General features: G+C 47.6%; 45 protein-coding genes and 2 riboswitches. Of the genes, 17 read left to right on the top strand and 28 right to left on the bottom strand.

Annotated elements, in window-relative coordinates:
• Window positions 1–62: 62 nt before the first annotated feature.
• A complete protein-coding gene (locus tag ACN08X_RS05855) occupies window positions 63–1811 on the bottom strand; it encodes an ABC transporter family substrate-binding protein (protein WP_419102308.1) in 1749 nt (582 codons plus the stop codon).
• Between the two features lie 458 nt (window positions 1812–2269).
• On the bottom strand, window positions 2270–3229 hold the full coding sequence (locus ACN08X_RS05850) for a phosphoglycerate dehydrogenase (RefSeq protein WP_419108195.1): 960 nt from the start codon (window positions 3227–3229) through the stop codon (window positions 2270–2272).
• Window positions 3230–3425: 196 nt separating this feature from the next.
• Between ACN08X_RS05850 and cls the strand changes: the two genes are divergently transcribed.
• Window positions 3426–4925 (top strand): cardiolipin synthase, encoded by a 1500-nt coding sequence (cls, locus tag ACN08X_RS05845; RefSeq protein WP_419102306.1) that lies wholly within the window; start codon window positions 3426–3428, stop codon window positions 4923–4925.
• Between the two features lie 79 nt (window positions 4926–5004).
• Here the strand turns inward: cls and ACN08X_RS05840 are convergent, their stop codons facing one another.
• On the bottom strand, window positions 5005–6501 hold the full coding sequence (locus ACN08X_RS05840) for an LLM class flavin-dependent oxidoreductase (protein ID WP_419108194.1): 1497 nt from the start codon (window positions 6499–6501) through the stop codon (window positions 5005–5007).
• 99 nt (window positions 6502–6600) lie between these two features.
• A riboswitch (SAM riboswitch) is annotated at window positions 6601–6713 on the bottom strand.
• Between the two features lie 175 nt (window positions 6714–6888).
• Window positions 6889–6977, top strand: a riboswitch (SAM riboswitch).
• Window positions 6978–6982: 5 nt separating this feature from the next.
• On the opposite strand from ACN08X_RS05840, the gene ACN08X_RS05835 reads away from it, so the two are divergent.
• Both ACN08X_RS05835 and ACN08X_RS05830 read left to right on the top strand, forming a co-directional pair.
• Window positions 6983–9091 (top strand): AMP-binding protein, encoded by a 2109-nt coding sequence (locus tag ACN08X_RS05835; RefSeq protein WP_419108221.1) that lies wholly within the window; start codon window positions 6983–6985, stop codon window positions 9089–9091.
• A 287-nt stretch (window positions 9092–9378) separates the two neighbouring features.
• Entirely contained in the window at window positions 9379–10152 is a 774-nt protein-coding gene (locus tag ACN08X_RS05830; protein ID WP_419108193.1) for a trimeric intracellular cation channel family protein, read from the top strand.
• A 111-nt stretch (window positions 10153–10263) separates the two neighbouring features.
• On the opposite strand, the gene ACN08X_RS05825 is transcribed toward ACN08X_RS05830, so the two are convergent.
• The 8 genes from ACN08X_RS05825 to ACN08X_RS05790 form a co-directional block, all read right to left on the bottom strand.
• Entirely contained in the window at window positions 10264–11892 is a 1629-nt protein-coding gene (locus ACN08X_RS05825) for a glycerophosphodiester phosphodiesterase (protein WP_419102302.1), read from the bottom strand.
• Between the two features lie 724 nt (window positions 11893–12616).
• The gene (locus ACN08X_RS05820) at window positions 12617–13120 is read right to left on the bottom strand and encodes a CoA-binding protein (RefSeq protein ID WP_419102301.1); all 504 of its coding nucleotides are present in this window, start codon (window positions 13118–13120) and stop codon (window positions 12617–12619) included.
• Window positions 13120–14496 (bottom strand): O-acetylhomoserine aminocarboxypropyltransferase/cysteine synthase family protein, encoded by a 1377-nt coding sequence (locus ACN08X_RS05815; protein WP_419102300.1) that lies wholly within the window; start codon window positions 14494–14496, stop codon window positions 13120–13122. Before ACN08X_RS05815 ends, ACN08X_RS05820 begins: the two co-directional genes overlap by 1 nt.
• Window positions 14497–14667: 171 nt before the next feature.
• Window positions 14668–15417 (bottom strand): amino acid ABC transporter ATP-binding protein, encoded by a 750-nt coding sequence (locus tag ACN08X_RS05810; protein WP_419108192.1) that lies wholly within the window; start codon window positions 15415–15417, stop codon window positions 14668–14670.
• On the bottom strand, window positions 15410–16084 hold the full coding sequence (locus ACN08X_RS05805; protein ID WP_419102298.1) for an amino acid ABC transporter permease: 675 nt from the start codon (window positions 16082–16084) through the stop codon (window positions 15410–15412). The genes ACN08X_RS05810 and ACN08X_RS05805 overlap by 8 nt, the downstream gene beginning before the upstream one ends.
• Before the next feature lie 3 nt (window positions 16085–16087).
• Window positions 16088–16903, bottom strand: coding sequence for a transporter substrate-binding domain-containing protein (locus ACN08X_RS05800; protein ID WP_419108191.1), 816 nt, complete (start codon window positions 16901–16903; stop codon window positions 16088–16090).
• Window positions 16904–16950: 47 nt separating this feature from the next.
• On the bottom strand, window positions 16951–18084 hold the full coding sequence (locus ACN08X_RS05795) for a trans-sulfuration enzyme family protein (RefSeq protein WP_419108190.1): 1134 nt from the start codon (window positions 18082–18084) through the stop codon (window positions 16951–16953).
• Window positions 18085–18261: 177 nt separating this feature from the next.
• On the bottom strand, window positions 18262–19458 hold the full coding sequence (locus tag ACN08X_RS05790; RefSeq protein WP_419108189.1) for an RNase H family protein: 1197 nt from the start codon (window positions 19456–19458) through the stop codon (window positions 18262–18264).
• 647 nt (window positions 19459–20105) lie between these two features.
• Between ACN08X_RS05790 and ACN08X_RS05785 the strand changes: the two genes are divergently transcribed.
• Window positions 20106–20414 (top strand): putative quinol monooxygenase, encoded by a 309-nt coding sequence (locus tag ACN08X_RS05785; protein ID WP_419102294.1) that lies wholly within the window; start codon window positions 20106–20108, stop codon window positions 20412–20414.
• A 72-nt stretch (window positions 20415–20486) separates the two neighbouring features.
• Entirely contained in the window at window positions 20487–20777 is a 291-nt protein-coding gene (locus tag ACN08X_RS05780; RefSeq protein WP_419102293.1) for a putative quinol monooxygenase, read from the top strand.
• 111 nt (window positions 20778–20888) lie between these two features.
• Here the strand turns inward: ACN08X_RS05780 and ilvD are convergent, their stop codons facing one another.
• Window positions 20889–22751, bottom strand: coding sequence for a dihydroxy-acid dehydratase (gene ilvD / locus ACN08X_RS05775; RefSeq protein ID WP_419108188.1), 1863 nt, complete (start codon window positions 22749–22751; stop codon window positions 20889–20891).
• Window positions 22752–23135: 384 nt separating this feature from the next.
• Here ilvD and treR point away from each other — a divergent pair, with 384 nt between their 5' ends.
• Window positions 23136–23861, top strand: coding sequence for a trehalose operon repressor (treR, locus tag ACN08X_RS05770; RefSeq protein WP_419102291.1), 726 nt, complete (start codon window positions 23136–23138; stop codon window positions 23859–23861).
• Between the two features lie 38 nt (window positions 23862–23899).
• Window positions 23900–25570, top strand: coding sequence for an alpha,alpha-phosphotrehalase (treC, locus tag ACN08X_RS05765; protein WP_419108187.1), 1671 nt, complete (start codon window positions 23900–23902; stop codon window positions 25568–25570).
• On the opposite strand, the gene ACN08X_RS05760 is transcribed toward treC, so the two are convergent.
• From ACN08X_RS05760 to ACN08X_RS05745, 4 genes are read right to left on the bottom strand one after another with little or no spacing between them, the layout of a single operon-like run.
• A complete protein-coding gene (locus ACN08X_RS05760) occupies window positions 25567–26505 on the bottom strand; it encodes an ABC transporter substrate-binding protein (RefSeq protein ID WP_419102289.1) in 939 nt (312 codons plus the stop codon). The two genes, treC and ACN08X_RS05760, sit on opposite strands and share 4 nt — an antisense overlap.
• Window positions 26506–26517: 12 nt before the next feature.
• A complete protein-coding gene (locus ACN08X_RS05755; RefSeq protein ID WP_419102288.1) occupies window positions 26518–27177 on the bottom strand; it encodes an ABC transporter permease in 660 nt (219 codons plus the stop codon).
• Window positions 27174–27818 carry an ABC transporter permease gene (locus tag ACN08X_RS05750; RefSeq protein ID WP_419108186.1) on the bottom strand — a complete coding sequence of 215 codons (645 nt, stop codon included), beginning with the start codon at window positions 27816–27818 and terminating at the stop codon, window positions 27174–27176. The genes ACN08X_RS05755 and ACN08X_RS05750 overlap by 4 nt, the downstream gene beginning before the upstream one ends.
• Window positions 27819–27844: 26 nt before the next feature.
• On the bottom strand, window positions 27845–28936 hold the full coding sequence (locus tag ACN08X_RS05745; protein WP_419102286.1) for an ABC transporter ATP-binding protein: 1092 nt from the start codon (window positions 28934–28936) through the stop codon (window positions 27845–27847).
• 60 nt (window positions 28937–28996) lie between these two features.
• Here ACN08X_RS05745 and ACN08X_RS05740 point away from each other — a divergent pair, with 60 nt between their 5' ends.
• On the top strand, window positions 28997–29119 hold the full coding sequence (locus ACN08X_RS05740) for a hypothetical protein (protein WP_419102285.1): 123 nt from the start codon (window positions 28997–28999) through the stop codon (window positions 29117–29119).
• Between the two features lie 6 nt (window positions 29120–29125).
• Here the strand turns inward: ACN08X_RS05740 and nadE are convergent, their stop codons facing one another.
• Window positions 29126–29950: an ammonia-dependent NAD(+) synthetase gene (nadE, locus tag ACN08X_RS05735; protein WP_419108185.1), complete on the bottom strand. Its 825-nt coding sequence runs from the start codon at window positions 29948–29950 to the stop codon at window positions 29126–29128.
• Between the two features lie 151 nt (window positions 29951–30101).
• Between nadE and ACN08X_RS05730 the strand changes: the two genes are divergently transcribed.
• Window positions 30102–30599, top strand: coding sequence for a DUF4870 domain-containing protein (locus tag ACN08X_RS05730; protein ID WP_419102283.1), 498 nt, complete (start codon window positions 30102–30104; stop codon window positions 30597–30599).
• Between the two features lie 124 nt (window positions 30600–30723).
• Here ACN08X_RS05730 and ACN08X_RS05725 read toward each other — a convergent pair whose 3' ends face one another.
• Window positions 30724–34623: a S8 family serine peptidase gene (locus tag ACN08X_RS05725; protein WP_419108184.1), complete on the bottom strand. Its 3900-nt coding sequence runs from the start codon at window positions 34621–34623 to the stop codon at window positions 30724–30726.
• 412 nt (window positions 34624–35035) lie between these two features.
• On the opposite strand from ACN08X_RS05725, the gene ACN08X_RS05720 reads away from it, so the two are divergent.
• Window positions 35036–36328 (top strand): adenylosuccinate synthase, encoded by a 1293-nt coding sequence (locus ACN08X_RS05720; protein ID WP_419102281.1) that lies wholly within the window; start codon window positions 35036–35038, stop codon window positions 36326–36328.
• An 87-nt stretch (window positions 36329–36415) separates the two neighbouring features.
• Here ACN08X_RS05720 and ACN08X_RS05715 read toward each other — a convergent pair whose 3' ends face one another.
• Window positions 36416–37603: an MFS transporter gene (locus tag ACN08X_RS05715; RefSeq protein ID WP_419106492.1), complete on the bottom strand. Its 1188-nt coding sequence runs from the start codon at window positions 37601–37603 to the stop codon at window positions 36416–36418.
• 97 nt (window positions 37604–37700) lie between these two features.
• Here ACN08X_RS05715 and ACN08X_RS05710 point away from each other — a divergent pair, with 97 nt between their 5' ends.
• Both ACN08X_RS05710 and ACN08X_RS05705 read left to right on the top strand, forming a co-directional pair.
• Window positions 37701–38714 carry a magnesium and cobalt transport protein CorA gene (locus ACN08X_RS05710; RefSeq protein ID WP_419102279.1) on the top strand — a complete coding sequence of 338 codons (1014 nt, stop codon included), beginning with the start codon at window positions 37701–37703 and terminating at the stop codon, window positions 38712–38714.
• A 117-nt stretch (window positions 38715–38831) separates the two neighbouring features.
• Window positions 38832–39395, top strand: coding sequence for an RBBP9/YdeN family alpha/beta hydrolase (locus tag ACN08X_RS05705; RefSeq protein WP_419108183.1), 564 nt, complete (start codon window positions 38832–38834; stop codon window positions 39393–39395).
• A 34-nt stretch (window positions 39396–39429) separates the two neighbouring features.
• On the opposite strand, the gene ACN08X_RS05700 is transcribed toward ACN08X_RS05705, so the two are convergent.
• The 4 genes from ACN08X_RS05700 to ACN08X_RS05685 form a co-directional block, all read right to left on the bottom strand.
• Window positions 39430–40743: a M18 family aminopeptidase gene (locus ACN08X_RS05700; protein ID WP_419108182.1), complete on the bottom strand. Its 1314-nt coding sequence runs from the start codon at window positions 40741–40743 to the stop codon at window positions 39430–39432.
• A 63-nt stretch (window positions 40744–40806) separates the two neighbouring features.
• On the bottom strand, window positions 40807–41868 hold the full coding sequence (locus ACN08X_RS05695) for a type II CAAX prenyl endopeptidase Rce1 family protein (protein WP_419108181.1): 1062 nt from the start codon (window positions 41866–41868) through the stop codon (window positions 40807–40809).
• A gap of 282 nt (window positions 41869–42150) precedes the next feature.
• A complete protein-coding gene (locus tag ACN08X_RS05690) occupies window positions 42151–43425 on the bottom strand; it encodes a glycosyltransferase family 87 protein (protein WP_419108180.1) in 1275 nt (424 codons plus the stop codon).
• Window positions 43426–43472: 47 nt separating this feature from the next.
• Window positions 43473–43928, bottom strand: coding sequence for a hypothetical protein (locus tag ACN08X_RS05685; RefSeq protein WP_419108179.1), 456 nt, complete (start codon window positions 43926–43928; stop codon window positions 43473–43475).
• A gap of 102 nt (window positions 43929–44030) precedes the next feature.
• On the opposite strand from ACN08X_RS05685, the gene ACN08X_RS05680 reads away from it, so the two are divergent.
• Together ACN08X_RS05680 and ACN08X_RS05675 are read left to right on the top strand one after the other, a co-directional pair.
• Window positions 44031–45461 (top strand): hypothetical protein, encoded by a 1431-nt coding sequence (locus ACN08X_RS05680; protein ID WP_419108178.1) that lies wholly within the window; start codon window positions 44031–44033, stop codon window positions 45459–45461.
• A 138-nt stretch (window positions 45462–45599) separates the two neighbouring features.
• Window positions 45600–46226, top strand: coding sequence for a transglycosylase SLT domain-containing protein (locus ACN08X_RS05675; RefSeq protein ID WP_419108177.1), 627 nt, complete (start codon window positions 45600–45602; stop codon window positions 46224–46226).
• 28 nt (window positions 46227–46254) lie between these two features.
• On the opposite strand, the gene bsh is transcribed toward ACN08X_RS05675, so the two are convergent.
• From bsh to speB, 4 genes are all read right to left on the bottom strand, one after another.
• Window positions 46255–47262 (bottom strand): choloylglycine hydrolase, encoded by a 1008-nt coding sequence (gene bsh, locus ACN08X_RS05670; RefSeq protein ID WP_419108176.1) that lies wholly within the window; start codon window positions 47260–47262, stop codon window positions 46255–46257.
• 59 nt (window positions 47263–47321) lie between these two features.
• A complete protein-coding gene (locus ACN08X_RS05665) occupies window positions 47322–48056 on the bottom strand; it encodes a glycerophosphodiester phosphodiesterase family protein (protein ID WP_419108175.1) in 735 nt (244 codons plus the stop codon).
• 516 nt (window positions 48057–48572) lie between these two features.
• Window positions 48573–49829: a PLP-dependent aminotransferase family protein gene (locus ACN08X_RS05660; RefSeq protein WP_419108174.1), complete on the bottom strand. Its 1257-nt coding sequence runs from the start codon at window positions 49827–49829 to the stop codon at window positions 48573–48575.
• Between the two features lie 14 nt (window positions 49830–49843).
• The gene (speB, locus tag ACN08X_RS05655; RefSeq protein WP_419108173.1) at window positions 49844–50923 is read right to left on the bottom strand and encodes an agmatinase; all 1080 of its coding nucleotides are present in this window, start codon (window positions 50921–50923) and stop codon (window positions 49844–49846) included.
• A 260-nt stretch (window positions 50924–51183) separates the two neighbouring features.
• Here speB and ACN08X_RS05650 point away from each other — a divergent pair, with 260 nt between their 5' ends.
• Together ACN08X_RS05650 and ACN08X_RS05645 are read left to right on the top strand one after the other, a co-directional pair.
• Complete coding sequence (locus ACN08X_RS05650; RefSeq protein WP_419108172.1) at window positions 51184–52803, top strand: thiamine pyrophosphate-binding protein; 1620 nt, start codon at window positions 51184–51186, stop codon at window positions 52801–52803.
• Between the two features lie 243 nt (window positions 52804–53046).
• On the top strand, window positions 53047–54474 hold the full coding sequence (locus ACN08X_RS05645) for a sodium:solute symporter (RefSeq protein ID WP_419102266.1): 1428 nt from the start codon (window positions 53047–53049) through the stop codon (window positions 54472–54474).
• Between the two features lie 111 nt (window positions 54475–54585).
• Here the strand turns inward: ACN08X_RS05645 and ACN08X_RS05640 are convergent, their stop codons facing one another.
• Window positions 54586–55575 carry an aldo/keto reductase gene (locus ACN08X_RS05640; RefSeq protein WP_419108220.1) on the bottom strand — a complete coding sequence of 330 codons (990 nt, stop codon included), beginning with the start codon at window positions 55573–55575 and terminating at the stop codon, window positions 54586–54588.
• Window positions 55576–55681: 106 nt separating this feature from the next.
• Here ACN08X_RS05640 and ACN08X_RS05635 point away from each other — a divergent pair, with 106 nt between their 5' ends.
• Window positions 55682–57670: a M13 family metallopeptidase gene (locus ACN08X_RS05635; RefSeq protein ID WP_419106480.1), complete on the top strand. Its 1989-nt coding sequence runs from the start codon at window positions 55682–55684 to the stop codon at window positions 57668–57670.
• Window position 57671: the final 1 nt, after the last annotated feature.

Below are 57671 nucleotides of genomic sequence, written 5' to 3'. Positions count from 1 at the left end.
GTATAGCACTCAGTGCTAAGCGCTATACAAAGAACGCTGCACCTAGATAAGATGAGCCGTTGTTACTTGATGTCCCAATCAGCTGCGTTCCAGGTAGCAGGGTACTGACCTGGCTTAGGCTCAATACCGGTGATGGACTTGTTGTAAGCAACGAGGCTTGGGCTCTGGAAGAGAGGTAGGCCGTAACCGTCCTTGAAGAGCTCACCATCAGCTTGGATAGTAACCTTTTCAATTTCGCCCTTATCAACAGTGCTCATAACCTTCTTAGCATCTTCGTCAACGGTTGCATTGGAGTAACCGGTGAAGTTAGATCCGCCGTCGGTTGCGAAAATCTGTCCGAGGGATTCGTGTCCGACGCCAGGGGAAACCCAACCGAAGATAGAAGCATCGTAGTAGCCTTCTTTACCCTTGGAAAGTTCGCTAGCCCACTGCTCAGAGCCGAGAGATTCAACCTTGAAGCCTGCCTTACCAGCTGCTTCTTTAATCATCTGGAAGGTATTTTCACGGTTGCTGTTCTTGTTGTTGTAAAGAATCTTCACGGTAGGTGTTGCACCATTGAGAAGTTCTTTAGCCTTAGCAATATTTGCTTCAGGGTCAGTAATGGGGTAATCGCTGGAGTTGTTCTGCTTCACAGCATCTTCATAGACCTTACCCTGTGATACAACGAATAGTTCAGAGTTGAGAACGACTGCATCTGGCTGCATCGGTTTGATGAGCTTGTCGACAACATCCTGACGAGGAATGGTGAGCAAGAATGCTTTACGAACGTTCTCATCTTTGAAGACCTCAGAGTGGAAGTTCAAATCGAGGTGATCGTAGGAAAGGTCTGGTGCAACGTGAGTTTCTGCGTTGTCCAAAGCCTTAGCCTGAGAAACAGTATCGATAGATGCCTGAGGATTAATGACGTCTACGTCGCCGTTCTTCAATGCCTGAATCTGAGCTGCCGCATCAGGAAGAATTTTAAGGGTAATTTCAGAAATCTTAGGCTTGTTAGGGCCTTGATACTTATCGTTAGCAACGAGAGTAACAGACTGGTTTTCGACAACAGCGTCAAGCTTGTATGGGCCGTTGCATACGATGAGGTCTTCGCTTGGCATGGTGGTGGTGTTGAAGCCGGTGTTCCATGCGTCTGCGATTTTACGTAGGTCTGCGTTTTCTTCGCCGGGCTTAGCGTTCTTGATAACCTCTACGAGCTTATCTTCGTCCATGCCTGCGAGCTTAGCTACGACGTGAGCGGGGGTAGCGATTAGGTCGTATGCAACCTCCCAGTCAGCAAACTTCTGTGGGTAGGTGAAGGTAATGGTCTTTCCGTTGTCAGAGAGAACGGGAACGCCAGCGTTGCCTAGACCAGCGGTGTCGCCAGCATAGGAGAAGTAGGTGAGGTCTTTTTCGGCGTCGTCGAAGTGTCCGGAAAGAACAGCCCATGCCAAGAGGAGGTCACCTTCACCGATTTCATTGCCGTCAGACCACTTCATGTCGTCTTTAACGGTGTACTTAACTTCCATGCCGTCGCCTTTATCGGATTCCTCGTAGGTTCCGAACCAGTCGTTATGTACAACCTCAAGCTTATTGTTGATGGAGTAGAAACCGGAGGTGGTCATGTTAGTAATCATGCCGTTGGTGTCGACGTTACCGTCAGCAGAATTGCTATTGAGGGAGCTGAAGGTGTTCACGATTGCCATTGAGACAGATTTTGAACCCTTATCCCCAGAAGATGAGCTTGCATTGTTTCCGGTGCTTGCACAAGAGGATAGTGCAAGAGCGGATACCGCTGCGAAGCCGATGATGGAGGATCTACGTGAAATGCGCATTCCTTCTCCTTTTTCAATATGAGATGTTGTGTGCGACTACCAGAGCTCATCGTAGATGAACGACAGGCAACCTAAGTGACTGGAAACACATGTAAGTTTCATTGTAAACAAAACTTAACCAGTTGTACATGAAGATACCCTAAAACGAATCTTTATTCATATGATGAGAAAAAGCTAAATAAAGGTAAAATTTTTATTACCAAACACAAGCAACCCTCTTTAATCCCAAATAATCAAATCAATAAATATCATTTGACTAGGTTTTATATGGGTTACATCAATAATTAGTTATTTTCTTCGTAAAAGATTTATGTTCTTTTTAAGTGCCGTTTAACACCCTCTCCAAGCCCAAAAAATAATATGGAATTAACATACAAACAGGCGTGGTGTACACATAGTGGACACTTAAAACACAGAAGCCGGCGAGAAAACACCCCGCCGGCTTCATACAGCAAGCCTTACATCTTATTACGATAATCAGCAGTTTCGCCACTAACCTCAGCACGCACAGCACAAAGATTATGCGCAATCAGCTCCTCAGGATTCACAGGACGTCCACCAGCCGAATGAGGAGTAATCACCAAATTCTTCGTACCCCATAGAGGAGAATCCGAAGGCAAAGGCTCTTGCTTCACCACATCAACCGCAGCACCAGCAATAGAACCGCTCTCCAACGCCGCAATCAACGCATCCTCATCAACAGTGACACCGCGACCAACATTCACCACAAATGCGCGAGAAGGCAACAACTCCAAACGCTGTTCGTTCAACGCATTCTCCGTCTCAGCAGCAGCCGGAAGAATCATCACCAAAATATCGGTCTGAGGCAAGTACTGTTCAATATCATCAACAGCAATCACAGGGAAACCAGATCGTTCACCAGCAGAACGCGCCACACCCTGCACCTGAGCGCCAAAGGCCTGAAATAAGCGGGCTGTGCTCTGACCGATAGATCCAAAACCCCAAATCAAAACACGAGCACCCAAAAGAGTTGTGACTTTATCCACAGGATGAAGCTCCTGAGGACCACCTAACTCCCCCGCCCAACGAGAATTATCTTGCTCCTCAGAGAGTAACGGCAAGAAACGCACAAAATTTAATGTCAAAGCCAGCGCATGCTCAGCAACGGTCAAAGAATGCAAGCCAATACCAGAACAGATAACCGCTTCATCACGGAAACCAGCCGCACGAGCCTGATCAGGTCCAGCAAGAAGAGCCTGAACCAACTTCACCTGAGATAAATTCTTCGCTGCATCTTGCAACTGTTCATTAGTATTACCCCAGCTAATCATGACATCGGCATCATAGTGCTCTGCAGGTAGAAGCTCAGTAGGGTCATAAGAAACTAGCGTATCTTCTGCCTGAAGACCAAGCTTCTGAGTGTCCAAAGGAATAATGGTAGGAGCAAGGATTTTCATATCAAATCTTCCATATCACGAGAAAATTAAACATGCCGTAAGGCACTCTTCTTAGATTATGTCTTAGAGCACACAGAATAAAAATATCAACACCCAAGTTACGACAAATACATCCACCCAACCAACACACATACCCCGAAGAAATATAAGAAAATACACTCTTCTAACCTGAAAAACTTTCTATAGAATAACTCTCGTGGACCCTCTTAACATCTTTGGACTAGCCCATCTACCTACGTGGTTAGCGTTAACACTCTTCATCCTCGATATCACCTTACGTATTATCGCAATCTGTTGGCTACCCTATAACCGCAAACCCGTGGTTGCTCTCGGCTGGCTCATGGCAATATTCCTCGTCCCATATATCGGGTTTGTTGCCTTCTTGCTCTTTGGATCTTCCCGACTACCACGACACCGAAGAATCCGACAACGCACTATTAACGACATGATGAAAGAGATACTCGCATCCAAAAATGCTGATGAAGAATCCCGTTCTGTCCTCGGAGCACATGGAGAACTCCCTGAACCAGCACGAGTAGCAGCGAACCTCAACTACAAACTCGGAGCGCTCCCCCTCGTCGGTGGCAACACTTTCACACTCATCAAAGATAACCACCAAGCTATCCGACAGATGACAGAAGAAATCAATCGGGCAGAACGATACGTACACTTCGAGTTTTATATTGCCGCCTACGACAACACCACCAAACCGCTATGGGATGCGCTTCTTGCAGCACACCAACGCGGAGTACTGGTCAAAATCATGATTGACCATTGGGGCTCTCGAAAATACCCCAATTGGAAAAAACTCTGCAAACTCCTTGACGACTCCGGAATCAATTGGCAACTCATGTTGCCCCTGAAACCATTCCAAGGTAAATGGCAACGACCAGACCTACGTAACCACCGCAAAATCGTCATTGTCGACGGACGCATCGCATTCTCCGGCTCACAAAACGCTATCGACCGTTCCTACAATCTACCTGCCAACCTCAAAAAAGGACTCGTCTGGCAAGACCTTACGTTCTCATGCACCGGCCCCGTTGTTGAAGAACTTAACGCCGTCTTCATCTCAGACTGGTACTCCGAAACACGAGAACTACCACTGAACGAAATCGAAACAGCTATTCCCCGTGTACACAGCGGAATGTTGGCACAAATTGTTCCATCGGGCCCCGGATTCGAAACGGAAAACAACCTACGCCTCATCAACTACCTCATTTACAATGCAGAACGACGCATCGTCGTCTGCTCCCCCTACTTCGTCCCAGAAGAAACACTCTTACAAGCACTCACCAATGCAGCACTATCAAAAATTGATGTCACCCTCATCGTCTGCGAAAAAGGAGACCAGTTCCTACCCAATATGGCTCAACGCTCCTACTACGAGAAACTTCTCCACGCCGGAGTCAACATCAAACAATATCCCGGGCCAACCGTATTGCACTCAAAATACATGTTTGTAGATGACCATCTCACCTTCATTGGATCATCAAACATGGATCCGCGCTCATTTGCGCTCAACCTCGAAGTATCCACCTTCATCGTCGATACAGGAATGGTTAAAGAGTTAGAAAGCATCTCTGAAGAATACATCTCTCAATGCAAAACCCTCCGATACGACGAATGGGTTGCCCGCCCCAACCGTATCAAGGTCGTAGAAAATATCTGTAGGCTCTGGTCATCGCTCCTTTAAAAGATTAGGGTTCTCTCTGATATACCCCCCACACCAAAGAGAACCCTAACATTGCGAATCATTACCAGAAGAAAAACTCTTATAAACGCTCTGCCTGATTCTGAGCCAAGCTCAAAAACTGACGGGCAGGAGTGTCAGCAGCATTAGGACCACCAGCAAAAGCGCCACGATATGCTGCCGCAGGATGACGCTCATTCACACGTGTATGCCCCACACCAAAAAGATTCTCACGTAATGTATTCCCCTCATACTCTGTGCGATACCGGCCACGCTTTTGAAGCTCAGGAACAACAAACTCCACAAAATCTTCAAAAGAGCCAGGAGATACATGGTAGGCAAGGTTGATACCATCTAAATCTCCCTCGTCAATCCAGCGCTCCAACTCATCGGCGACAGTCTGAGCAGAGCCAACAATTACATCACCCATACCACCGATAGCGCAATGACGAGCAATATCAGCACGAGTCCACTTCGTCGTCTGAGACTGCAAGGTAAAAGGTGTCAAAAAGGATTGAATGGATTCCGTCTTGACATACTCAAGAATCTCGTCCTCATCAAATAGTGAAAGATCAACACCAGACCAACCACCAATAATCCCTTGAGAAGACTCTATATCCACATATTTCAAATAATCCTGATACTTCTGCTGTGCTTTCTCGTCTGTCTCGTCAACTACCACCGAAAGCATGGCAAGAATCTTCACGTCATCACGACGCCGGCCGGCACGTTCAGCCTCATCACGGATACGAGAGGTCACATGCCTAGTCAAATCTGGACGTAACGCAGAAATGAAAATCGCCTCGGCATGTTTTCCAGAAAAAGCCTGACCGCGAGAAGACGCACCAGCCTGAAAAATCACGGGAGTACGCTGAACAGACGGCTCGGTCAAAGAAATTCCAGGAACTTGAAAATACTTGCCCTGATGCAAGATAGGATGAATTTTCTCAGGATCTGCAAAAATCCCGCGCTGACGGTCACGTAGCACCGCTCCGTCTTCCCAAGAGCCTTCCCACAACTTATAACAAACGTCGAGAAATTCGTCAGCAATTTCGTATCGTTCATCATGCTCAATCTGACCGGCAAGCCCCTGATTCTCTGCCGCAGATTGAAGATAAGAAGTCACCACGTTAAAACCAACACGACCACCCGTTAAATGATCTAACGTCGCATAAGAACGAGCCAAAGTATAAGGCTGGTTATACGTCACGGCAGCTGTCACTCCAAAACCAAGATGTTCCGTGACTGCTGCCATCGCCGAAATCTGTAAGAACGGGTCACCTACCGGTACCTGTGCACCATCACGAAGTACGGGTGCAACAGAATCCTTATATACGTCGTATACGCCCACCACATCAGCGATAAAGACCGCGTCAAAAAGCCCTTTTTCGCACACTTGAGCTAAATCTGTCCAATATTTAATGGTGTTATATTCATCGGCTCGCGAGCGCGGGTGACGCCATAAGCCGAAGCTTTGGTGGCTTGTTGTTGTCATATCAAACGCATTGACAACGATACGTTTTTTAGAAGAAGACGGTGTCGTAGTGGGTTGTTCTGTCGTGGCGGTATGAGTTGCCATAAGTTTTTTCCTTTGCGTTCTTAGAGGAGAGAGCCCTCCTCTATGAGGCGTGGCATGTCGAAAACCATATTTTTCGGTGTTGATATGCCCGACGCATAGGCGCCGTATTTGCCGTTGTGATTATTTTGAGCCGGATCTTCATCTGGGGCACCCCGCTACGGAAAGAGGGTTGCCGTCCAACGAGCCAGAGCTTGACGTTGGAACTCGTGATCGCTGGGTTTAGCTTATAAAAAGTTCTTCTTGGTACCCAAGAGCTTCAGTGTTTATTGCGGTGGGTGACGTTCGCTAAGGAATATGACTCTATGCAACGTGATGTGTTCATCTGCTGGCAATGGAAAGTAACGTCTAGATGAATGTGTACGGAAGGTATTACGGTAGAACTCGTCTAAACCATCCAGAGCGACTGAGAGACCTGGCTCTAAGACGTCGCAGCAACCTCGCTTATGCGGTGGTGCTAACGCCAGAAACGATGGGAGTATCGATGTCGTATTGTTCGTCTTTTTCTTATTCAGACCCTCGAAATCAGGTGCAGAATCCGGCAGATGTTTCGGATCAAGAACGTATTGATTTTTGGGCAAGGCAGGCGCGAGAACGTCTTAGTTGGGGGAAGCTATGGGATGAGGATAAAACGCATGAGTTTATTCCTCCTCGTTTAGTAGACGTTCGTGAAGATGGTGTTCAAGAATTTTCTGTTCCAACGATTAAGTGGTTTGAGGGTGGTCAGCTCAACGTTGCCTATAACTGTGTGGATAGGCATGTAGAGCAAGGTTTTGGCGACAAGGTTGCGCTTTTCTTTGAGGGTGAACCTGGTGATCGTGAAGCTATCACTTATGCTCAGCTGCAACGCCGTGTGGCTCAGGCGGCACATGGTTTAGAGCGTTTGGGTGTGGTTAAGGGTGATCGTGTTGTTGTTTATTTGCCGGTGATTCCTGAAACTATTATTTTTGCTCTTGCCTGTGCGCGTATTGGGGCGATTCATTCTCTTGTTTTTGGCGGTTTTTCGGCGGAGGCTTTGAAGTTTCGGGTAGAGGATACTGGTGCCAAGGTATTAATTACAACTGATGGTCAGAATCGTCGGGGTAAGGTTGTTCCGGTCAAGTCGATAGCGGATGAGGCGTGTTCGTCTGAGAATAATATTGAGCATGTGGTGGTGGTGAACCGTACCTCAGCTACCGAGCAGGAAAGACAGAGTGTTCCGTGGTGTTTGGGGCGAGATGTTTGGTATCACGATTTGATTGAGGGTGTTCCAGATACGCATGATTACCCATTGCATGATGCTGAAGATCCGTTATTTATTATTTATACGTCGGGGACAACGGGCCAACCTAAGGGTCTTGTTCATACTATGGGCGGGTATTTGACGCAGACGGCGTATTCTCATGCGTTACTTTATGATTTGTTGCCTGATGTTGTTGACGCTGATGGTGTGCTTCGTCCTGATGAGTTAGCTACTCGTAATGATCGGCAAAAAGTTGCGGATACTGTTCATTGGTGTACAGCCGATTTGGCGTGGGTGACAGCTCATACTTATGAGATATATGGGCCGTTGGTCAATGGCGTAAGTCAAGTAATTTTTGAAGGTACACCTGATACTCCTACTTTTGAACGGCATTTTGAAGTGATTGAACGCTATGGTGTCACAAACTATTACACGGCGCCAACGTTGATTCGTTCGTTGATGGGGGCTTTCCCGCATGGCCCAGAGTCGGGAAAATATGATTTTTCGTCGGTTCGTCTTTTGGGTTCTGTGGGTGAGTCGATTAATCCACAAGCTTGGTATTGGTTACGTGAGCATATTGGTTCTGGTCGTGCTTCCTTTATTGATACGTGGTGGCAGTCTGAGACAGGTTCAACGATCTGTTCTCCTCGTCCGCATGATCCTCAGTTTGCGCCTGAGGGGACTTTTGAGCAGGGTACTCCAGGTATAGCTGTCAAACCAGGTTGTGCTACTCGTGCTATTCCGGGGGTTTCTGTGCGTGTTGTTGATGAGCACGGTGAGCCGGTTCAGACGGGGGCTCAAGGGTTCATTGTGGTTGATAAAGTGGGCCCGTCGATGGCTCGTACTGTGTGGAAAAATCCTCAGCGTTATCTTGATTCTTATTGGAGACATTATGGGGAGCGTGGCTGGTTTTTGGCTGGAGATGGCGCAAAGCAAGATGAGGACGGGGATATTTATATTCTGGGCAGGATTGATGATGTTATTAATATTTCGGGGCATCGTCTTTCGACGATTGAAATTGAGTCAGCTTTAGTGCGTCATGAGGCTGTGGTTGAGGCTGGTGTTTGTCCTGTTGAGGATGAGTTGACGGGGCATCAAGCAGTAGCTTTTGTGACACTTAGTGATGAGGGTAAGGCGTTGTCTTCTTCTGAGCTACGTGAAGTGTTGGAGTTGCATATTCGTTCTGAGATTGGCCCTATTGCAAAGCCTAAAGATGTGGTGGCGGTTGCTGAGATTCCTAAGACTCGTTCGGGGAAGATTACTCGTCGTTTGTTGTCTCAGTTGTATGAGGGGAAACCTCTAGGAGATACGTCGTCTTTACAAAATGATGAGGCGTTGCGGGATATCGCTCAGGTTTTGTCTTGCTCATAAGGGCAGGCAAAAATCATGGTTGTTTCAACAGTATCGAGATGTAAGTGTACTAATTCACTAACATCACATGATTATTTGCGTGGTTGGAGTCTTTCATCCTAAGAACCTCTATGCGAGATGCTCTCATCGAAGAATATCCTTACTATCCGCTTGTGAAAGGGCGGCTTACCGTGTGTGGTAAGCCGCCCTTTCGGACAATGCTACCTGTACTGATGGTCTGTACATGCTGTAGCATGTATCGGTATTTATTGAAGTCATTCTATCGATATGAAACGTCAGAAAGAGGCATGCGTATGCAGGTATGGGATCCAAGCGTGCTCTTTAGAGTGGTCGATGTAGCAGCAGTTGTTGCTAATGGTTTGCTCGGTGGCGCAGTTGCTCGCGCATTCCGCTTTGATGTTGTAGGTTTTATTCTCTTAGCGGTGCTCTCTGGTATGGGTGGAGGGCTAATCCGTGATGTTCTTCTTAACACTGGTTTACCTGTCGCATTGACTGATTCTGCGTATTGGGCGGGTGCTCTCATCTCAGCATTGTTAGCGTACTGTATTGATTTGGGGAGTCGTTGGGCTAACCGTGTTTTAGTTGTTGTGGATTTTCTGGGTATGGGTTGTTGGGCCGCTACAGGAACTATTAAATCTTTAGGTATTGGGCTTCATTGGCTTCCGGCTATTGCCCTTGGTGTGGTGACCGCGGTGGGCGGTGGCGTATTGCGAGATATGATGGTCAACCGTGTTCCAGCTATCTTGGGAGGTAATTCTCTCTATGCGACAGTAGCGGTTGTTGGCGCAGCAGAGACTGCTCTATGTACGACACTTTTTTCTTCTCCTAATATTGGGATGGGCATATCAATTATTTCGTGTCTAGTTTTTGGGCTTCTTGCGCACACGAGGCGTTGGCAGTTGCCGGAGCCTGTTAAGCTTTCTGTTCCTCGACCACGTTTCATACGTAAAAAACCTGAGACTCATACGATTGCTGGTGAAGGCTGGACGCCGGGGAATCCTCTTACCGAGAATTTAGAAGTTATTCCGATGAGCCAGGTCAAAAGAACATCACACAAGTAATGACATACCTGTTTTTAACGGTGATATATGCAGAACCCCGCAGCTAGTCTGCGGGGTTCTGCATAGGGTTGAGGCGTTGTGGGTGGTAAGAGGTTTTAACCGTCGATATCCCTAAATTTTGTAGGTGACGACGTTACTCAAAGCGAGAGCTCCGCCGTGTGCGGCATCTTGATAACGTCCAAAATGAACGTATGCTCCGCGATATGTCGTATCGGCGATGGGCGTAGAACGCGCCCCCGCAACATCAATAATGATGTTTGATGGTCGGACGATAATTTTGCCACGAATATCCTCACCTGCAACAAAAGGTGTACGAGGGCGCAAGGTTACTAGTGGTGTTAGGTGCGCTGATCCAGCGTCAACACGTAGCAGCTGAACGACATCTCCTGAAACGTATGCACCGTTTTCATCGATGACGGATGCACCGGGGCGAATAGCTACGATGTATCCGCCGCCACGAGAGTTTGTGGTATCGAATTTTGCGGCGATACCAAAGGCTGAATCGTCTTCTCGCCCGAAGGCAAGATAACCGTATTGCCATGTTGTTTGAGGGAGGGCGTCTTTCCACTGCATTGTGAAGTTGATGACGTAACTATCAGCGGTGGATGTGCGGTGAGCTAATGGGCCTAGAAGGATAGAGTCGTCATAGGCTTGTTGATGGACGAGTTCACCGTTTTCCCAGCGGGGTAGGTTCACAACGTCTTGTTGTCCAGCCGGTAGCATGCCGTGTAGCCGTCTGCCTTGTTCGAGGGCAAGGTTGGGGCTTGTTGTTCTTCCGCTGAGCCAGAAGGGGTCTGGCGACATGAATCCGCGAACACCTAGGGATGCAAAATGTTCTTGTACCCAACGACGGTGGGTTTCCCAGACGATAACGGGTTTTCCGAGATTGATAATTTGTGATATTTTTTCGTCGCTCATGGAGCTTTCAGTACGTCCAATGACGGTTTCGAAGAAGGGCACTCCCAGCATGTCGACGTTATCTGATGATGCTAATTGCGCAATGTCTTCGAAGGAATCGTGTGCGTCGAAGTAGCACCAGGTGGTGAATCCTGCTTCTTTTGCGTACCGAATGAAGCCGTTGTTGCCGTCGAATTCGCCTTTACCGTTGCGGAACATTTTAATGACGACTTGGTCTTGCATACCGCGGGCAGTTAGGAGTTCTAGCAGCTTGGGTTGACCGGCAGAGTCTTTAGCTTCAATGAAGAGAACAGCGGAGCCGCCTACGGATTGGTAGGGGCCGCCGGCTTCGGTTGCGAGGATGACGCCGAGGGCTTCTTCGAGGGTGGTGATGTGTACGAGGGGTGTGTTAGGTCCGAGGAAGTCTCTCATATCAATGAGAGGGCGTTTAACTTCGGCGAGGGTACTTGTGCTGACGTACCCTGTTTTTTCGGTGGTGGTGCGGCGTAGTGCGTTGTCGTGCATACAGACGAGTTCTCCATCGGCGGTGGTACGCACTGATATTTCTACAGCTTGAGCGCCTTTGAGGATGGCTTGTTGATAGGCGTAGGCGCTGTGTTCAGGGTTGACGTCTCCTGCCCCACGGTGGGCTATGACGAATTGTTCTTGTGAGAGGAACTGTTCAACGAGTGTTGGTTGTGGTTGTTCTTCTGCGGTGTGGTTCTGTTCTTCTGCGTAGGCTGTTGTTGTGGCGGCGCTGAGTCCGAGTGTTGTGGTGGCTCCGGCTACCCAGCGGAGTGCGGTTCGACGGGATAAGCCATGAGAATGTTGTGGTATCGACATGGAGACTTTCTAAAATATGAGGTTATAGGGCCCTTGGGTATAAGGGTAATGTGGTCAGTTAGTTTTTACCAGATACGGTATCTGGAAAGATTATTCTCTCAGATAATGTTCTTGATGAGTTTTATCTCGTGATGTTTTTCTAGTTCAGGTTCTTCCCTGATTATGGCAAGGATTCTTTTGAGGAAAACACAGAGTTACTTATTTGATTCTCAAAACTTTTTTATTTTACCAATAGTTTTCAAAGAAAAATTTTCAGTTTTAGAGTTGATCACGAAAGCTGTCAAAACTGAAACCACGATAATACATCGTGATACTTTAGACAACACTCTGCAAAAAAGTTTCACTATTTTAAAAATCTTTATTTTTGAGCTGACCTGCGACGTCATTGATTTAAAGTTCAATTAATAATGATATTCGTCATCGTGTCGAGATACTCTAGAGAACAATTACCGTATAATCTCTAACGTCAAATATTTAAATATTTGCGACCGCTTCTTGCGGTAATCATCTGTGGACATACCACGTATGAGAATCATTATAAGAATTATTCTCAGAGGTTTTCTTGGGGAAGAGAATCGGTAGTTCACATCTACGCAGGAAGGTGCTGACATACTTTGGGGAAGGTCATGTCAGCACCTTCCACCGCGTAAGAAACAACAAGCATAAAAGACTCATGCTCCTCAACGCAAGAAGGAACATGAGTCTTTTATGTATCTCAAGAAAACTATGCTGTTATTTGACGGCGTGAACTGACCACACCAGTATTAAAACCGGCAAGATGCAAACCCCCATGAAAACGGGCATGCTCAATTTTGATACACCGGTCCATCACGACATGCAATCCAGCCTGCTGGGCAATCTCGGCGGCTTCTTCATTCCACAAACCTAATTGCATCCACACGGTTTGAGCGCCAACCGCAATCGCTTCACGCACCACATCAGGAAGATCCTCATGGCGGCGAAAAATATCAACAATATCAGGAGCTTCAGGCAAATCCGCCAAAGTAGCATACACTTTCTGCCCTAACACCTGTTTCCCTTTCTGCGCTAACAGGGGGTTCACAAAAAAGAGCTGGTAATCGGCAGAAGAATTCAAATACGTTGCCACAAAATATGATGAGCGTGAAACTTTATCGCTCATACCGACAATAGCGACACTGCGACTACGACGAAGAATCCCTAAACGTTGCACAGCAGATGGTGCTTCCCACGTACGCTTCGTAGACATTAACGCACCTCCTGAGCAGAATTACCCTGTGATAATGATTCTTGGGTTCGCAGAATCTTTGCTCCATAATGGTCTTTACCCGTTGCGGCACTCAACGCCTGATCTAAGTCCCATACAATGTCATCAAGGTCTTCTAACCCCACAGAAATACGAATCAAATCCTCCCCTACCCCAGCAGCGTCAAGTTGCTCCGCGCTGAGCTGCTGATGAGTTGTTGATGCAGGATGCAATACAAGAGTTTTTGCATCACCAATATTCGCTAAATGTGAAGCTAACTGAAGATTCTCAATAAAGCGCGCACCAACTTCACGAGCAGAATCTTCAGCGCCTGCAACAACACCAAAGGAAAACACAGACCCAACCCCTAAAGGCAGAAGTTTCTGCGCCCTCTCATAATGAGGATGATGAGCAAGACCAGCATAATTGATATAGCGAATACGGGCGTCTTCATCAAGCCATTGAACAAGGCCTTGAGTGTTCTCCAGATGGGCGTCCATCCGCTGAGCTAAAGTTTCAACGCCTTGAAGCAAGTTAAATGCTGCTTGAGGACTTAAAGACGGGCCAAAGTCACGTAACTGTTCAGAACGCAGCTTCGTTAAGAATCCATATTCCCCAAAGTTGCCCCACCATGAGATGTTGTTATAAGAGGGAATTGGTTCTGTCATTGTAGGAAATTTTCCATTAGCCCAGTTGAAGCGGCCAGATTCCACCACAATACCGCCCAGAGTTGTCCCGTGACCACCAAGGAATTTCGTCATCGAATGAATCACAATATCTGCACCATGTTCTAGTGGACGAATTAGATACGGCGTTGAGAGCGTCGCATCCACCACCAAAGGAATGTTGTGAGAGTGTGCAATAGCGGCAAGACCTTCAAGGTCAGCTATCTCTCCAGAAGGATTAGCGACAACTTCGGTGTAGAGAGCCTTCGTTTCAGGGCGAATTGCATTCTCAAAATCTTGGGGGTCAGTTCCTGACACAAAAGTCGTATCAATACCGAATCTTCGCAAAGAGACATCAAGCTGAGTAATCGTCCCACCATATAGTTGAGAAGAGGCAACAATATGGTCTCCGCTTTGGCAAAGAGCCGCAAAGGTAATGAACTCGGCGGCCATTCCGGAAGCTGTGGCGACAGCTCCAAGACCACCTTCAAGAGAAGCGATACGTTCTTCTAAAGCAGCAACAGTAGGGTTTCCAAGACGTGAATAGATGTTGCCGTATTTTTGGAGAGAAAAAAGGTTGGCGGCATCTTGTGCGTCGTCAAAAACAAAAGAGCTTGTCTGATAAATCGGGACGGCGCGCGCCCCGTGGATCGCGTCAGGGGTAGCTCCGGCGTGGAGGGCACGAGTGCGAAAACCAAAGGTATGTTCAGCCACGGTATCTCCTCAAATGATGTAGTACTGACGGGTCAACCCGTCACAAGACGTACCCCTATCTTGGCTGATGCACATCAGCAATGCACCATCGTGACGGCACATTGCTGATATTGCGTTTTATTGAGTTTTTATCGTTAAAAGTTACGTTATAACCTCACACAGGAACATCATCTAGATGTGATAGTCCGTAGTGTCATAGATATTCAAGAACTTTTGAATACGCTCCGAACTTGAGTTGAAGAACCCAGATGGGGCTCCCTCGTACACTATTTCTCCTTGGTCTAAGAAAATAATACGGTCCGCAACTTTCTGAGCGAACGCCATATTATGGGTGACCACAACTAAAGAGCGGTTCTCTCTCGCCAAAGCAATCAGGACTCTAATCACTTCGGCTTCTAGTTCGGGATCTAGTGCACTTGTTGGTTCGTCAAAAAGTAGATAATCCGGATTTACGGCTAAGGCACGAGCAATGGCGACACGTTGCTGCTGACCTCCTGAAAGGTGGTCTGGGTACGCGTCCGCGCGATGTTTCATTCCTACTTTGTCGAGTAGTTCACTAGCAAGAGCTTCAGCTTTTTCAGCGCTCAGGGTGCCGTTGAGCACGGGAGCTAAAGCCACATTTTTGAGTGCGGTGTAATGAGCAAAAAGGTTGAATTGTTGAAAGACCATCGCAGAGTGTGACCGAATTCGGCGAATGTCTTCCGTCTCAAGATTTTTGCTCAGGCTGACCGTATCAGAACCGATTGTTAGCGTTCCTTCTTCTGGTGTTTCAAGAAGATTTAAGCAGCGTAGCAATGTTGATTTACCAGATCCAGAGGGGCCAAGAATTACGGTAGTTTCACCATCAGGCACATCGAAAGAGAGGTTTTTGAGGATGGTCTGTTCCCCGAAACTTTTTGAGATGTTTTTGACACTAAGCATGGGAACTCCTAATGTACCGGCTACTACGTTTTTCGAGGACTCTTTGCACCGCAGAAAGAGCGGTAAAGATTATGAGATATATCAGTGCAACCTCAACATACATTGCTAATGGTTCAAAGGTTCGTGCCGCTACTTGTTTTCCTGCTTGGAAAAGGTCAATCAAAGAGATGGTTGAAACAAGTGAAGTACCTTTTACTAAGTCAATGAGGTCATTACCTAATGGTGGTAAAGCAATACGTGTAGCTTGAGGAATAACAACATGTCGTAATGTTTGTTGACGTGTGAAGTTCAGCGTTTGTGCTGCTTCAAATTGTCCACGTGGGATAGATGCCACCGCTGCTCTAAATGTTTCTGCAACATAGGCGCCAGTATTTAGACTTAAGGCAACGATGGCTGCCGTCCACGGGTCAAAAGTGATTCCTATTTTAGGTAGACCATAAAAGATGAGGAATAGCTGAACAAGCAGCGGTGTCCCTCGAAAGAACCATACATATCCTCGTGACATCCATTGGAGAAGGAAGAAGCGATGTGTTCTTAGGGCGGTTGCCACCAGCCCAATCAGCAGTGCAAGGATGAAGGAAACAACTGCTAATGGGATGGTGACTTGAATGGTTGCGATGAGTAGTTGAGGTAAGGATTCTGTCCAGAGGTTTAAAAAGTGGTCCATAATTTATGAGTTTTTAGGGGTGAGGTCTATACCCACGTATTTTTCGTAGATGGCTTTAATGTCGCCGTTGGTGAGGTGACGTTCTAAGGAGTCGTCGATAGCTTTTTTGAGTTCTGGTTGATCCTTAGGCATGAGAATTGCAGCTTCTGAGGTTCCGCCGAGTTGCCCGTCAAGAAGTCGAATAGGTGCTTCGGGGTGCTGTTGTTTGTAGATTTGGAAGGTGACAGCATCATTACCGCAGCAGTCTACACGTCCGGAGAGGACTTGTTCGATAGCCTCGTCAAAGCCGGTGACGGTGACGATGCGCGCTCCGGCAGCTTCTAGGAGTGTACGGAAGTTTGAGGTTTCAGATGAGGCTGCGGTATGCCCTGGGATGTCAGAGATGTTGCGTAGTTCTGAAGAGTCAAGAACAGCTACTTTGCCTTCTGAACGAACATAGGGGGTAGAAAAGTCGTATTTTTTCTGTCGTTCTTCTGTTGGGGAAACATTGTTGATGACGATGTCGTAGCGGTCTGCGTCTACTCCTGCGATGAGCGAGTCCCAGAGCGATTCAACATATTCTGCTTTAACACCTAGGTCTTGGGCGATGAGGTCTCCGATTTCTTTTTCCATGCCGACGAGGTTTCCGGATTCATCGTGGTAATTCCAGGGGCGGTAGGTTCCTTCCATGCCGATGCGGATAGTGCCTCGTTCTTTAATCTGTTCCATACGGTTGGTTTTTTGTGCCGGTTGGGAGGATGAGCATGCGGAGAGTAATCCGGCTAGGCTGAGGGCTCCGGTCAGGGCGATGGCAGAGCGTCTGTTCAGGGTGTTTTTCATGGGTTATTCCTCACGGTGTTGTTGATTTTTATATGGGATAGAAATTTTTAGGATGCGTTGAGTGCTGTGGTGAAGTCCTCGAGCAGGTCTTCGTAATCTTCGATTCCTACGGCTACTCGGATAAGCCGTGGGTGCACTCCAAACATGTCAAGGTGTTCTTGGGTGTAAGCGCCTTGAGTCATTGTTGCAGGTAGACATACAAGAGATTCAATACCGCCAAGGCTTACAGCAAAGCTGAAGATGTTGAGGGCTTCGATGAATTTTTGCATATCGTGTCCTTCTGCAAGGATGAAGGAGAATACTGCGCCTTGGCCTTGTGCTTGTTGAGATTGAATTTTTGTTTCTTCTGCGCTTGCAGAGCCGGGGTAAAGGATACAGTCTACTGCGGGGTGTTTCTTGATGGCCTGAATGAGGCGTTGTGCGTTCTCTTGTTGGCGCTCTAGGCGTAGGCCGAGAGTTTTAACGTTTTGGAGTAGACGGTAGGAGTCTGCAGGTGGGAGTATTCCACCGAGAATGAGTTGTGCTTTGTGAAGTTCTTCAGCTAGCTCAGGGTTATTTGTTGAGGCGACTCCGCCGAGGAGGTCAGCATGTCCAGATAGGTATTTTGTGGCTGATTGTACGGTGATGTCGGCGCCGAGTTCGAGGGGTCGTTGCAGGTATGGGGTTAAGAAGGTGTTGTCGACGACGACGATGGCCCCGTTTCGGTGTGCAATCTGGCTGATACGTGTAATGTCGCTGACTTTGAGGGTGGGGTTTGTGGGTGTTTCGAGGAACACCATAGTGACGTTATCTGAAAAGTCTTCATCGGAGAGGGTCGTGAAGTCTGCAATAAATTTGACGTATGCTCCGCGTTTGGGAAGTTCTATGGTGGCAAAGCGGTAGTTTCCGCCGTAGCTGGGCATTCCCATCAGAAGTGTTTCGCCGTTGCGTACGAGTCCTAGTGCGGCGGAGCTTGCTCCCATTCCAGAGGAGTACACGTAGCTGTATTGTGCGTTTTCAAGTTGCGCCAATGTGGTTTCTACGGCGGTTCTGGTGGGGTTTGAACCGCGTTGGTATTCGTATTCTCCGGGTGTTCCGTCGCTAGGTTGTGTGAAGGTGGAGGCTAGATAGATAGGAGGAACTATGGCATTTTTTTCGAGGTTATGTACGGCATGTATTGCTCGTGTGGTGAACCCTGCCATGTTTTCTCCTGAGGTGTAGGCGTGCGTTATCGTTGTGAGAACAAGCCTATATCCTCAGCAGTCAAATTGACGAGTTTTTATGACGCAATTGTTACGAAGATTATTTCCACTAGCCAACCGCGTTTTTTATGGGCAAAAATATATTCCTCCAAAAGTATTAATTTTTTATTGCCAACCTCAGCGCCAAAAACGGTTCCGCGCGTGAATAGCAGAAGGACGAATCTGAACCCACGAAGGACACTGCAAACGCACAGCCCTTTCACAATCAGTCAACGCCACAATAATCGACTCACACCGTTGGTTGAAAGCGTGAACATACCCCTTAGCAACCACCTGCCCCGGAAAATGACGATGCATCTTCGACACAGAATCCGAGGACTCTTGAAGACCATGCCCAGAATGTCCCGGAATATGTTTAACAATCACACGATAATCACGAATCGCTTCAGTGAGTTTCATCATCTCAGCAACAACTAAATGATCTTGAACACCCTCATTTACCCATTTCTCAAAAGAGCAACGGTTATGGGCAAGACGCAAGACAAACGTCAAAGCCCCCAAAGAATCAGTATGAATCACTAGCTGACGCCCAGGGTGATAAAAAATATTAAATGCTGCCAACATGGCAGAAAGCTCACCAGTCATAATATTCGTCGCATCATAATGCAAATGGAAGTAGAAGCCTTCTTCGCTGACACCACCGATACCCATACGACCGCCGCGAGAATACTGCTTGTTCTTTGAAGCGCGGAAAGAACAGTCTGTAAAAACCTCATATACGGGTAATTCTTCTACAGGACGTTCACGTTGGTCTTCTTCTTTCTCCTGACGAGCTATCTCGGCAGCACGCTGAATATGCTCATCCAGAATTTTTCGGTCACAATCACTCGTTAACCGGATATGTAATTCCCCCAAAGAATATGAGTCTTGAGGATTCAATAATTTCTCGATAGGACGATACTGCATAATGGTGCGTAACGTTGGAAACTGCTGAAAAAGAAGCTTCAAATAGCGCACATGAGCAGTAACCGTCACCAAATTATTCTTATAGAGCGCTGGGATGTACTCCCAACATTTAAGAATCGCTCTGCCAATCATGCGAACATGTGCCTCATCGCATGGCTCTAAAAGTGAATGAGAACAAGAGTCCGTCACCGGCTCAATCTCAAGTATTTCTCGATCACCGTTCTCACGGGAAATAAATATCAAACATGACAGCCCTGTATAACATCGTCCTTTTTCTTGAATTGATTCCATTAAGAGCGCGATAACAGCTACTCCTAAGTCTATAAACCCTTCTGGATACGAGGATGTATAGTCTGGGGCTTCCCATGTAAGCGTAGTTTTTTTAATATGTGCTGGTGATATTTTCATCTTCTCCACCTCCTTAAGTTGGAATGTTCCATCATTAAATATGTGGCGTGATGCCATCTGTCGAGCGGCTAACCCGCTCCTTATGATGCGCTGATAAATCGTTAAGATTTTTACTGATAAAACACTACGCAGGTGCAAGAAAATTATTCAATATTTAGGGTAAAGACTAGTAGATGTGCCTCATTCTTAAGGCTTTACGTATGGTTGTTGAGTCATCGCACTATCGTTTGCACATATATCTACACCTAGCTACGTAATATTGCTATCAGGTGTTTTCTCAGCGTTGCGCGTGTATTCAAAACAGGCGCTTGTATCATGAGGTCTAAAAAACAGCGAACAGAACATCGCGTGAACCGCTCTTATGAGAACTTAGAGCAGTAGCTTGTCCTCGAGATACGACAAAGCATATAACCAATTTCTACCCCCTTACGTTCTTTAAAACAGTTATCCCATATATATCTTTTATATCTTTTCTATGTGAACGAATCAACACTTTTTCTCTGCAAGAGCAAAAAGACAGAATATCCGCAGACAGCTATCATGGAATGTCCCACGTGCTGATACGCCCCTCGTCATCAGCCTCAAGCGGTGATAGGTTGATACCCCACACACAAGGAACCAAACACCCATATACTTTAAGGAGCATCATGATCGGCGTGTACGCACAAGCAATCATTAAAACCACCCATGCCCAAGAGTTTGAAAAAATAGCGCAGCACCTTGTTGACAAAGCTCAAGAAGAACAAGGTATGGTCAGCTATAACTTTGGGTCACTAGCCACCGAAGAACAACCGGCAGAACACCGAGAATACGCATTCATCGAACGATGGGAGTCCATCGAAGACCTCGAAACTCATATGGATACTGAGCATTTCAAAAAAGCTGACCAACAATGCCAGCGCCTTCTAGCATCTCCCATGCAAATTACCATCTATGAGCTTCCCACAGCGTCCTAACTGCTGTTAGGCTCTAAATACACCACATAATATGAGCCACATCCCAACCATTCTCATGTTAGGAGCAAAACCATGATTGGTGTTTTTGCCAAAGTATCCATCAAAGCAGAATCTATCGAAGCATTCGAAAAATCTGCACACACCCTCGTAGAAGCAACACGCTCCAACGATGAAGGACTCATCAGCTACGACTTTGGAACTCTCTCAGAAGAAGGCACCGAAGGCGAATACGCCTTCATCGAACGCTGGGAATCTCATGACGCACTCAAAGAGCACATGGGCAAAGAGCACTTCACCACAGCTGTTGGTGAGTGGGAAGAATACCTCGCAGAGCCCCTACAGGTAAGCGTCTACGACTTCTAAAAATTAGCACTGTTCCTCAAGGATGAGAGAAACAGAGCACGAAGAAGGGTGGGGTGGCACAGACATTATGTCTGTGCCACCCCACCCTTTATGTTGAGCTAAAAATATTTTTTAGACAGAAGTCTCGTCGCTGTACTCCGGCGGAAGAATACGCACACCACCCTTATCAGCAGAAGCGGCCATCATGCCATAGGCGCGAAGCGCCTTTGATACGCGACGCTCTCGCGGTTTTGAAGGCTTCCACGGAACAGCACCCTTGCGAGCGCGACGCTGTTCAAGAACCTCGTCCGAAAGGTTAACACGCAAAATACGGCGAGAAACGTCAATCTCAATTTCGTCGCCTGTTTCCACTAGTCCAATCGCTCCACCTGCTGCAGCTTCAGGAGAAACATGTCCGATAGAGATACCCGATGTGCCGCCAGAGAATCTTCCGTCTGTGATGAGCGCACAGGTTTTTCCTAGTCCAAGACCTTTAAGATACGAGGTGGGGTAGAGCATTTCTTGCATACCGGGGCCGCCTTTGGGGCCTTCATATTGAATGACCACGATATCGCCGGCTTGAACATTCTTTGAAAGAATTTCTCGTACTGCTTCATCTTGAGATTCCACAACAAAAGCTTTGCCAATAAAATGGAAAAGTTCTTCATCAATGCCAGCAGATTTGATGATGGCTCCGTCTTGAGCGATATTGCCACGTAGTACAGCAAGTCCACCGTCTTTGGTGTAAGCATGTTCAACAGAGCGAATACACCCGTTCTGCGCATCGTACTCGAGAGATTCGTATTGATTTGCGGTAGAAAATGCTACTGTTGTGCGGACACCACCAGGTGCAGCTTTGAAAAGTTCTTGCGCTTGTTCACTTGCTTTTCCGGAACGAATATCCCATGTGTTAAGCCATTGTTCTAGAGATTCAGAATGGACAGAATGAACGTTGGTGTTCAGTAGCCCAGCACGGTATAGCTCACCTAAGAGAGTAGGAATTCCTCCAGCACGGTGAACATGCTCAATATGGTATTTGGTGGAGTTTGGGGCTACTTTTGCTAAGCACGGGACACGTCGTGAGATGGCGTCAATATCGTCGAGGGTGAAATCTACTTCTGCTTCGTGGGCAATAGCAAGAATGTGTAAGACGGTGTTGGTCGATCCTCCCATTGCGACGTCTAGTGCCATAGCATTTTCGAAAGCTTCTTTTGTGGCGATAGAACGAGGTAAAACGGAATCGTCGTCTTGCTCATAATAACGTTTAGTGAGCTCAACGATGGTTTTTCCGGCATTGAGGAAAAGTTCTTTGCGAGCAATTTGGGTCGCAAGAGTGGTGCCGTTACCGGGTAGTGCTAGTCCGATTGCTTCGTTGAGGCAGTTCATGGAGTTTGCGGTAAACATGCCGGCACAAGACCCGCAGGTGGGGCAAGCATTCTTTTCGATTTGTGCGAGAGCTTCATCGGAGACTGATTCGTCAACGGCCATCACCATAGCGTCAACAAGGTCGAGGCGGTGTTCTACGATGTCTTCGATACCTTCTCCGGATTCCATTGGCCCGCCGGAGACAAAGATTGTAGGAATGTTAAGGCGCATTGCGGCAAGGAGCATTCCAGGTGTGATTTTGTCGCAGTTAGAGATGCAGACGAGGGCATCTGCTCGGTGCGCGTTGACCATGTATTCTACGGAATCTGCGATGAGGTCTCGTGAGGGAAGGGAATAGAGCATTCCATCGTGTCCCATGGCAATTCCGTCATCTACAGCAATGGTGTTGAACTCTTTTGCGACAGCGCCGGCTTCTTCGATAGCGCCGGCGACGAGTTGTCCCATATTTTTGAGGTGGACATGCCCTGGAACGAATTGTGTGAACGAGTTTGCGATGGCGATAATGGGTTTCCCGAAGTCTTCGTCGCCCATTCCGGTAGCACGCCATAGTGCGCGTGCACCAGCCATGTTACGACCGTGGGTAGAAGTACGTGAACGTAATTCGGGCATAGCTCTTCTTCCTTATGTTCTGTGGTGACTGTCCTCAAGTGTACGCCTGCTTCTGGGCAATCATTCAATTTCTTCCCGTGAAGTACTCATATTCCGAGAATATTGCTGCGCTAGTCTTAGCTTCCAATATGTGTTGAGGATACAACAGCTATCCAATTGTCCGTACCTGTAGCATAATATTGCGTTAAAATGAAAAAAATATGTCAAAAACTCTTATATGCCCCAAAGTACGTAACGCTTAGTTAACACGTAGACACTCTTATAAAGCACACCTAAACTTGTGCTGTACTGCCAAGCACTCATGGCTATATCCTTCCCACCTTTTATATGAGTGTTAGCAGCAGTTTTCGACGCATACACACACCATGAAGAGGTAATCGATCGATGGGAAAATATGAGCGTGTTTATCAAGACCTGTCAACAAAGATTGATGATGGCACCTACTCGGTAGGATCCCTCCTACCCAGCGAAAAACAGCTCACAGAACATTACGGAGTTTCACGCGAAACAGCTCGTAAAGCCTTAGCTCTCCTGACCAACCGCGGGTACATCCAAAAAATTATGGGTAAAGGATCCATCGTCATTAACCGACCCCAATATGCGCTTCCCGTATCCTTTATCGCTAGTTACCAAGAACTTGCAAATATCAGCGGTTTTAGCTTCTCTAGCAAAGTTATATCGTGCGGCGAAAAAGTTCACCACCCACCACATATCTTTAGGTCTATTACCCCATCATTCCCCACCGGTCCCTATTACTACCTAGAAACCGTGCACTATATTGATGGGGAACCCTCCATTATTGACCGAAACTATATTCTGTGTTCAGTGGTGCCGAGCATTCCGCGCAACGTTGCAGAAGAGTCCCTCTTCACCTACCTTGAAGACACATTAGGGCTTGCTATCTCTTATGCCAGTAAACAAATCAAAATCGAACCAGCAACAATCGATGACCGCGAACGCCTGAACCTAGCCGCCGGAGAATACGTCGGTGTTACCACAACGGTCACAAGCCTTGAAGACACCACAACATTCCAATTCACCGAATCACGCCACCGCGCCGATAAATTTGTGTACCAAGACTTTGCACGCCGACAACGATTCCACCACTAACCGCTAAGGAGTAGGCGACCTTCGCCATACCACTAACTATGCCGTGGACAGAACGCACCATCTATCAGATATACCCAAAATCTTTTTACGATAGTAACGGCGACGGTATCGGAGATATCCGCGGAATTATCGAAAAAATACCCTATATCGCGTCATTAGGAATCGATATGGTGTGGTTTAACCCGTTCTTCGTCTCCCCACAACACGATAACGGATACGACATCTCCGACTACTACAATATCGACCCAAGCATGGGCACCATGGAGGATGTTGAAGAACTCATCCAAAAACTCAACGCCCACAATATCGATGTCATGTTTGATATGGTGCTCAACCACGTATCAACCGAACACCCGTGGTTTCAAAAAGCACTCGCTGGAGAGAAAAAATACCACGACTACTTTTACATCCAAGCACCACAACAAGACGGTTCGCTACCGACCAACTGGGAATCTAAATTTGGTGGACCAGCATGGGAACCCTTCGGAAAAACCGGGCTCTACTATCTGCACCTCTACGATAAAACCCAAGCAGACCTCAACTGGCACAACCCTAATGTGCGTGAAGAACTCTTTAACATCGTCAACTTTTGGCTCAACAAAGGAGTACGAGGATTACGCTTTGACGTGCTCAACGTCATCGGTAAAGATAAACAGCTCTGCGACGCACCAGCTGGTGTCGTGGATAAGACACTCTACACCGACACCCCACAAGTTCATTCATGGGTCAAAGAGCTACATCAAAAAACCTTCGGACCATATCAAAACGTCATCACCGTAGGTGAAATGTCCTCAACAACCATCGAACATTCTATTGGGTACACCGAACCTAGCCGAGACGAATTATCGATGGTCTTTAGCTTCCACCACCTCAAAGTGGACTACGACAAAGGACAAAAGTGGACTAACACTCGTTTTGATTTTGCGTTACTCAAAGAAACTCTCAACGAGTGGGCTCTTCGCATGCAAAATGGTGGGGGCTGGAATGCTCTCTTCTTCAACAACCATGACCAGCCCAGAGCACTCAACCGTTTTGGTGATGCACAACAGTATCGCCAAGAATCTGCCACCATGTTAGCGACCGTAACGCACATGCTTCGAGGCACACCTTATATCTACCAAGGTGAAGAAATCGGAATGGTCGATCCAACATACTCCCAGATAAACCAATATGTAGATGTTGAAGCACACCACGCCTATCAGAGCCTACGAGCACAAGGACTCAGCGACGTGGAAGCCTTCAACATTGTTCGTACCAAGGCAAGAGATAACTCACGCGTACCTATGGCGTGGGATCACAGCACCTATGGTGGTTTTAGCGACGTACAACCGTGGCTCATGCCCACCCACGCACAGCAGATTAATGTTGCTCAAGAAGAACGTGATGGAAGAATCCTTCCCTATTATCGGAAGCTCATTCAACTGCGTAAACAATACGCGGTTATTGCCCGCGGAACGTATGCCCCCTATCAATTAGAGCACCCAGACATTTACGCATTCTTCCGTGAAGACCACAAACATCGTATGCTTGTAATCACCAATTTCTACGGCAAAAACAGCACCATTAGCGTGCCTGAAGAGTTCTCTCACGCGCAGATACTACTCAATAACCGTGAAGAAGAACCGCAGCTTACCCAATCAACAATTACTCTTGAACCCTATCAAGCTCTCGTGCTTCTTTACTCGCACTCAGCAGATAAAGAACACTAATCGTTCTTCTTCGAGGAGAAGTGTTCTTCCACCCACTCTTGAGCCACTTGTGAAGGGTTTGCTTTCTCCTGCCCAGAGACTCGACTATTCAGATGAATTAAGTCGTCCGTCGTCAACAGTGCAGACACTTCATCAAGAACTTGTGCTGCAGCATACGAAACATGTTGAGCGTTAATAACGGGTATCACTTGTTGAGCTAAGAAATTATTTTTGGGGTCATCAAGAACCACAAAATTATTCTGAGCAATTGCCGGATCGGTGGAAAAAATATTAGCAACCTGCACTTGATTATCTAATAACGCTTGAACGGTTAACGGCCCACCACCATCGTTAATAGGGTTAAACGAGGCTGGAGTGAAACCATATTTTTCTTTCATACCAGCTAACCCATAAGAACGTTCAGAGAACTCTGGAGGAGCACCAATCGAGAGCTGATCTTGATGTTGAGCGAGGTCAGCAAGAGAACGAATCCCATATTTTTGAGCGGTCTGCTCTGTTACCACCAGAGTATCTTTATCTTCTGCCGGCGAAGCCTGTAAAACGGCTAAAGAAGAAGGCAAAGCCTTAGGCAACGCTTGAAGTATCTCTTCTGGAGATGTTGCAGACGTTTGAGCATCAAAATATAAAAGAAGGTTACCCGAATAGTCGGGAACAACACTAATAGTTCCTTCTTCTAAAGCACCAAGGTACGCCTCACGTGCACCAATTGCTGGTTGTGTCTGAGCCGATAGTCCGCGAAGGTTAAGGGCACTTGCATAAATCTGAGCAATAATCTGAGACTCTGTAAAATCTGCTGAACCGACCACAATAGTCTCAGATGGGTTAGCAGTACCAAAAGCAGTATTTCCAGAAAGCCCACACGAAGAAAGCGCCAACGAGGTAACACCCACACCAGCAAGACCAAATATTTTTCGGCGAGAAAGAGAAGCAGTCATATCAACAAAGTCCTAACGAATATGAGAAGAAGTAACGAGCCGTTGCACCAAGCTCAACAGAATATCGACAAGAAACGCTAAGGCAGCAACAAGAACTACGGCGGCAACCATACGGGTGTAATCTCGAACAGCTAAACCATCAATGAGGTATCGCCCTAATCCGCCAAGATTGATATAAGCCATCACCGTAACCGTAGCGATTACCTGCAACGTGGCGTTACGAATACCACCAAAAATTACGGGTAATGCTAGTGGCACCTCAACCCGCCACAGAATCTGCCATTCTGTAAGACCTTGGGCACGAGCAGCGTCCACTGTTGTAGCGTCCACAGAAGAAATACCGGCATAGGTTCCCGCCAGTAGAGGAGCCAACGCAAGAAGAATCAGAGCCAACGCCGGAGCAGTAAAACCAATACCAAGCCACAACGCAAATAACGTCAACAAACCAAGAGTCGGCAAAGAACGTAAAGCGCCAGTTATCCCAACGATAAGAGACTCTCCCTTACCGGTATGACCGACCCACAAACCTAACGGTATGGCGATAGCCGCAGCAATAAGCAGAATAATCCCCGAATAGCTCAGGTGCTCAATGATGCGCTGCCAAATACCACCAGGAGCTGTCCACGCACCCTCAGCAGTAAACCATGCCCACGTTTTATCAAAAATATTCATAGCTTCCTCCACCGTGTCAGCAATGCGCCTGCGCTAGCTAATAAACGGTCCAAGACGAGAGCCAAAAGAAGAGTTCCAATAATTCCTGTCCAAATTTCAGCTGGTAAGTCACGACGTAAACCGTCGGTAAATAGCGTTCCTAAAGACTGAATACCGATAATAGCTCCCACCGAAACCATGGAAATATTTGATACTAAAGCAACACGTAAACCAGCCATCATCACCGGAATAGCAAGTGGTAATTCTACGAACCAGAAACGAGATATAGGACGATAACCCACAGCAGTAGCAGCTTCAAGGGTTATCGGAGACACTGATTCAAAAGCATCGACAGCCGAACGCACCATCATCGCAATAACGTATAACGTCAATGCCACGTAGACGTTAAGCACTGATGTGATAGAAGTGCCCAAAATCAACGGCATCACCACAAAAAGCGCAAGAGAAGGAATGGTATATAGTAACGCAGCAAAGTTGACGACCGATGAACGTCGAACCTTCCCCCAACGAGTACTCTTTTCTGTGGAACGTCCATCTCGACGACGACCTAAAGCAAGACGAGCTAAAGGAATGGCTATAAGAGTTCCGGCAATAACCGGAATCACCGATTGAAGAAGATGTAAGACTAGCAGGTGTAACACATAAGTACTGTTAGAAATCAGCCAGCTCACACACTCACCCCATAACGTCGGTGGCGTTCTGCCTCTGTAGCGTCAAGAACATCATCAGAGTTTAGAAGACCTTTAACGTAGCCTTCATCATCAATAACGACGCCCCAACCTGAAGGTGAAGAAAGAACAGAATCTAAAGCGTCACGTAAGTTACCACCTTCACGATACAGCGAACCGCCTGCAACGAGTCTGTTGTCGATAAACCATCCGGCGGGTTTTCCGTCCTCAACGTTAAGTTTCCACCGCTGCCATGGGGTATTGAGACTATCGAGAGGGTACACTTTGAGCCCCTCTCCTGAGGCGAAGGTTAACCGTCGCATGCCACGGTCACGCCCAATAAAGGAAGCCACAAAATCGTTAGCTGGTTCGCGAAGAATTTCCTCTGGAGAACCAACTTGCGCTAACTCCCCCTCAGAAAACACAGCAATATAATCGCCAAGAAGAATTGCCTCATCAATATCATGCGTTACAAAGATAATGGTTCTATTCAAGGTCTTTTGAAGCCTCAATAACTCATCTTGAAGATCTTTACGCACCACCGGATCTACAGCAGAAAACGGTTCGTCCATCAAAAGGATGGAAGAATCATTTGCTAATGCACGAGCAACGCCAACGCGTTGCGCTTGACCGCCAGAAAGTTCTGAAGGGTATCTTTTCGCTAAAGAACGGTCTAAGCCCACCGTGTCCATTAGTTCACACGCTTTTGTGCGAGCAAGTGAACGACGCATACCGTTAAGGCGCGGAACTGTTGCAATGTTATCGACGATAGTTCGATGAGGCATCAGCCCTGCCTGTTGCAACACGTATCCCATAGAACGACGTAGCTGATAGTCACGGATGCTGTGGTTTGGTTCGCCATGAACAAGAATCTCTCCTTGGGTTGGCTCAATCATGCGGTTAATCATGCGCAATGATGTAGTTTTTCCGCAGCCAGAGGGGCCAACAAAAACCGTGATTTTTCCTTCAGGAATACTTAGATTGAGATTGTTAATAGCGGTAACCTCACCGTATTTTTTGGTGACGTTACGAAACTCAATAGCGTTCTTGAGGTGATGAGTAGAGTGTGTTTCGTGGTGTAGTTGTCCCACAGGTGTCCTTGTGTTCAATGGAGGGTTTTCGCATAGATGAGGGTAACAATCATCTGATATGTGAAACAGTACAATCTAGAAAATTATTCCCTGCCCATCAAGAAAGGTGGGGTTGCTGAAGATACTACTGAGCAACCCCACCTCCTTGACGTTATGATGATGTTCTGCCTTCGACGCGACTAGCCTTAACTAATCTTGATACCACGTATCAAAGATAGTGACAGGGATAGTTCTCTTATGACGAGTGCGCATAAAACGCTGTTCGAGGTTCTGTGCTACAGCGTCAGAGACCGTTTTTCCTTCAAGGTAGTCATCAATATCGTCGTAGCTTAGTCCGAGTTCATCTTCATCGGCACGTCCAGGCACTCCGTCGAGCAAATCTGCAGTGGGTACTTTCTCCCACAGACGCTTCTGTGCACCTAATTCTTTAAGTAATTCGCGGTTCTGACGTTTGTTCAGACCGTATAAAGGAAGGATATCAGCACCGCCGTCACCAAACTTTGTGAAAAATCCCGTGATAGATTCGGCGGCATGGTCTGTTCCAACTACTAAAAGATTTTTCTGACCGGCGAGAGAATATTGGGCGATCATGCGTGAGCGAGCCTTGATATTTCCCTTATTAAAATCGGAGGAGCTCTCCCCTAACGCATGAGCAAACTCTTGAGTAAAGCCATCTACTGCGGGAGCAATGTTATAGGTGATGCTCTGCTGAGGTTGAATAAACTCTAAGGCTTGTTGAGCATCAGCTTCATCAAATTGCACCTTATATGGAAGTCGTACCGCAATAAATTCTGCGGGAGTTCCTTCTTCTGCTAGTTTTTCGACAGCGAGCTGGCATAGTCTTCCAGCAAGGGTAGAATCTACGCCACCGCTAATACCTAAAACAAAGCCCCGAGTATGACTTGCTTTGAGGTAATCACAAAGAAATTGCACTCGTTGGCGAATCTCTTCTGCAGGGTTAATGCTGGGTTTGACGCCCATCTGTTCAATAATTTTTGCTTGTATATCGCGCATAGTCCCTATCGTACTCGTGTGCTTATCCCAACCATAGGGGTTTATCCTCCTAAAGGATGATTTATTCTGCAGCTCCCCCCACCCTCATGGTGAGATAGTTACTATGGTTATCATCGAAAACTCTCAGATTCTGATAAGAAAGAGCAACGCTATGAGCGATCAACACCCCTCGGAGCCGATACCTCCAACCGACGCAACAACACCCATGGATTTTTATGGCAACTATACGCATCAGGCACCGCACGATTCTGAGAATTTCTACGATGCTTCAGGTGTAAAAATCAGCGATAAAGAACGAAGCATTGCCGTTTTATCACATATTCTTCCGATTATTTTTCTTTTCCTTTCTGCCGGCACTCTCAGCATCTTTTCTCCTCTGATCATTTGGTTTATCTATCAAGACAACCCAGATTATCGGTTCGCTTCAGCATCTGCAGCCCGCGCTTTTAACTTTAATCTCACTCTGATGACCATCAATATTGTGGCAATTATTCTGACACTTCTCACCTTCGGATTAGCCATTTTTGTACTGTTCATTACATTGGTCATTACATCTCTTATGCTACTGATTTTCCATATCAATGGCGCCCTTTCCGCTCGCCAAGGCACCATTTATGAATATCCACTACAGATTCGTGTTCTTAAATAATTTCTATTATCAGTTCTACTTGTCATAATAAAATCCATAAAGCAAAGAGTCCTTGTTGTTCATGCTGCAGCACGAACAACAAGGACTCTTATTATCTAGTGGAATATCATTCCACTAGATTGTTTTAGCGTCCGGAGAGAACTCCACGATCGTAACGATAGATAAACGCTGCCATCTGATCACGATTCACTGGTGACAGGGCACGGAAGGTTCCATCTGGCCAACCGCGAGTAATACCCTGCTCTTCCATCCATGAAATCTCCTTGTAGAAGACGTAATCCGTGGAAAGATCGCTGAAAGCAGAAACGCTTGGTGCAGTGTACTCTGGTGATCCTGCCATGCGGTAGAAGAACGCTGCCATCTGATCACGATTCACAGGAGTCATGGGGCGGAAGGTTCCATCTGGCCAACCGCGAGTAATACCCTGATCGTGCATCCATGCAATTTCCTTGTAGAAGACGTAATCCGTAGGAACATCCTTGAAGGGGGATACGCTTGGTGCAGTGTACTGAGGTGATCCTGCCATGCGGTAGAAGAACGCTGCCATCTGATCGCGATTCACAGGAGTGAATGGACGGAACGAACCGTCTGGCCAACCACGAGTAATACCGCGTTGAGCTAACCAAGAAATTTCCTGATAGAAAGGATGAGTCTTGGAAACGTCAGTGAAGTGCGGGTCAAAAGCGGTGATAGGCTCTTCAGCCGATACTGCCATAACCTGTGCACGATCACCGTGAACACCCTGTTTGATGCCGGAGAGGTTTCCGGTCGCGTTATGAGTGAAAAGGAACAACGCCTTATCGTCTTTGTTGGTACCGTTACGGTGAGCTTGGAGTTTGTCGCCCGCTTTGAAAAGAACGGGAGTCAAGAAGTCATCAGAGCTGAACCATAGTTCAGGTGCTACAGGGTTGTAGGTGATGACATCACTCGTATCAACCGGAAGGCTTTCACCGGTTTCTGGATCAAGGTTACCAAGGTACTTGCTGAATGCTTTGACCTGGTAATTGATGGTTACTGGCGAAGAGCCGTCGATACCCAATGCAGATAGGCGGATAGGAAGAACCAAGGTGTTGCTGTCCATAGTATTGGTATCGACGTCACCGAAAGCACCGTTGAGAGGAAGGATATCGAGAACCTCAACTTTTCCGCTAGCGTTTGGTCCTTTAAGCGCCACCACTGGGTAGTCCAAGCCCTTAGGCATCATGGTGTATGCGGTGTAGTCAGTAGTACCATCGTTATTTGTATCGATAGATACTTCAAACGATGCATCAGATGGGGTCAAGGAATCCCATGTTCCCCAAGTAGAGATACCAATACCGAGCATGGCCTCGCTGGGGTCACCCTTTTCAGCAAGAATCTGAGGCAGAGTTGAAGAAGCACCAACGTACTGCAAATCTGCAGACTGCATGGTAGGTCCATTCAGGTCACCGGTGGGAATACGTCCACTGGTGTAACCTAGCTGGAAAGCTCCAAGACCAGCACGGTATCCCTTAAGATCAAGGTTCTTACCACTGATAGTTAGTTCTTTTTCAAGGGAACGTCCGAAGTCAATATTCTCTCCATCAACTTTAAGTGAGGAAGAGGGCTTCGGAGCAATGTGCAGTGGTACACGAAGGTGGCTTTGAGCATCACGAAGCTCTAAACGACCAGAATCAGTAGCAATAAACTGTCGTTCGTATTCGCCAAGCTGCTTTTCAACAGTTGCCTTATCAAAGGTCTTTTCCATGCGATTGCGATCGATATGAGCAGTAATCACAATGGTCTTTTTCTGTCCTGCGCCAACAGTAACAGATTCAGGGTAACTAAAATCTACGCCAGGCATATCAACGCTTGGAGCGTAGGATACCTTGAAAGTGCGCTCAGAAGCGGACTTGTTTTCAACAGTAAGTTTACGCGCGAAAGTTGCGGTATCTTCAGTAACTTCTACAACACCGAATGCGACAGAGACCTGCTGAGGTGAGTCAGCGTTGTACACCAAAACATCGTTGTTGATAGCAGCTAGAGCATCGACACGTCCGCTACCGGTACGCTCCACAGAATAGATGTTTCCTTCACTATCACGAACATCGTGAGTAGCGGTGTTCATGATAGTGCTCTTAACCTGAGCTGGAGTGTAGTCTTTGTGGGCTTCCATCACGAGTGCAGCAATGCCAGCAACATGTGGAGTTGCCATAGAAGTACCGCTCATGGTCAAGGAACCGTTGCCCAACCCGACACCAGCGGAAACGATGCTTGTACCAGGTGCAGCAACATCTGGTTTAACGTTTCCGTAGCTTCCATGGTCACCACGAGAGGAGCTTGTGTTCAATGTGTCAAAGTTGCCAGATTCGAATTGCATAGCGCCACGCCATTCAGGGTTAACCTGAATCTTGAGGTTTCCGGCAGCAGCAGCGGCACGAACCTTTGCTGCACTGGACTTGTTCAAACGAACACCAGGAATGGTACGGTTACCAGCAATACCAGCATTTTCTGCTTCAACAGCGCCGGCAAGGACAACGCCCTTACCGCCAGCAGCTTCAATGTTGTTGAAACGTGTTGCAGAACCACAGGGGAAGGAACCTGGTTCATCTTCCCAGTCAATCCATACCCATTTGCCCGCGAAGTCGACACCGTCAAAAGCGTTACAACCGAAGCGATTATCAGCTGGTGCCATAACGACGTCGCCCATAAGGTCTTCTGGTCGAGCGGCATCATAGTCAAAGTTGACGCTGTAGTCACCGATTAAGTCCATAGGCTTATCAGACCCAACAGTAGCAACAACCTTATCGCCGTGTGCGATAGATCCAACCGAGTTAGCAACGGTCAAAGCACTTGGGGCGTTGCCGGGGTTACCACCAATAGAGTAGATATCGTCAGAGTTACCAGCAGCAACGACAGAGAGGACGCCCGCACGAGTCAGAGCTTCGACAATAGCGTTTTCAGGGTCATCAACAGGTCCGTAGTCAGCGCCAAGAGACATGTTCACAACTTGAGCCATATCGTCAAAGTTGCCATCACCGTTAGGATCAAGCACGCGGTCGAGAGCCTCGCCAGTAAGGTTAGTGCTACCATCACAACCGAATACACGCAGGCTCACGAGCTTTGCTTCTGGAGCAGAGCCAGGACCAATTTGCATATTGTGGACGTCATCCGCAGTGAGTTTGTTATAGTCGCCTTGGAATGTTTCGCCGTCAGAGTTAACACCGTATCCAGCAGCAGTACCTGCTACGTGAGTTCCATGTCCAGCGGCTTTACAGTCTAACGGGTTGTTATCTGGTTTCGGGATGCTTGTTTCAGGATTCCGTGCATCGTAATCATCACCAGCAAAGTCGTATCCGCCCACAAATTTCTGTGGGTTGTATAGTCCTGAACGGGTAGAAGGAAGATCCGTTGAGTTCTTCGCCTTTTGATAGGCTTCCTCAGTTCCAGGGCCACCAAAATCGGCGTGAGTGTAATCAAGTCCTGTGTCAATCACAGCGATGGTGACGTCTTTACCAGTCTTTCCGGTATTAACCCATGAAGCCAGTGCTTTAGTGTCTACGTCAGAAACAGAGTTTGCAGGGAATTTCTGGGTAATAGGAGTAATGCGCTCAACGTCTTTACGCTTCGCAAGCTGTCGAATAGCTTCAGCATCACCAAGAATAGCTGCACCACGAACAGTGTTGTGAGTGGTGTACAGCAATGTCGCATCAGAGTTCTGAGCGACAGATTGCCCTTGAGATTCAACGGCAGAGGCAATTGACTGCACGCGGCCTTTAGCTTCTACCGGCGCTTTATCGCCGTTGAGAACTTCGGCGGGCTGGGTTAGTTCGAATGCGCCTTGGCCTTTGAACTGAACAAAAGCTGCAATTTTTCCTTCAGCTTTTTTCATGGATTCAGACAAAACTTCGTTTGCTGCATCCTTCAGGTTAGTGATAGGCGATTGGCTATTGGACTCAGTAATAACTGCCTGTGCGCCGGGGAGCATGGATACTGCCATGCTGACTCCGGCAACAGTAGCTATACATGAGCGAGCCACTTTCCTACCGAAAGGGTGGTGTTTCATAGAAAACTCCTGTGAATTCAACATTACGCGAGTGACACGTAACACTCATGTTCCCTAGCATTACGGTGCAGGTCAAGTAAGAAACAGTTAATTGCCCATTAAAACGCCTAGTAATTCCACAATATGGAATTTTGGGTAGAAATGACCTCATCTCACCACCACCCACAACACACAACACCAAAAGCAAACTGACTATCACATCAACACGGAATACACACAGCTACACCACAAAGCTATAGCCAGCCGAATAAATCACTGTATTCTAGTACATGGTGTGTTTTCTGAGCCGTATCAAAAAGCTAACAACCCTCAAAACACTTTGAGAATCACAACGCCACTAAGCTATGGACAGCACACACCGCACTGTTCGTGAAATCCGAACGGTGAAGCACTCAAAGGAGCATGACCCAATATGCCAGCAATAGTTATCGTCGGCGCTCAATGGGGCGACGAAGGTAAAGGTAAAGCAACTGACCTCCTCGGCGGAAGAGTCGACTACGTCGTCAAACCCAACGGAGGAAACAACGCCGGACACACCGTCGTCGTTAACGGTCAGAAATTCGAGCTAAAACTCCTACCCGCCGGTATCCTCTCTGAAAACGCAACCCCCGTCATCGGAAACGGCGTCGTCATCAACCCCGAAGCACTCTTCGAAGAAATTGACGGACTCGAAGCACGCGGAGCAGACACCTCAAAACTCAAAATCTCCGCAAATGCACACCTCGTTGCCCCCTACCACCAGACCATGGACAAGGTAACCGAACGCTTCCTCGGCAAACGAGCCATCGGCACCACCGGACGAGGAATCGGCCCCACCTATATGGATAAAGTAGGACGCCTCGGCATCCGCGTACAAGACATCCTCGACGAATCCATCTTGCGTCAAAAAGTTGAAGGCGCACTCCGCCAAAAAAATGAACTCCTCGTCAAGGTCTACAACCGCCGACACGTAGAAGTTGAAGAAATCGTCGAGTACTTCATGCAATACGCAGACCGACTCAAACCCATGATTGTTGAATCCACCCAACTACTCAACAACGCACTCGACGAAGGTAAAACCCTCCTTATGGAAGGTGGACAAGCGACTTTCCTCGACGTAGACCACGGAACATACCCCTTCGTCACCTCCTCAAACCCCACCGCCGGCGGAGCATCAGTCGGTTCAGGAGTCGGACCCACCCGCATTTCACGAGTCATCGGAATCCAAAAGGCCTACACCACTCGTGTGGGTGCGGGCCCCTTCCCCACCGAACTCTTTGACGAGATGGGAGACTTCCTCCGAACCACCGGCGGAGAATTCGGTGTTAACACCGGACGGCCTCGCCGTTGCGGCTGGTACGATGCCGTTCTCGCACGCCAAGCTGTACGCATTAACGGGTTTACCGACTTGTTCATCACCAAATTGGATGTGCTTACCGGTCTCGAAAAAATTCCTGTCTGCGTCGCCTACGACGTCGACGGAGTACGCCACGACGAAATGCCCATGACACAATCTGAGTTCCACCACGCAAAACCCATTTTCGAATATTTTGACGGATGGAATGAAGACATCACCGGAGCAAAAACCCTCGAAGACCTCCCCGAGAACGCCCGCAAATACGTCGAAAAACTTGAAGAAATTTCTGGTTGCCGTATCTCTGCCATCGGTGTTGGACCCGACCGCGATAACACCATCGTCGTCCGAGATCTTATCGACAACGACTAATATTCCATCCACTACGTCAAAGGGTGGTGTGCTGTTCCCCATTTCTCAGGGAACAACACGCCACCCTTTGGCATATTAACAACGACCTTATGAACGACGCGAACCGGAACTCTTCATATCACCAAGCCCCATCACCACGGCACCAGCTAAGACGAGTACCGCCCAAATCCACCAAGCAACAGAAAAACCAGCTACTTGTGCCATCGCACCAACAGCTAAACCGCCTAACCCCGTACCAATATCAAAGTTTGAGTTCCATAGAACAGCTGCACCAGCACCATTTTTAGCCCCAGCATCTGCCAAGGCACGCACCATAGAAACACTCTGCAAGAACCCATAACCAATACCTAAAATAACGGTAGAGACAATAAAAACTGTGGCACGAGAAGAACCTTCTTCCATGCCTGCAGAAATACCGATACCAGCAATACCCACCGAAGAAGCACCCAAAATAGGGGTCATCAAAATACGTGTACCCCAGCGATCAGTCAAAGAACCACCGTATAAACGGGTTGGAACCCCCACCGCCGTCAAACACAATAACGCTAACGTTGCCAGTGCCGGTGTATAACCTAGCTCGGTAGCAAACGTAAAGAATGCTCCGCCAGCGGCAGTAATTAATGTCAAGGTCAAAAGAGCCGGCCAGATTCTAAGAATTACAAGACCAAGACCATCTACACCTTCGCCAGAAGGTTCAGCAGAAGTCTGTTCTTCTACAAGACGCCCTAACTTCCAGGCAAAGGGAGCACCAACTACCGCGATGAGTCCACTGCTGAGCACAAAACCGTACCCAAGAACCTCAATAAGCCACGGCGCAAGAGGAGTAAAAATAACTTGCGGAATAGCGGCAGCTAAACCATATAAGCCAACAGCAGTCCCTCGACGGTGACTAGGAATAAGAATAGACAACGCTGTTGAGCCGCACACCGTCACAATACCAAAACCAATACCGCGCAAAGCAGAACTTAAAAGAACCACCCATAGGTCTGAGCTAAGAGCCTGTAATGGTGAAGGGAGGCCCATGAATAAAGTGCCTGCGCACACTGTGACGGGCCAGCCGATATAGGTTAACATTTTGCGTACCGCAACCAGCTGAGTTAAGACGGTAACTCCCATGAGGGTAGCTGTCACTAAGCCCGCACCAGAAGCACCAGCACCTCCAGCAGTAACCCATGCAGGAGACGCCGGAAGAAGTATTGATAAGCTACTCATCACGGCAGCAAAGGTGGCAAGAATAGGAACCATGCCGGGCATACGAAGAACGTTCTCTTGCATCTTTTCTTTCTATCAGAGGAGTAACTGTCGGCAAAAACACCGACAAACTAGCGTATCACTCCAAAACAATATCTACAGAAGCTTTACGATTGTTGCTATGCCTATTCTCGTCAACACCATCAACCTGCCCGACGGTTCTTCAACTAGTAGCGATTCTTTAGAGAACACGCATTCACTATTACGTGAACAGCCAGAGTCTGTAGCGTTTATTGGAATGAGAGATCCCAGCGTTGAAGAGATGCGAAGTCTCGTTGAAAAATTTGGGATGAATGAGCTCGCAGTAGAAGACTCGATGGAAGGTCATCAACGAGCCAAAATTGACCGTTATGGCGACAGCTATTTTTTGGTGTTACGACCGGCAGTGTACCGTGACCGTGAAGAAGAGATTCGACTCGGTGAAATTCACTTATTCATGGGGCCAAATTTTCTTGTCAGTATCATCAAAGACTACCTACGAGAAGAGCAGGATATTCGTCAGCTCTTCGCTCAAATTGCAGGGCAAATGGGTGGGCAAGACAGCTCATGGGACATGATGCACCTCATTCTTGACGCCGTAGTTGATGGTTACACCCCTGTTATTGATGGTTTAGAGAATGATGGCGACGAAATTGAAGACAGTCTCTTCTCACGTGAAGATGTAGATTCTTCTAAAATCTCACAACGTATTTATGAACTACTCAACGAGGTTGCAGACTTTAAACGTGCATGTAAACCTATGACAACAATTCTTGACCTGTTAATGGGTAGGCTCAGAATGCTCCGATACCGTGATGATTCTGAAGAACAGTTAGAAATTCTTCGCCGTTTCCGAGATGTGCACGACCACGCCATTCTTGTCAATGAACGTCTTGACGATTTACGCAACTCGTTACAAAACGCTTTAGAGGTCAATAGTACCCTTGTCGCAGAACGACAAAACGATGATATGAAGAGAATTTCAGCGTGGGCGGCAATTCTTGTTGCTCCAACGATTATCGGAGCTATCTACGGTATGAACTTTGATAACATGCCAGAGCTTCATTGGAAGTATGGTTACCCGTTTTCTCTTGCACTAATGTTTGGTATATCCATGTTTTTGTGGGGGCTGTTTAAGCGTAAAGATTGGTTATAAAAGAACCGCTCTGTACATATCATAAAATCTGGTTTCATAAGATGATGTTGAACCGTTAACGGTATATCGCATCATCTCTAAGATACTATTCCAGTATTACTGGCTATCGGAAGAATAATGATGAAATTTCTACTCGTTCCCGGATATATGAACTGTACACCGGGGCACTGGAGCCGGTGGCTCTCAGAAACGTACCAAGACTTCATCACGGTAGAACAAGACGACTGGGCGCACCCTGTCCGAGAACAGTGGTTACAACGACTTCACCACACCATCACTCATATCACAGAGCCGTTATTCCTCATTGGTCATAGCTGTGGTGGTGCACTTATCGCCCAATGGGCAGAAGAATACGGGCAAGAAACCCATAGTGCCCCTGTCCTTGGTGGTATTCTTGTCGCTCCTGCCGATGTAGAATCTGCAACCCTATACCCCGACATTAAAGCCCAATCACCATTACCTAGCGGGAAACTCCCCTTACCTATCCATATCATTGCTTCAACCAATGACCCCAACACCACCGTCGAACGCTCCAAAGAGTTTGCCCAACGCTGGGGAACAACTTTAGAGTTCGTCAAAGATGGAGGTCATTTAGATACGCCTGACGGGTTTGGGCAGTGGCCGTATCTTGCACATTTGATTGAAGAACGCTCTGGGCAAAAGTTACGCCCGCATAACTAATAGCTATGATGCGGGCGTAACTGGTCAGTGTGAGTTAGAGAGTTGGAAGAGTATAGAACCCTTCAATAGCTCTTGTCATATATGCCATATCATCTATATGGCACATTTCTCGAGCAGAATGCATAGAGAGCAAGCCAATTCCCACGTCGATGGTTCGGATACCTAGACGGGTTGCCGTAATAGGCCCGATAGTGCTTCCGCAAGGAACATTATTATTCGAGACAAACTCCTGATAGGGCACTTCTGCGTGACGGCAAGCTAACGCAAAAATACCGGCGCCGATGGAGTCTGTTGCATACCGTTGGTTAGCATTGATTTTGAGAAGTGGCCCGTGCCCTGGTTGAGGTCGCACCTGAGTGTCGTGGTGTCCGCTATAGTTCGGGTGGACGAGATGCCCCGCGTCAGAAGATAGACACACTGAGCTTGCAATAGAGCGCAAATATTCTTCCTGAGTTTCTTCACGTGTCTGTGAAATACGTTTAATGACGTCCTCTAAGAAGGGCCCCGCAGCACCAGAACGTGTTTCTGAACCGATTTCTTCATGATCGAACGCTGCCAGCATGACGGTATGTTCAGCTGTTTCGTCGTACCCAGCGGTTACGTAACGTTCGAGTGCGCATAATCCTGCATGCACAGAAGACAGGTTATCTAAACGTCCAGATGCGAGGAATTCTTTGTTGGCGCCAAAGGTTTCAGGGTGTTGGTAGTCGGCAAAAAGTAAATCGTAGCCAAGGATATCTTCTGTAGCGATATCTTCCTCTGTGCCGTGTTCTACGAGGTAGCCGAGGACATCATTCTCTGTTTTGTCGGTTCCCCATACCGGGTAGAGGTTCTGTTGTTTGTTGAGTTGGAGTCCTTGGTTAACGTCTCTATCAAGGTGTATGGCTAGCTGTGGGATACGTGCCATCGCACCAGTTGAGACGAGAACGTTTCGGGTGGAGGCACCATCTTTGACGGTTAGACGTCCAGCTAGACGGAGTTCTCTATCAAGCCAAGAGTTCAGGAGTGCACCACCGTAGACTTCAACGCCGACTTGATTCCAGCCTAATGTTGAAATCGAAGACTGTGGCTTAACTTTGAAGCTAGGTGAGTCTGTGTGAGCACCTAAGATACGGTATTGGCTAAGACGTGTCTTTTGTCCGCCAGCCCAAGCGATGATGGCGCCATCTCTGATGACGAAGGATCGCCCTGTTGCAGTGTTTTTTGGCCAGCTTTCTTGTTCTGAGAGTTCGTAGAAACCAGCTTTTTTAAGGCGTGAGGCAACTTGTTCAACGGCGTGGAAGCTAGTTGGTGAAGCAGCAACAAAACGGGCAAGATCATCTATATTTGTACGAGCATCAACAGTCATGCTTCTATCCTATAACTACTGATACTTTATAGACGATCTTGCCCGTTGTTCTCAGAGGAAGATCTATCGTGGGATAGATCTTCCGCGAGTCATAGCAACACTGAATGTTTGTGTATTGTGGATACCCATTTTGCGTGCTGAGAGCATCACAATGAGCACGATAATGAGTTGTATGCTCAAAGCTCCGAGGAATTCTCCTGCTGTGGAGCCTTCCTGAGCGAAGGGGTCAGCTAGTCCAAGGCTTCCCATGAACATGACCCAAAGGTTGTTAACGACGTGCAGTGCGATGCCTGCTTCAAGACCACCAGTTTTCCATGTTAGGAATCCGGCAACTAAGCCCATGGTGAGTACGGACATTTGCGCCCAAAAATCGTATCTGTGGCCGAGCATAAAGAGTACGGCAGGTAGCGTAATAACGATGATGGGGTTACGTATCCACCGTCCGAGGGTTTGCATGAGGTAGCCGCGGAAGACAAGTTCTTCTGCGTAGCATTGGATGGGGGTAATCGTAAAGATGAGGACGAGGAGCCATACAAGGTTTTTACCAGGAGATTCAACGTCTGGGGCTTGGACGCTTTCGCCTAATGCGTTGATGAGCATGGGCAGTACGATGTATCCGATGATGGCGATAGCGAAGCAGAAGCCCATCCAGCTCCAACGGATTTTTCCGTAGACGGAATGTACTAGCCCCCAAGGTTTTGGTCCGGTTACGAGCCGTGCTAAGAACATGGAGGGATAAAGAAGCGCGACGGAGCCGAAGACTAAAGCAAAGATGAGGGGGTCTTTGAGTGCAAGGCTCTGTAGGCTTTGCAGGTTAAGGGCGATGTTTTGCGGTCCGAGGATAGAGGCAAAGGCTATGCCGAGGGCTATGGAGAATCCGAGGTAGAAGAGTCCGCCGAGGAGGCCTTCTGCAAGGGGTGACCACCAGCGGGTACGGGGGTCGGCGTGAGAGAGACGGTGGTATGCGAGGGTACGTTCTTCTACCGGTACGTGGTAGATAAAGGGTTGTCCGACAGCGGGCTGGGGTGTTTGCTGTGGTGCTGGTTTGTGTGAGTTTTCCTGCTGGTTTTTTTGTTGCCAGGGTATGTGGATATTCTCTCGATGAGGTTGTTGTTCTACTGCCATGTTTCTAGCCTAATTTTCCTTGTGTGTTTTTTCATCAGCCTTAGGGAGTATAAAGCGTTTTATTGGCGCGTTGTGTGCCCTATTGTGAGGTTGTTATTCTTCTGTTTTTAGGTTTTTATTGCATGCGAGTTGGGTATATAGCTGATTTGGAATATGACGGTTTTGTGGAGGGTGCAGCCTTTTCTTTCACGACGATGCCATATTCTTTGAAGATATTTGAGGCACAAAAAATGGTGCGTTCACTGTCATGAATGCACCACTTTAATTTAATGTTATGGACTGTTATACAAGTGGCTTATTTGTAGTTTTTAGAGAACTGTATATCCAAAGCAGTACGGCGCTAAAGAGTGCCGTAATGGGAATTGCCGAGAGGATAAGCCCTAGCGGTGCAATATCTTCCAGACGGTCAAGGGAACCGTGTACAGCGATACCAATCCACATCGGTGAAATATAGAGTCCAACAACACCTACCCAGGAGAACACCAACGCGCTCATTCGAACGGCTGAGGACATCTGATCGATAAATAGAGGGAATGCATCCACCCACAGAGCAATTGCTAGTAGCGGCAACCATGTGTTGTGGTGAGACCAGCTAATGGGAGAGATAGAGACCATTAAGAAGGCGTTGAGTGCTATCTGTGAGATGAGTAGTTGACGTTGTTCTAGACGGTAGATAAGCCATGCTGTACCTGCCATGAGCAATGCAATAAGCCCGTAGTGTAAAACTTTGAGTAGTATCCCCGAACTTAGCCCAAAGTGCATGAGCCAGCCCTGAATAGAGATGTTATCGAGGTAGTTCGTGTTTCCGACACGGGAGGGGTCAGAAACCGCTGAGGTCCAGAATTCGATAGCTTCTTGGGGTAGGAAGATGAAACCAATAATGATAGTTGTTAGGAAGCTTGCGCCTAAGGTCATAATGCCTTTGAAGTCTTTACGCATGAGCAGAATAAGCCCAAAAGCCAGAGGGGTAAGTTTGATACCACCCGCTATGCCAATAAATAGTCCGCGAGGAATACGCGTAGCTGGGCGGATAAAATCCCAAAGAACAAGAAGCATAATGAGCGGGTTAATCTGTACAAGCCCTAAACCACGACGCCAAGGGCCTGAAAGCAAGATGATGGCAGCAAGCAAAGCAATGGTGCCGTATCGTCCGAGGCGGTGTTGAAGAGGTAAGGTACGCCCTCGTTTTTGCACATAATTGTAGATAAGGGTTGCAACCCACCATGCAACAGCGTAGGCGAGTATCATCATCAGGAAAATGCCTACTTTTTGGGGTAAGAACGCAAAGGGTAAGAACAAAAGTGCCGCAAAGGGAGGGTAGGTGAAAGGCAACGCAAAATCTGGGCCAAGGCGCAATAGGTCAATGACGTAGAGTTCTTTGTCGAAACCTTCATTATGAAAAATGGTCATTGCCCCAGAACGGTACACCGAAAAGTCTAGTCCACCGATGGTCAGCGAATACATGAGGTTACCGATACAGACGACGGCTAACGCTGCATATGCGTATCGTTGCAACTGCGGTGTGTTTGGCCAAGATTCTCGGGGTGATATTTTCATGGTGCTCCGGTTCTGAAAGGTAACGACATAAAGGGTATATATTACCGTTATTTAGTAGTTTCTGAGGAGTTATTTTTTGTTGAAGTTGCTACCAAACGGGTGCTTCCATGACGATGTGGGGTCTTTTGTGCTGGTGGTTTAGGTGGCTTATTTTCTTTAGGTGGTAGCGCTGCAATGATAAGGCTGACTTCTATCACTAGTAGCAGTAGCGCAGCATAGTACAAGTAGGGTGAGGGGTATAAGCTGGTGAAACTTGTAGCGAATCCTACGACTGTTGCCAAGAGAGTTAAGAGCGCTAAGCCGAGTATGGTGAAGTGCCCCAATTTATACTTATCAGCAACTTTAGGGTTACGGAATACAAGGTAACTTTGTAGCAGGATAAAGATAATGGGGAAGAATACTTGACCTGTAATGCCCATAGAGTCATTGGTGTACGAGAACATTCCCATTGCCTGAGTAATCAAGGTGGCAACAAGAAGTAAGGATGCTGGCAAAGATTTCACGCAGGCTAGTTTACATCTTTTACTCTAGGTTGTGCTCTGATTTTTTTAGGAGCCTTATAATCGCAAGTAAAGTCACCACTTTTGGGTATAAAGGATGAGACGTTGACGCATCGAGGTAATCAGCCAGCACAAACTTTTCTCACGGGGGCTCGCCCGATTCCTCAAGATTTTATTAGTCAGGCGTCAGGTCGAGCGACATGGCACCGTAAGGTTGGTCGGCCAGTAACATTTTGGTTAGTGGTTTTGCCGTTCGTGCTTCTTGCGAAGCCTTGGGTTCCATCTTTCTCGTGGCTTGTTGTTCATATTGTGACGTTGGGACTCATTACAACATCGATTATGGTGTGGAGTCAGCATTTTACAGAGGCATTGCTAAAGAATCGTTTACCTGATTCAGCTCGGTTATGGCAGGTACGTCGTATTTACACGCTGACCGTAGCAATTTTTGTCATTATTGCGGGGATGCTGAATAATATCTTTGCGCTGACTTTTATGGGTTCTTTAGCGGTTGGTATTGTTCTTGCTTGCCATGGTTTTTCTTTACTATGGCAGTTGAAGAAGGCTCTGCCAGCACGTTTTAAATCCACTGTTTATTTTTATATTGTGGCGGCATGGATACTTCCATTAGGTGCCGTATACGGTGCTTTATTAACGTATCCTCCGGTAATTCATCGCTGGTATGCGCAGCTGCTTCTTGCTCATGAAGCGATTAATATTCTTGGTTTTGTGGGTATTACCGTTGTTGGTACGTTGATGACGTTATGGCCGACGATGTTGCGCACCAGAATGCACCCACAAGCAGTACGTTTGTCACTGGTAGCTTTAGTGATGATGAGCTTGTCGGTGCTCATCATTTTGTTGGGTGCATTCATTGGTGTGCACTATGTTTCGGGGGCTGGGTTTGTTCTTTATGCTGTGGCTATTGGGTTGGTTCTGGTGTTGATGGTTCAAACCTGTGCTGCTAAAAAGCCGGTTGATTATTCTACCGGTTCGGTGTTGTGTGCGGTGTTCTGGTTGTTTATTGCGGTTGTTGTGGCGTCATTTTTGGTGTTGAATGCTTCGTCTTTTGCTGATGTCAACATGCGCGTTTTGACGCCCATATTTGTTGCAGGGTTTTTATTGCAGGTTCTTTTAGGTTCTATGACGTATCTTTTTCCGGTGCAGATTGGTGGTGGGCCTTCTGCGGTGCGTTCCGCTAATGCTATTTTTAATCGTTATGCGTGGGTGCGGATTAGTGTTATTAATCTGGCGTTATTGGTCTCTGTTGGTTTTGAGTATGTTGAGCGTCCTCTTCCTCCATTGACGGCGAGTTTAGGGGTGTTAGGATTCTGCGCTTTTATTCCGTTAATGGTTCTTTCTGTGAGGGCGTCGGTTAGGGGGCGTGCTCGGCTTCTTGAGGCTCAATCTCGCGGTGAGAAAGTGCAGTTTAGCTTGGAACAGACGACTCAGCAGATTCCGGCTATTGGTCGGGAGGTGTCTGTGGGTGTTGCGCTGGTGATGTTTGCGCTTATTGTCGATGGGTTATTCTTTTCATAAGTGTCTAGTTCTTATTCGTGGTGGTTTTGTTTCCGATGTGGTTCTTCCTCGTCGTACGTCAGAGAAACGCTCACGATAATTTGGGTTAGTGTATCTAAGCAGAGATTTACCTCGAATTTTAGGTTAGTCTAGTATCCGATGACTGCAGATAAAACTTCACGTTCTCCTTTTATAGTCCGCATCTTCTCTGGCGTGCTCGCTCATTGGCAGGTTATTGCTTCAGCGGGTTTGCTGGCCGGCGGTGTGGCTGGTCTTGCCGCAACATATACAGATTATTGTGGTGAGACTGATTTGACGTATGCTCCTGTGGTGATTCATGAAGATCTTAAGCGAGCTTCTGAAGAGTCTGGTATTCGCACTGGTTTTCTTGCGGCTCAGTTAGAGACAGAATCTCATTGGAGAGTAGAAGCCTCATCTCATGCCGGCGCTCAGGGGTTAGCGCAGTTTACACCTGATACTTGGGAGATTTGGGGCCAGGGCGATATTTCTAACCCTCATGCTTCGGTTCGCGCTCAAGGCAAGTATCTTGCGTATCTGAAAGAGCGTCTTGCTCCTTTAGCTAAGACACCGCAAGAACTTCAGGATTTTGTTTTTGCTGGATATAACGCAGGCCCCGGAGCTGTCGAAGAGTACCGTGGAGTACCGCCGTATGGTGAGACTCAAAATTATGTGAAGAGTATTAATAAACTTGCTTCATCAAAGTACAAGGTTACTTGTGACCCGGATCCACATTATTCTGTCGAGAAACTTAAATATCGTCAGTAATGTTCACTTCCCGGTATCTTCTTAAACGTTAGTTTGCATAGTGTATGGTTTGATGCCGTACAAGAGGATATTGAATAAGTTCTTTGCCGTTGGTATCGCAGGAAGACATCTCTATAGCATTGATACAGCTATTGTCGTATGTTTTGTAATAGTAGATACCACGGGAAGTATTACAACACGACGAATACACCGTATATTCGCATTCTCTTTGCTCATTAAAACAAGAACCTTTAACCATGCCGACGTTATCGAGAATGTGGAAGAACTGGCTTACAGCCACTGTTTCTTGCTGGTTTTCTGCTGTTTCTTGCAATATTTTTAGATGATTCAAAGTGCTAGAGCGCAAGAAAACAGCTTTGACGAACCGTGATGCTGGTGAGCTGTCGCCAGGTAGTCCAAAACCGCCGAAGCCAACACCCACAGGATTCAAAGGTTGTTCTGGTGCAACGTTATTCGCAGGCCATTCCGGCGTGAGATTAATATAGTTTTTGATGTTTTCAAGATGGTAAGGAAATGGCGGGTTATTAGTCAGGACGCCGAAGGGATTATCGTAAAATTTTAGCCCTTCAGTGGTGGATTCTATAACTATTGATTTTTGTGAGTCGCTGACCATCCAGTGCAAGGGTGCTAACGGCATATTTTGCGCAAAAGCAATATGGGTGAGGTTCAGGTTCGGCAGCACAACTTTTAGCTCATCTACACTTGCGTATCTGCTAAGAACCCAAGGAATTAGCTCGTAAGGTGAAACATTAGTTTTCTCGTGGTGAGGCTCAAAATAATGTGCATTATCCGGAAAATTTAGTCCAGCAATGCTGAGACCTTTTTCGTTGCTTGCTTCAGCGTATAGAGGGTAGTTGTTCACAACGGTGGCCATACCAATCATGCAGTAATGCGTTGGGGAGGAAGAACCGTCGGTGAAGTTGAAGGTGTAGTTTCGTGGAGTTATGACGACATCTTCGCCGAATCCGCAATTTAGGTCTAGGTTCCTCCCGTAATAGGTCTCTCCGTTGACGGAAAAGGTGAGGGCCGTACACATGGCTATTGTCTCCTGAAGATTTTAAGACGTTATGTGAGAGGTGTTAGTGGTGCATATGTTTATGACGAGAAGTCACTCATGAGGTGTGCGTAATCGGTAAAGAGTCCGGTTACTCCCCAGTTCACTAATTCGTTAGCGCGAGCGCGAGAGTTTACGGTCCATACGTTGATATCGTATCCTGCGTCTCTCATCTGTTGGGTGAGTTTTTCTGTCATGACGCTATCTTCTGGGTGGATAGCGTCTACCTCTAGCATTTGGACTACCGATAACCAGTCTGGTTGTAGCATTTCTGCGGTAAAGAGCGCCGCTGTTTTATGTTGGGGGGAACGACGCGAGAATTCGTTGAGAAGCACATGGTTGAAAGAGCTGACGAGGACTTCTCGTTCGGGATTGAGTCGTTCAAGTTCTGCGATAACGGCGTCAAGTAGCTGGTAACTTCTTTCTGCGCCTTGTTCATTGGATTTAATTTCGATGTTGGCGTTAAGGCCTTCGGCGTTCATGAGATCAATGAGTTCGGCGAGGGTGGGTATTTTTTCTCCACGGTATTTCTCGTTGAACCATGAGCCTGCGTCAATGTTTTTGAGGTCTTCTTGAGTGATGTCGTAGAGGGTTTTGGTGCTGTTGGTAGTGCGTGCTAGTGAGGTGTCGTGCATGAGTACGGGTGTTCCGTCGGCGAGGATGTCGACGTCTGTTTCGAACCATGTCACGTTGTGTTCACAGCATGCTTTGATAGCACTGAGGGTGTTTTCGGGTGCAATTCCAGAGAGTCCACGGTGGGCAAAAATACGAGCCATAGTGACAGAGTACATAGTTTTTGCTGGAAAAGAGAAGTTTTTATGAGCATCTATTTTTAGTGTTTAACGTTTTATGCCCTCCTTCGTGGCTTGAAGGAGGGCATCGCTCGTCTTTGCATGCGTGTGTGGTTTTATATAAACGTCTTAGGTCGCGTTGTTTCACCGGTTGTGTTGTCAACTTGAGCAGAGGTGAAATATTCGCTCCATGTGTTGTGCCCTAGGACGTGAGCTTGATGCTTCTTAGACCATCCGCGCAGATGGGCTGCAAAGGTTGATGATTCATTGAAACGGCTTAGGGTTGCCGTTAGGGATATACAAAGAATCCAACTATCCTAAGGTAGTTGAATCTAAGATATTATCCTACGGTCTTTTTGTACGTAGTTTAGGTGACAGCGTGGGGTTCTCTTGTTCTGAGGTGCAGATTCTTTGGGGAAGGTTTTAAAAAAAAAAATAGTGCGCTCCACCGCAACATGACCTTATTTTTGGTATTGCTGAGGTAGAGCGCACTATCGAGGTTTATCGGTTGAGCACTTCTGCTAAGCGTCGTACCCCTTCTTCTAGTACGGCAGGTTCTACTGAGGAGAATGCGATACGTAGTTGGTTTGCTCCAGGGTTTTTTCCGTCTACGGTTTCGTAGAAGGCGGCTCCGGGGACAAAGACAACGCCGTTATCTATTGCTGGGGCTAGCGCGTCTGTTGCATCTTTCCATGGGCTGTTCTCAGGTAATGTAAGCCAGGTGAAGAACCCTCCGCTTGGGGTGCTCCAGCGGGTTCCTTCAGGCATGTATTTTTCGCAGGCGTTCAGGACTGCTTCGCATCGTTGTTGGTAAAGTGATGCGGTTTTTCGAGTGTGTTCTTCCCAGAGCCCGTCGCTCATGAAGCTCAAGACGAGACGCTGTGAGAGCACGGAGGGGCAGATGGTGACTGCTTCTGCTGCAATCTGTAAGAATTTACGGATGCGTTCTGGGGCGATCATCCAGCCGACGCGTACACCGGGAGAGAAGACTTTAGAGAAGCTTCCGAGATAGAGCACGTTCTCTGGGTCATATGAGTAGAGGCAAGGACGTCGTGTTCCGTCAAAGGAAAGCTGCCCATAGGGGTTGTCTTCGACGATGAGGATGTCGAGTTCTCTACATACACGGGTGAGTTCTTGACGTCGTTCTTCGGAGAGGGAGACTCCTGTGGGGTTTTGAAAGTTAGGGATGGTGTAGAGGAATTTGATGTCTTTTCCCTCGGCGCGAATGGTTTGCACCATTTTTTTCACTTTTTGGGGGTCAAGGCCGTTTTCGTCTACGTCGATTTGGCGAACGTCGGCTTGGTATCCTTCAAAGACGCCGAGTGCTCCGGTATAGGTGGGTCCTTCTGCAAGGATGACGTCTTGTGGGTTGACGAAGAGTTTTGTTGCAAGGTCTAATCCCATTTGGGAGCCTGCGGTGATTTGGATGTCTGAGACTTTTGGGTTTGCCCCTTCTGTTTTCATGAGGGTGCAGATGAGTTCTGCAAGGGGTTCAAGACCAGCACCGGAACCGTATTGTAGGACTTCTAAACCTTCTTCGATGATGATTCGAGAGGCTCTTGCACCGAGTTCTTCTAGGGGCAGGAGGTTCAGGTCTGGGTTTCCTCCTGCGAGGGATATCATGCCGGGGCGCATTGCGACTTCAAAGACGTCGCGCACTGCTGATGGTCGGAATCCTCCTGCGCGTTCAGCGAAGTGTTGCATGAGTCGTGCTTCTTCGGTGTTTGCGCCGTCGAGTAGTTCATGAATTTTTACCATGGGGGTGGGGTTTCCTATTCTTTGTCGCCGTAGCTGATGGGGGCTTCGCCGTAGGCTGGTTTTCCGGTTCCGGCGTTGGCACCTAGTGCGTGGAGGCTGATGAATTCGTAGACAACGTGTGCTGCTGCTATTCCGGTGAGTTCGGCGTGGTCGTAGGCGGGGGATACTTCGACAAGTTCTGAGCCGACGATGTTCAGTCCGCGTAGTCCACGCAGTATTTCGAGTAATTCTCGGCTGGTGATGCCTCCGGCTTCGGGTGTTCCGGTGCCTGGTGCGTGTGCGGGGTCTAGTACATCGATGTCGATGGAGATGTAGAGTGGTCGGTTTCCGATGCGTTTTCTGAGGAGTTCAACAACTTTTTGCACTCCGAGGTAGTAGACGTCTGCGGAGGAGACGATACCGAATCCGAAGCGTCGGTCGTCGTCGAGGTCTTCTGTTCCGTAGAGTGGTCCGCGGGTTCCAACGTGGCAGAGGGCGTCAGTGTCGAGGAGTTCTTCTTCAAATGCTCGACGGAAGGGGGTTCCGTGGGTGTATTCTGCTCCGAAGTAGGTGTCCCAGGTGTCGAGGTGGGCGTCAAAATGCAGTAGCGCAATTTTTCCGTGTTGGCGGTGCATATTACGTAAGTTTGCGAGTGCTATAGTGTGGTCTCCGCCGATGGTGATGAGTTTTGCCCCGTTTTTGGTGAGTTCTTGTGCGCCGGCTTCCATTTGCGCCAAAGCTTCTTCGATATTGAAGGGGTTTCCGATAATGTCGCCAGCATCGGCTACTTGCGCTTCTTTAAACGGTGAGATGTTGGCGGCGGGGTTGAAGGGGCGTAGGAGTCGGGAGCATTCGCGGACGTGGTTTGAGCCGAATCGTGCGCCGGGGCGGTAGGAAACGCCTGAGTCCCAGGGCATTCCGGCGATAATGATATCTGCGTTGGGTGTTTCGTCGAGGCGTGGTAGGCGGGCGAAGGTGCCGAGTCCTGCCCAGCGTGGTACTTGTGCGGCGTTGATGGGCCCGATGCGTTCTACTCCGTCTGTGCCTGTTGCGATGACGCGTTCTGCTTGTGCAGAGAAGGAGGGTTGTACGGGGATATTGGTTTGGTGTGTCATGTTTTCTCCTGGTGGTGTCTGTGGTGTTGTGTGGTGCGGTTCTGTCTTTCCCACTATGCAATAAATTGATGGAGTTGTGAACTACCCCATAGGTTTTTATTCATTGGTGAATATTTATTAGTGAGCTGGATAACTTTTCATAAGGCTAAATGCCTCATAAACAATCAGTGTACTTATACACTTGCTTCAATACACTGTATCGATATTCCATAAAAACTATCCACCTCAAAGACCCAACCACCGTCACCAAGGAGCTGTTTGTGACCACAACAACCCCGCGCCACAATGCAGGCTACGCCATTCTAGCCACTCTCAAAAATTACGGTATTGACACCGTCTTTGGCATCCCCGGAACACACAACCTTGAGTTCTACCGACACTTAGAAGAACTCAACATCACTCCTATTACCACCCGACACGAACAAGGTGCAGCCTACGGCGCTGACGGCTGGTCACAAATCAAAGGATTACCAGGGGTTGTCATTACCACCTCCGGACCAGGATTACTCAACTCTCTTTCTGGCGCAGCCACCGCATACGCAGAATCACGCCCCATGATCATTCTCTCCCCCGGCAGACCTGTCGGCCAAGAATACCGTGATATTGGGGCACTACACGAAACAAAAAATCCCACCGGAGCAGTAGACTCCATCGTGCAATTTAGCCGTCGAGTCAGCTCTGCAGAAGAAGCCGTCGACATTATCCATAACGCATTTCGTTCTTTTGCACATGAACGCCCCCGCCCCATTCATATTGAGGTTCCCCTCAATATCCTCGAACAAGAAGTTGACCTCCCTAACGCACTACTCCAAGCGCGCCCACTAGGAAGCCCACAACCAGCACCCGTAGAAGATATTGAGAAAGCTGCCGATATTCTCGCGAACTCTTCACGCCCACTCATCGTAGCCGGTGGCGGGTCCCTACCAGCAGCAACATCAATATTGGCGCTAGCTGAAACTCTTGAAGCACCAGTTATCACATCCGTCAACGGCAAAGGCGCGATTCCAGAAAAACACCGCCTGTCCTTAGGCGCAGACCTCCGTCTATCAGCGGCACACGCTTTCTGCCGTGAATCCGATGCCATGCTCATCATTGGCTCTAAAATTGGTGAAGCAGAATTATGGGATGGAGATATCCACCCACAAGGGCCTGTGATTCGCGTTGATATTGAGCGTTCTCAAATGCTGTGCAATATCGCACCTGATATTGAATTACCAGGTAATTCTGCAGCAGTAGTTCCCCAATTATTAGAAGCTCTCAAAGAGCGTGGAGTGACCCAAGGCACCCGAGAACAACGAGATTTACAAGAAGTTTTTGACGCTCTTGATAATGAGGGGCGAGCTATCGCACCAGAGCTTGCAGAACTCAACGAACGCATTATGGAAGTTCTTCCTGAAGACACCATTATTGCCGGCGATTCTTCTCAGGTAACTTACATGGGCACCACAACGTTCTACCGTGCACCACAACCTCATTCTTTGCTCTATATGGCAACGTACGCCACACTAGGTTACGGCTTACCTGCAGCAATTGGAGCTAAAGTTGCAGCCCCTGAGCGTCCTGTCGTCTGCTTACTCGGTGACGGCGCGCTCATGTTTGCAATACAGGAACTCATGACGGCAGTCGAGCAGCACCTCGATATTGCAATTATCTGCGTGGACAATGGCGGGTATGGAGAAATTCGTCAGAATGAGCGTGATCGTGGCATTTCAGATGTTGCGGTTAACTTGGTTCAGCCAGATTGGGTTAAGTTAGCTGAAGCGTTTGGTGCCACCGCGTTTTCTGCTACTGTCGATTCTTTGGCAGACACAGTAACAGAAGCTCTCAACACATCTGGTCCCTCATTAGTTCACTTGAAGATTAGTGAGACATTGCGCTAATTTTTAGGTACGCGCAAGGCGCTGGATACAGGAGGGAAATCCCCGCGAGGGTTTCCCTCCTGTTGTTTTTTATGGGAATGATTTTTATGGTGACGAGCGCACCATTTTGAGCGGTGAGTCATTTTTGAGGAAACACAGAAACACACCTGGTTGAATCGTTATACAGATTAGTGCATACTTTATATACATTGCACGTTACTCAGACCACATTTAGTGTCTGCGACCTATGGAAATGAACTTCTTATGAATATCCTCATTATTGTCCTCTATCTCATAGCACTCGTAGCATTCGGCTACCTCGGCAAAAAACGAGCACATAATGCAGAAGACTTCCGTGTAGCAGGACGCAGACTCGGCCCCGTTCTCTACACCGGCACCATGAGCGCACTCCTTCTCGGTGGAGCCTCCACCGTTGGCGGTGTAGGACTCGGCTATACCTACGGAATCTCAGGAATGTGGTTGGTAACAGCCATCGGCGTTGGAATGCTACTGTTGAGCCTTATCTTCGCCCCTATCATCACCCGCGTCAAGCTATATACCGTCTCACAGGTACTCACCTTGCGGTATGGCGTGCGCACCACCCAAATATCATCTATCGTGATGCTCGCGTACACCGTCATGCTCACGGTCACTTCTACAGCTGCATACGCATCGATCTTCCGCGTGCTCTTTGATGTAGACCGCACATGGGCTATTCTTCTCGGCGCTATCATCGTCATCGGGTATTCCATGCTTGGTGGCATGTGGTCCATTACCCTCACCGATATGATGCAATTTATCCTAATGACCGTCGGCGTATTTTTCCTCCTCCTCCCTTTCTCTCTACATCATGCAGGAGGCTGGGACGGTCTACACCAGCGCCTTGATGCAGAGTTCTTTGCCGTTGGCAGTATCGGCACTGAATCTATCATCACCTATTTCGTCATTTACACGTTCGGTCTCCTCGTTGGACAAGACATCTGGCAACGTGTATTCACCGCTCGCTCCCCAGAAGTATCCCGTTGGGGCGGCACTGCAGCAAGTATTTACGTCATTATTTATTCTGTAGCTGGAGCAATTATTGGCATGTCTGCACGCGTCATCGAACCTCATATTGAGCATCGCGATGATGTCTTTGCGACTCTCGCTCAAAACTATCTACCGATTGGAATAGGCGGCATCGTCCTTGCAGCTGGTGTGGCGGCTATGATGTCCACAGCTTCTGGTTCACTCATCGCCTCAGCAACTGTTGCCCGCGTAGATGTTGTACCGTTCCTGTTAGGAAAAGATTCTTTGCAGAACTCCGATGAATCATCTGATAGCGCTCTTGTCGCAGACCGCTGGTATGTTCTTGGATTTGGTGTAATCACCACTGTTATCGCGCTCTTCCTCACCGACGCTATTACAGGGTTGACGATTGCCTATGACATTCTTGTCGGCGGTCTTCTGGTTGCGATTCTTGGTGGCTTACTTTGGAAGCGCGGAACAGGAACCGCTGCAGCATTATCCATGGCAGTCGGCTCTATCGGCGTTATTCTTGGCATGATGATATACGGTGTAATGGCTAACGAACCGATTTATATCGGTCTGGTTGCTTCTTTCATTGTCTATATCGTGGCTTCACTTCTCACAAAGCCTACTGATCCTCAAGTGGCTCAGCGATGGCAAAAACGTATCCGTCAAGGTGCGTAGCTATTACGAAAGAATCCTTATGGTGGGTGTTTTCAAGACATTGAATGTAGTGAAAACACCCACCATTGTTATATCGTGCAGGTATCTACACGATATGCAGATTTTTGCCCCTTAGAATAGGGCGATTTTCGGTGGGGCGGGAAAGATATGATTTAGTTCCTCAATATCAGATTGGTTTAGTGCCACTTGGGTTGATTGGACATTCATGTGTATTTGTTCTGGTGTCGTTGCTCCAGCAATCACAGAGCTGACGGTATCTTGAGCTAGAAGCCAGCTCAGAGCAATTTGTGCTTCTGGCAGTTCTCGTTCACGGGCGAAAGTGAAGAACTGTTCAAGTTGTTCCCACGGCGCTTGTCGTAGATATTCTTTACGCGAATGAGACAGCCGTGAGCCTTCTGGCGCTTGCTGATGTTGACGGTATTTTCCTGTGAGTAGACCGTTTGCAAGTGGGAAGTATGGCAGTACCCCAAGTTGTAGTTCTCGCGCTGCAGGGATAACTTCCAGTTCTGCTCGACGGTCAATGAGGTTGTAATGATTTTCTGCTGCGACGAAACGTTCACATCCCAGTTCTCGAGCAACATATTCGGCTTGAGCTATTTGCCAACCAGCCTGATTAGAGTGAGCAATGTAGCGTACTTTTCCTTGTGCGATAAGGGTGTCTAATGCACGAAGTGTCTCGTCAATTGGGGTGATGCCATCGGGTGTGTGGTAGATATATACGTCAAGGTGGTCTACGCCAAGTCGTGTCAGGGAATGTTCTACTGCTCGCATAATATACGCGCGAGAACCGCGGGCGCCGTAATCTGCACCAGAGGCACCGTTCATGTCCATACCAAATTTAGAGACGATTACCATGTTTTCTCGTTCTTGAGTCCCAAGGTATTTGAGCGCTTGCCCGAAGCGTGTTTCAGCTGCCCCCGGAGTTTTTCCATAAATATCAGCAATGTCAAAGAGGTTGATTCCTGCTTCTCGTGCTGAGCGGAGGACGGTATTAGTACCTTCTTGAGTTTCTGTGGGTGTTCCTGCACGTCCGAGGTTGTTGCATCCTAGTCCAATGGCGGAGACAGTGAGCCCAGATTGTCCTAATTGACGGTATTCCATGGTGTTTTGCATAGTTCTAGGGTACGCATATTCATGTTTGCTGCGGTAGCAGTTCTGCAATGTTTTAACTGCAATTACACGTGTCTCTCCTCTAGACTTAGGTTGTATGAGTACTAAAATTTCAGGAATTAATACCGAATATTTTGACCAGTCGGTAGCCCCTTCAGAAGATTTTTTCCGCCACGTTAACGGACGTTGGATTGACAACCATGTTATTCCCGCAGACCGCTCTAAAGATGGCGGTATGTATACTCTGCGAGATCGGGCAGAGGAGAATGTCCGTGAGATTATCGAGCAGACAGCTCAGCAGGAGCCAGAGAGTCGTATCGGCATCCTCTATCAGGCGTTCATGGATACTGAGACCATTAATAAGGACGGCATTTCTCCTATTCTGAGTGAAATTGATCCGATTCTTTTAGCGTCAACTCGAGAAGAGCTCTTTGATGTCAATGCTCGTGCTTCACGTGTGGGGGTTGGCTCTTTTATTGGTTGGTACACTTCTATCGATGTTCAGAATCCTGAAAGATACGTTGCGTATCTGATGCAGTCTGGTCTAGGGCTTCCGGATGAGAGCTACTATCGCGAAGAGAAGTATGAGCAGATTCGTCGCCAATATCAGGAGCATATTCGTCAAGTCTTTTCTCTCAGTGCCCTCGATGAGCGTGTTGGCGTTGAGGCTGAGGACATTGCTGAGCGCATTATGTTGTTGGAGACTAAAATTGCATCTCATCATTGGGATAAAGTCACCTTACGCGATGCTCATAAACGCTATAACCCTTATGATGCTTCTGCGTTAGAGGGTGAGTTCCCTGGTTTTGCTTTTTCTCGATGGTTTGAGCTTCTTGGTTCTTCGGCTGAGCAATTTGGAACGGTGATTGTGGGGCAGCCTTCGTATCTTCGCAAGGTGGCTCAGCTATGGCAAAGTGTTGATCTTCAGTCATGGAAACTCTATTCGTTGTGGAAGGTGCTTCTGGCTCGGGTTTCATATCTTAATGACGAGTTAGTTCAGGCTCATTTTGAGTTCTTTGGACGAACACTTTCAGGTACGGAGGAGTTACGTCCTCGATGGAAGCGCGGAGTGTCTGCGGTTGAAAGCTATTTAGGTGAGGAATTAGGGCAGAAGTATGTTGCTCAGCATTTCCCACCGGCGCATAAAGAGAAGATGCTCGTTTTGGTGCAGAATCTTATTAAGGCGTATCACCAGTCTATTAGTGAGCTACCGTGGATGACAGAGCAGACTCGTGGTCGCGCGCTTGAGAAGTTGAGTCAATTCGTGACGAAGGTTGGTTACCCTGATAGTTGGCGTGATTATTCTTCTCTTGAGCTTGTTCCTGGTCAATTGTGTGAGAGTATCCGTCGTGCTTATGCTTTTGAGACGCAATTCCATCTTGACCGTATCGGGCAACCGGTGAATAAGGATGAGTGGTTGATGACCCCTCAGACGGTTAATGCGTATTACATGCCTCCGGCAAATGAGATTGTGTTTCCTGCGGCGATTCTTCAAGCACCTTATTTTGATCCTGAGGCTGATGACGCCGCTAATTATGGTGGTATTGGTGCTGTTATTGGCCACGAGATTGGCCATGGTTTTGATGACCAAGGGTCTAAGTATGATGGCACCGGTGCGTTAAATAATTGGTGGACTGATGAAGACCGTGAAGAGTTTGGGCGTCGAACACAGTCTCTTGTTGATCAGTATTCTCAGTACACTCCTCGCGGGCTTGATGCTGAGCAGTATCGTGTCAATGGTGAGCTGACTCTGGGTGAGAATATTGGTGATTTAGGCGGTTTATCTATTGCGTTGAAGGCATATCGTATTGCGCTTCAAGAAGCTGGTGTTAACGATATTAGTCAGGCACCTGTTATTGATGGTTTTACGGCTTTACAACGTGTGTTTATTGCGTGGGGGCAGGGCTGGCGCACGAAAACTCGCCCTCAGCAGGCGCAGATGTTGCTTTCGACGGATCCTCATTCTCCAGATGAGTTCCGTGTTAATGGTGTTGTAAAGAATATTGATGATTTTTATGATGCTTTTGATGTTCCAGAAGGTAGCCCGATGTATCTTTCTGCGGAGGATAGAGTTCGCATCTGGTAGA

This window comes from Rothia sp. P6271, assembly GCF_048512995.1.
Classification (GTDB): Bacteria; Actinomycetota; Actinomycetes; order Actinomycetales; family Micrococcaceae; genus Rothia.
Note: the sequence above shows the minus strand (reverse complement) of the source record. Positions and strands in the feature narration are given on the sequence as shown.

What these genes read in the sequence shown, in the direction of transcription:
- ilvD (WP_419108188.1), bottom strand. Translation starts at nt 22,751, where the DNA reads ATGCCCGAATTACGTTCACGTACTTCTACCCACGGTCGTAACATGGCT.
- speB (WP_419108173.1), bottom strand. Translation starts at nt 50,923, where the DNA reads ATGACACACCAAACCAATATCCCCGTACAACCCTCCTTCTCTGCACAA.
- ACN08X_RS05810 (WP_419108192.1), bottom strand. Translation starts at nt 15,417, where the DNA reads ATGCTTAGTGTCAAAAACATCTCAAAAAGTTTCGGGGAACAGACCATC.
- ACN08X_RS05820 (WP_419102301.1), bottom strand. Translation starts at nt 13,120, where the DNA reads ATGTCTACGAAGCGTACGTGGGAAGCACCATCTGCTGTGCAACGTTTA.
- ACN08X_RS05800 (WP_419108191.1), bottom strand. Translation starts at nt 16,903, where the DNA reads ATGAAAAACACCCTGAACAGACGCTCTGCCATCGCCCTGACCGGAGCC.
- ACN08X_RS05705 (WP_419108183.1), top strand. Translation starts at nt 38,832, where the DNA reads ATGATGAAATTTCTACTCGTTCCCGGATATATGAACTGTACACCGGGG.
- ACN08X_RS05795 (WP_419108190.1), bottom strand. Translation starts at nt 18,084, where the DNA reads ATGGCAGGGTTCACCACACGAGCAATACATGCCGTACATAACCTCGAA.
- ACN08X_RS05850 (WP_419108195.1), bottom strand. Translation starts at nt 3,229, where the DNA reads ATGAAAATCCTTGCTCCTACCATTATTCCTTTGGACACTCAGAAGCTT.
- ACN08X_RS05660 (WP_419108174.1), bottom strand. Translation starts at nt 49,829, where the DNA reads ATGGTAAAAATTCATGAACTACTCGACGGCGCAAACACCGAAGAAGCA.
- ACN08X_RS05730 (WP_419102283.1), top strand. Translation starts at nt 30,102, where the DNA reads ATGAGCGATCAACACCCCTCGGAGCCGATACCTCCAACCGACGCAACA.
- treC (WP_419108187.1), top strand. Translation starts at nt 23,900, where the DNA reads ATGCCGTGGACAGAACGCACCATCTATCAGATATACCCAAAATCTTTT.
- ACN08X_RS05635 (WP_419106480.1), top strand. Translation starts at nt 55,682, where the DNA reads ATGAGTACTAAAATTTCAGGAATTAATACCGAATATTTTGACCAGTCG.
- ACN08X_RS05690 (WP_419108180.1), bottom strand. Translation starts at nt 43,425, where the DNA reads ATGAAAATATCACCCCGAGAATCTTGGCCAAACACACCGCAGTTGCAA.
- ACN08X_RS05700 (WP_419108182.1), bottom strand. Translation starts at nt 40,743, where the DNA reads ATGACTGTTGATGCTCGTACAAATATAGATGATCTTGCCCGTTTTGTT.
- ACN08X_RS05840 (WP_419108194.1), bottom strand. Translation starts at nt 6,501, where the DNA reads ATGGCAACTCATACCGCCACGACAGAACAACCCACTACGACACCGTCT.
- ACN08X_RS05645 (WP_419102266.1), top strand. Translation starts at nt 53,047, where the DNA reads ATGAATATCCTCATTATTGTCCTCTATCTCATAGCACTCGTAGCATTC.
- ACN08X_RS05835 (WP_419108221.1), top strand. Translation starts at nt 6,983, where the DNA reads ATGTCGTATTGTTCGTCTTTTTCTTATTCAGACCCTCGAAATCAGGTG.
- ACN08X_RS05830 (WP_419108193.1), top strand. Translation starts at nt 9,379, where the DNA reads ATGCGTATGCAGGTATGGGATCCAAGCGTGCTCTTTAGAGTGGTCGAT.
- ACN08X_RS05785 (WP_419102294.1), top strand. Translation starts at nt 20,106, where the DNA reads ATGATCGGCGTGTACGCACAAGCAATCATTAAAACCACCCATGCCCAA.
- ACN08X_RS05755 (WP_419102288.1), bottom strand. Translation starts at nt 27,177, where the DNA reads ATGAATATTTTTGATAAAACGTGGGCATGGTTTACTGCTGAGGGTGCG.
- ACN08X_RS05715 (WP_419106492.1), bottom strand. Translation starts at nt 37,603, where the DNA reads ATGCAAGAGAACGTTCTTCGTATGCCCGGCATGGTTCCTATTCTTGCC.
- ACN08X_RS05760 (WP_419102289.1), bottom strand. Translation starts at nt 26,505, where the DNA reads ATGACTGCTTCTCTTTCTCGCCGAAAAATATTTGGTCTTGCTGGTGTG.
- ACN08X_RS05855 (WP_419102308.1), bottom strand. Translation starts at nt 1,811, where the DNA reads ATGCGCATTTCACGTAGATCCTCCATCATCGGCTTCGCAGCGGTATCC.
- bsh (WP_419108176.1), bottom strand. Translation starts at nt 47,262, where the DNA reads ATGTGTACGGCCCTCACCTTTTCCGTCAACGGAGAGACCTATTACGGG.
- nadE (WP_419108185.1), bottom strand. Translation starts at nt 29,950, where the DNA reads ATGCGCGATATACAAGCAAAAATTATTGAACAGATGGGCGTCAAACCC.
- ACN08X_RS05790 (WP_419108189.1), bottom strand. Translation starts at nt 19,458, where the DNA reads ATGAAAATATCACCAGCACATATTAAAAAAACTACGCTTACATGGGAA.
- ACN08X_RS05725 (WP_419108184.1), bottom strand. Translation starts at nt 34,623, where the DNA reads ATGAAACACCACCCTTTCGGTAGGAAAGTGGCTCGCTCATGTATAGCT.
- ACN08X_RS05640 (WP_419108220.1), bottom strand. Translation starts at nt 55,575, where the DNA reads ATGGAATACCGTCAATTAGGACAATCTGGGCTCACTGTCTCCGCCATT.
- ACN08X_RS05695 (WP_419108181.1), bottom strand. Translation starts at nt 41,868, where the DNA reads ATGGCAGTAGAACAACAACCTCATCGAGAGAATATCCACATACCCTGG.
- ACN08X_RS05675 (WP_419108177.1), top strand. Translation starts at nt 45,600, where the DNA reads ATGACTGCAGATAAAACTTCACGTTCTCCTTTTATAGTCCGCATCTTC.
- ACN08X_RS05710 (WP_419102279.1), top strand. Translation starts at nt 37,701, where the DNA reads ATGCCTATTCTCGTCAACACCATCAACCTGCCCGACGGTTCTTCAACT.
- ACN08X_RS05665 (WP_419108175.1), bottom strand. Translation starts at nt 48,056, where the DNA reads ATGGCTCGTATTTTTGCCCACCGTGGACTCTCTGGAATTGCACCCGAA.
- ACN08X_RS05825 (WP_419102302.1), bottom strand. Translation starts at nt 11,892, where the DNA reads ATGTCGATACCACAACATTCTCATGGCTTATCCCGTCGAACCGCACTC.
- ACN08X_RS05720 (WP_419102281.1), top strand. Translation starts at nt 35,036, where the DNA reads ATGCCAGCAATAGTTATCGTCGGCGCTCAATGGGGCGACGAAGGTAAA.
- ACN08X_RS05780 (WP_419102293.1), top strand. Translation starts at nt 20,487, where the DNA reads ATGATTGGTGTTTTTGCCAAAGTATCCATCAAAGCAGAATCTATCGAA.
- treR (WP_419102291.1), top strand. Translation starts at nt 23,136, where the DNA reads ATGGGAAAATATGAGCGTGTTTATCAAGACCTGTCAACAAAGATTGAT.
- ACN08X_RS05805 (WP_419102298.1), bottom strand. Translation starts at nt 16,084, where the DNA reads ATGGACCACTTTTTAAACCTCTGGACAGAATCCTTACCTCAACTACTC.